This is a genomic window from Neisseria sp. HMSC073G10 (genome assembly GCF_001812605.1).
In the GTDB taxonomy this organism is placed as follows: Bacteria; Pseudomonadota; Gammaproteobacteria; order Burkholderiales; family Neisseriaceae; genus Neisseria; species Neisseria subflava_A.
Window position 1 is genome coordinate 24,797 of record NZ_KV809506.1, and the last position, 52,017, is coordinate 76,813.

Genomic DNA, 52,017 nt, shown 5'->3' on the forward strand with positions numbered 1-52,017 from the left:
CAAAAGGCCGTCTGAATATTCAGACGGCCTTTTTTATTTTTAACCGAATAAAGGATTAGTAGCGGGTATGAACTTGACTGCCGATAACACCACCCAAAGCCGCACCACCCAAGGTAGAGCCGGTATCGCCACCAATCAAGTTACCTGCCACGCCACCCAATACCGCACCAGCAGCAGTGTTGCGTTGGGTTTGAGTCATATTGGCACATGCACCCAAAGAAGCGGCCAGCATGATCAAGGTCACAGTTTTTGCAAAAGTTTTCTTCATGGTTTGATTCTCCATCAGAGGTTAAGCTGTATATGGAGCAGTATGGCACAACCTTTCATTAATATATTTTCTGATAAGTAAAGACAGATTAAACTAAGATAATGCTTTTGATGAACGGTTAACTTCAAAAACAAACGGAAATTCCAATAGAATATTTATAAAATTTAATATATTTGGCATAAAATTGCGCATACATCAACCGCATTCGGTAGTGATACAATAACGACTTGTCTGAACTACCGGAAACACCCGTCATGAGTACCTACGCACTGGCACACATCATCCACGTTTATTGCGCGATTGCCTTTGTCGGCGGCGTATTTTTCGAAATGCTAGTTCTCTCCGTTTTACACACCGGCCGCGTTTCACGCGAATCGCGCCGCGAAGTCGAACGTGCCATGTCCCATCGTGCCGTCCGCGTGATGCCTATTGTCGTCATCACCCTTTTCATCAGCGGCATCGTGATGGTGTACAACCGCTACCTGCCGATACTGCACCACCCATTCGACAGCTCCTTCGGCATCATGCTGAGCATCAAAATCCTGTTGGCAATAAGCGTTTTGGTACATTTTGCCATCGCCGTCGTCAAAATGGCACGGCACACCCTCACCGTCGGCTGGTCGAAATACATACACGCCGTCGTATTCAGCCATATGCTGTTTATCGTCTTTTTTGCCAAGGCGATGTTCTACCTGTCTTGGTAAACCTTACCCATACCCCACACACAAGGATTGTTTATGACCCAATACCCGTCCGTCGGCTCGCCGATGTTTTACGGCATCTTCTTTATTGCCGTCTTAATCATGATCGCCATCGATATGGTATCGCTGAAAAAAAACGGCGCCCACAAAGTCAGCATAAAAGAAGCCCTCGCCTGGAGCGGCATTTGGGTGGCCGTATCCTGCACGTTTGCAGGCTGGCTCTATTTTGAACTGGCGGGCAACCCGACTTACGGGGCCGTTGTCGCCAAAGAAAAAGTCCTCGAATTCTTCACCGGCTATGTACTCGAAAAATCCCTTGCCGTCGATAACATCTTCGTTTTCCTGATGATTTTTGGCTACTTCAAAGTCGAACCCAAATTCCAACACCGCGTCTTGCTCTATGGCGTATTCGGTGCCATCGTCCTGCGCGCCATCATGATCTTCATCGGCGCAGCCTTGGTACAACAATTTGAATGGATTTTGTACCTCTTCGGCGCATTCCTCTTATACACCGGCATTCACATGATGAAGCCGGAAGCCGAAGCTGAAGAAGATCTTTCCCAAAACAAGATCCTGACCCTGCTCAAAAAAGTTATCCCGACCAGCCAACAGTTTGACGGTGAAAAATTCTTTACTATTGAAAACGGCAAACGCATCGCTACGCCGCTTTTGCTGGTATTGATTATGATCGAATTGAGCGACGTCATCTTCGCCGTAGACAGCATCCCCGCTATTTTTGCCGTAACCACCGACCCTTTCATCGTCCTCACCTCCAACATTTTTGCCATCTTGGGCCTGCGTGCCATGTACTTTTTACTGGCAGACTTTGCCGAACGCTTTATTTTCCTCAAATACGGCTTGGCTTTCGTGTTGAGCTTTATCGGTATCAAGATGCTGATTATGCACTGGGTACATATCCCGATTTCCATTTCCCTGTCTGTCGTCTTCGGCGCACTGGGTGCGTCCATCCTGACTTCTTTGGTATATACGCGTCAGCAAGAGAAAAAATAATCTGCCGATATAAAAAGGCCGTCTGAACATTTCAGACGGCCTTTTCAAATATCAAACACCAGCTTATTTAGCAGCGTCTTTCAATTTGTCGGCAGCTTCTTGAGTCGCATCGGCTGCTTTACCCATAGCGTCTTTAGCTGCATCTTTGGCAGCATCCTTAGCATCAGAAACAGCTTCTTTAGCTTCTTCAACCGCTTTACCGGCAGCATCTTTAGCGTCAGAAACTGCTTTATCCGCAGTTGCTTTAGCATCTGCAGCAGCGTCTTTAACATCAGAAACAGCTTGCTCAGCCGCACCTTTGGCTTCAGAAGCAGCAGCATCAACAGCAGAAGCTGCATTTTCAGCAGCAGCGTTTACATCGGAAGCAACAGCAGAAGCCGCCTCTTGGGTTTCTTTTTTCGCTTCTTGTGTACACGCAGCCAGACCGGCTACCATCATTGCAGCAATCAATAATTTTTTCATATTGTATATCCTTTGGTCTAAAAAATATCTGTCAAAACTGACAGACCCAAAAATCATAACATAATAAATGCTCAAAAAAGGAAGAATTAACGCCAAATGACAGCCGATTTACGTTTTTTGAAAAAAATTTCAAAAAAACAGTTGACGAAAAGAAACAAGTTCCCTATAATGCACAGCTTATCGGGTCGTTAGCTCAGTCGGTAGAGCAGCGGACTTTTAATCCGTTGGTCGAGCGTTCGAATCGCTCACGACCCACCAAATATGAAAACCTGCTTTGAAAAAAGCAGGTTTTTTTTATATTCTCCATCAAGCCTTTCTTCACTCGATACCTCCCTTATTATCAACATCAAGAATATTCGAGCTTTGTCACAATGCTGTTATAGATGTAACTGAAAGCATCACAAACCTCTTGAATCAATCAAACCCAACTCCTCACCCAACATCTTTTTCTAAAAACTTCCAAATACCTACCATCAACCCACGCTAAATCCTCTTGTATGCCAGACAATTTAGGCATAGACTAAAACTACATCCAACTACAACAACAGGAGAAGGTTTGATGAAACAACTGTCTATGTATATTAACGGCCGCTTTGAAACCGACTTTAACGGTACATGGCGTGATGTATTGAATCCGGCAACCGAAGAAGTCATCGCGCGTGAGCCTAAAGGCGGAAAAGCCGATGTTGATCGTGCCGTTGCCGCGGCCAGAGATGCACAAACTGCATGGGAGCGTTTGCCTGCCGTTGAGCGCGGCGCATACCTGCGCAAAATTGCCCAAGGCATCCGCGAACGTGCCGACGAACTGACGGATACCATTGTTGCCGAAGGCGGTAAAACAAAAGATTTGGCACGCATAGAAGTTATGTTCACTGCCGATTATCTCGACTACCAAGCAGAATGGGCGCGCCGTTATGAAGGCGAAATCATCCAAAGCGACCGCCCGCGCGAAAATATTTTATTGTTCAAACGTCCTTTGGGCGTAATCGCCGGCATTTTGCCGTGGAACTTCCCATTCTTCCTGATCGCCCGCAAAATGGGCCCGGCTTTGGTAACCGGCAATACCATCGTCGTCAAACCGAGCAGCGTTACCCCGATTAACTGCCACATTTTTGCTGAAATCGTTCATGCTTCAGGCTTACCGGCCGGCGTATTCAATGTCGTCAACGGCCCAGGCGCAGAAATCGGCAATGCCTTGGCATCACATCCGCAAGTCGATATGGTCAGCCTGACCGGTTCTGTCGATGCAGGCCGCCAAGTGATGGAAGCCGCCGCCGCCAACATTACCAAAGTCTCACTGGAACTGGGTGGCAAAGCCCCTGCCATCGTTCTGAAAGATGCCGACTTGGATCTGGCCGTCAAATCCATCTTGGCTTCACGCGTGGGCAATACCGGCCAAATCTGTAACTGCGCCGAACGCGTGTATGTCCACAGCAGCCTGAAAGTCGCGTTTATCGAAAAAATGACCGCCGCCATGAAAGGCGTACGCTACGGCAACCCGGCCGAAGCCGAAGCAGGCGCACTGGAAATGGGCCCGTTGATTGAAGAGCGTGCCGTAAAATCCGTTGCCGAGAAAGTCGAACGCGCAGTTCGACAAGGCGCAACTTTGGTTTGCGGCGGCAAACGTGCCGACGGCAAAGGCTACTTCTTCGAACCTACCCTGCTGACCGATACCGACAACAGCATGGACATCATGAAGGAAGAAACCTTCGGCCCAGTCCTGCCGGTTGCCACTTTCGACACACTCGATCAAGTCATCGCTTTGGCAAACGACAGCGAATTCGGCCTGACCAGCTCCGTCTATACCACCAATCTGAATGAAGCGTTTTATGTAACCCGCCGTCTGCGTTTCGGCGAAACCTACATCAACCGCGAAAACTTCGAAGCCATGCAGGGCTTCCATGCCGGTTGGAAAAAATCAGGTATCGGCGGCGCGGACGGTAAACACGGTTTGGAAGAATATCTGCAAACCCAAGTTGTTTATTTAGAAACCGATATCTAACTGCCCTTCATAAAACAAAAGGCCGTCTGAAACCGATTTTTCAGGTTTCAGACGGCCTTTCTGCCTTTATAGAAAAAAACACCGACATCGCGTAAAATAGAGCCAATTTTTCACTTTATTCAGGCCGTCTGAAAACTCCGGCAGCCTGACTCATTTTTCCGGAAAACACCATGAGCGAACAAAACAATCCGCAAATCGAGCCGCAGTTGGACGAAAACCAAATCATCGCCCTGCGCCGCGAGAAACTGCACAACATCCGCAAAGAACGCAATGCCTACCCTAACGATTTCAAACGAGACAGCTTTGCCGCCGACCTGCACACCCAATACGGTGAAATCAGCAAAGAAGAACTCGACCCGCAAGGCATTCCCGTCAAAGTGGCCGGCCGCATGATGCTCAAACGTCAAATGGGCAAAGCCAGCTTCGCCACCATTCAAGACGTGACCGGTCAAATCCAGCTTTATCTGAACAACAAAGGCGTGAGTCAAGAAGTTTTGGACGATTTCAACCATTGGGACTTGGGCGACATCGTCGGTGCGGAAGGTACTTTGTTCAAAACCAACCACGGCGAATTGACCGTGCGCGTGTCCAACATCCGCCTGCTGTCCAAATCCCTGCGCCCGCTACCCGACAAACACAAAGGCTTGAGCGATCAGGAAACCAAATACCGTCAACGCTACGTCGATTTGATTGCCAACGAAGAATCGCGCAATACCTTCATCAAACGCAGCCAAATCATCCAATCCGTGCGCAATTTCATGGTTAACGAGCATTATTTGGAAGTTGAAACCCCAATGATGCACCCGATTCCTGGCGGTGCGACGGCAAAACCGTTCGTTACCCACCACAATGCCTTGGACATTCCACTCTACCTGCGCATCGCTCCCGAGCTGTATCTGAAACGCTTGGTTGTCGGCGGCTTGGAACGCGTGTTTGAAATCAACCGCAGCTTCCGCAACGAAGGCATGTCCGTACGCCACAACCCTGAATTCACCATGATCGAATTCTACGAAGCCTTCTCCGACTACGAACGCATGATGCAAATGGCGGAAGACATCATCCGCAACGCTTCCCGCGCGGTAAACGGTACGGCAAAAATCAGCTACAACGGAAAAGAAGTCGATTTGGAAAGCCCGTTTGAACGCCTGACCATTCTCGGTGCCATCAAGAAATACAATCCGCACTACACCGATGAGCAGTTGAACGATGAAGAATGGCTGAAAAAAGAAATCGTCAAACACGGCGAAAGTCTGCCTCCGTCTCCGGGCATCGGCAGCCTGCAACTTGCCCTGTTTGAAGGTTGCGCCGAGGGCAAACTGTGGAACCCGACTTTCATCATCGACTACCCTGTCGAAGTGTCGCCATTGGCACGCGCATCCGACAGCAAACCGGGTTTGACCGAGCGCTTCGAGCTTTTCGTTGTCGGCCGCGAACTGGCAAACGGTTACTCTGAGTTGAACGATCCGGAAGACCAAGCCGAACGCTTCAAAGCGCAAGTGGCGCAAAAAGACGCCGGCGACGATGAAGCCATGCACTATGATGCCGACTACATCCGCGCCATGGAGTTCGGTTTACCGCCGACCGGCGGCTGCGGCATCGGCATCGACCGCTTGGTAATGCTGCTGACCGATTCACAAACCATCCGCGACGTGATTCTGTTCCCGCAAATGCGTCCTGAATAACACATTGAAATAAAATCAAGGCCGTCTGAAAACAAGACTCTGCTTTCAGACGGCCTTTTTGTTCAAATATGTAAAACGGAAGAGTTTAAATCGATAAATCCTTTACACCATAATAATAAAATTACATGATAATCAAAAAGATAATATAAAAAAGAATATGTAAACGTTTTTCAGTTTGTTGACAGTCTGCTAGAATACATCCAGTTACAGACAGCCTCCACACACAGGCCGTCTGAAAATGCAGAAACTCTGAAAGGTTTGTATGGATCAATTTTTCGAACAGCTTCACGGCTGGATAAACGCCATCAACGACCCAATGTGGTCGGGGTTGGTATATATGCTTTTAGGCGCAGGCCTCTTTTTCACCGTTACCACCGGTTTTGTACAATTCCGCCTCTTCGGCCGCAGTATCAAAGAAATGCTGAGTGGCCGCAAACAAGGTGATGATCCGCACGGAATCACACCGTTCCAAGCATTCGTTACCGGCTTGGCCAGCCGCGTAGGCGTGGGCAACATTGCCGGCGTGGCGATTGCCATCAAACTCGGCGGGCCGGGCGCGGTATTCTGGATGTGGGTAACCGCCTTAATCGGCATGAGTTCGGCGTTTGTCGAATCTTCACTGGCCCAACTCTTTAAAGTCCGGGACTACGACAACCACCACTTCCGCGGCGGTCCTGCCTACTACATAACTCAAGGCCTGGGACAAAAATGGCTGGGCGTTTTGTTCGCCCTGAGCCTGATTTTCTGTTTCGGCTTTGTATTTGAAGCCGTACAGACCAATACCATCGCCGATACCACCAAAGCGGCATGGGGCTGGGATCAACACTATGTCGGTGTCGCCCTGGTCATTCTGACTGCCCCGATTATCTTCGGCGGTATCCGTCGCGTATCTAAAGCCGCGGAAATTATCGTTCCGCTGATGGCGGTTTTATATCTCGTCATAGCACTCTTCATCATTGCTACCAATATTTCCCTGATTCCTGACGTGTTCGGTCAGATTTTCTCCAACGCGTTCAACTTCGATTCGGCTGCAGGCGGTTTCCTCGGCGGTCTGATTTCGACCACCATGATGCAGGGTATCAAACGCGGCCTGTATTCCAATGAGGCGGGTATGGGTTCCGCGCCGAACGCCGCAGCCGCAGCCGAAGTGAAACACCCCGTCTCCCAAGGCATGATTCAAATGCTGGGCGTTTTCGTCGATACCATCATCGTCTGCTCATGCACCGCCTTTATCGTCTTGATCTATCAACAGCCTTACGGCGACCTGAGCGGTGCGGCGTTGACGCAGGCAGCGATTGTCAGCCAAGTGGGTCAATGGGGCGCGGGCTTCCTTGCCGTCATCCTGTTTATGTTTGCCTTTTCAACCGTTATCGGTAACTATGCCTATGCCGAGTCCAACGTCCAATTCATCAAGAGCCATTGGCTGGTTACCGCCGTTTTCCGTATGCTGGTTTTGGCATGGGTCTACTTCGGCGCAGTTGCCAACGTACCCTTGGTATGGGATATGGCAGACATGGCCATGGGCATCATGGCATGGATTAACCTCGTCGCCATCCTGCTCCTGTCCCCACTTGCCTTCCTGCTGTTGAAAGACTACACAGCCAAGCTGAAAATGGGTAAAGACCCAGAGTTCAAACTCTCTGAACACCCAGGCTTGAAACGCAAAATCAAATCCGATATCTGGTAAAACCAAAGGCCGTCTGAAATTTCAGACGGCCTTTTTAATCCCTGCCATTTAGACAAAACGATGCCCCTTAAAGCAGAAGCCTTAAGGGGCAGAGCGTTGCGGCACATCTTTTCAGACGGCCTTATTGTAGCAACGTTTCTCATTTCGCAGTGCAACAATATGGACAGATTCTAATTCCAAATCGGTACCTAGTCAAGTATTTCATTTGCATGGTAATACTTACCTGGGATATATTTATACTTACCAAACATCACATTACGGAGAAACTGATGGCTGCATTCAAACCCAATCCAATCAACTACGTCCTCGGCCTCGATATCGGCATCGCATCCGTCGGCTGGGCGATGGTAGAAATTGACGAAGAAGAAAACCCCATACGCCTGATTGATTTGGGCGTGCGCGTATTTGAGCGGGCCGAAGTACCAAAAACAGGCGACTCTCTCGCAGCGGTAAGACGCTTAGCACGCAGCGTCCGCCGCCTGACCCGCCGTCGCGCCCACCGCCTGCTTCGGGCCCGTCGCCTATTGAAACGCGAGGGCGTATTACAGGCTGCCGATTTTGATGAAAACGGCTTGATCAAATCCTTACCGAATACACCATGGCAACTTCGCACAGCCGCATTAGACCGCAAACTGACGCCTTTAGAGTGGTCGGCAGTCTTGTTGCATTTAATCAAACATCGCGGCTATTTGTCGCAAAGAAAAAACGAGGGCGAAACTGCCGATAAGGAGCTTGGCGCTTTGCTTAAAGGCGTAGCCGACAATGCCCATGCCTTACAGACTAGCAATTTCCGCACTCCGGCCGAATTGGCTTTAAATAAATTTGAAAAAGAAAGCGGCCATATCCGCAACCAGCGCGATGATTATTCGCATACGTTCAGCCGCAAAGATTTGCAGGCAGAGCTGAATTTACTGTTTGAAAAACAAAAAGAATTCGGCAATCCGCATGTTTCAGACGGCCTTAAAGAAGGTATTGAAACCCTGCTGATGACGCAACGCCCTGCCCTGTCCGGCGATGCCGTTCAAAAAATGTTGGGGCATTGCACCTTCGAACCGACAGAACCTAAAGCCGCTAAAAACACCTACACAGCCGAACGTTTCATCTGGCTGACCAAGCTGAACAACCTGCGTATTTTAGAGCAAGGCAGCGAGCGGCCATTGACCGCTACCGAACGCGCCACGCTTATGGACGAGCCATACAGAAAATCCAAACTGACTTACGCACAAGCCCGTAAGCTGCTGGGTTTAGAAGATACCGCCTTTTTCAAAGGATTACACTATGGTAAAGACAATGCCGAAACCTCAACATTGATGGAAATGAAGGCCTACCATGCCATCAGCCGTGCGCTGGAAAAAGAAGGATTGAAAGACAAAAAATCCCCATTAAACCTTTCTCCCGAATTACAAGACGAAATCGGCACGGCATTCTCCCTGTTCAAAACCGATGAAGATATTACAGGCCGTCTGAAAGACCGTGTTCAGCCCGAAATCTTAGAAGCGCTGTTGAAACACATTAGCTTCGATAAGTTCGTCCAAATTTCCTTGAAAGCATTGCGCCGAATTGTGCCTCTAATGGAGCAAAGCAAACGTTACGATGAAGCCTGCGCCGAAATCTACGGAGACCATTACGGCAAGAAAAATACGGAAGAAGAGATTTATCTGCCACCGATTCCCGCCGATAAAATCCGTAACCCAGTCGTCTTACGCGCCTTATCTCAAGCCAGAAAAGTCATTAACGCCGTTGTACGCCGTTATGGCTCCCCTGCACGTATCCATATTGAAACGGCAAGAGAGGTAGGTAAATCGTTTAAAGACCGCAAAGAAATCGAAAAACGCCAAGAAGAAAACCGTAAAGACCGGGAAAAAGCCGCCGCTAAATTCCGAGAGTATTTCCCCAATTTTGTCGGCGAACCCAAATCCAAAGATATTCTGAAACTGCGCCTGTACGAGCAACAACACGGCAAATGCCTGTATTCAGGCAAGGAAATCAACTTAGGCCGTCTGAACGAAAAAGGCTATGTCGAAATCGACCATGCCCTGCCGTTCTCGCGCACATGGGACGACAGTTTCAACAATAAAGTGCTAGTATTGGGCAGCGAAAACCAAAACAAAGGCAATCAAACCCCTTACGAATACTTCAACGGCAAAGACAACAGCCGCGAATGGCAGGAATTTAAAGCGCGTGTTGAAACCAGCCGTTTTCCTCGCAGTAAAAAACAACGGATTCTGCTGCAAAAATTCGACGAAGATGGCTTTAAAGAACGCAATATGAACGATACGCGCTACGTCAACCGTTTCCTGTGTCAATTTGTTACCGACCATATGCAACTGACAGGTAAAGGGAAAAGACGTGTCTTTGCATCCAACGGACAAATTACTAATCTGTTGCGCGGCTTTTGGGGATTACGCAAAGTGCGTGCGGAAAACGACCGCCATCACGCCTTGGACGCAGTCGTCGTTGCCTGCTCAACCGTTGCCATGCAGCAGAAAATTACCCGTTTTGTACGCTATAAAGAGATGAACGCGTTTGACGGTAAAACCATAGACAAAGAAACAGGAGAAGTGCTGCATCAAAAAACACACTTCCCGCAACCTTGGGAATTTTTCGCACAAGAAGTCATGATTCGCGTCTTCGGCAAACCGGACGGCAAACCCGAATTTGAAGAAGCCGATACCCCAGAAAAACTGCGCGCGTTGCTTGCCGAAAAATTATCATCTCGCCCCGAAGCCGTACACGAATACGTTACGCCACTGTTTGTTTCACGCGCGCCCAATCGGAAGATGAGCGGGCAAGGCCATATGGAGACCGTCAAATCCGCCAAACGACTGGACGAAGGCATCAGCGTGTTGCGCGTACCGCTGACACAGTTAAAACTGAAAGACTTGGAAAAAATGGTCAATCGGGAGCGCGAACCTAAGCTATACGAAGCGCTGAAAGCACGGCTGGAAGCACATAAAGACGACCCAGCCAAAGCCTTTGCCGAGCCGTTTTACAAATACGATAAAGCAGGCAACTGCACCCAACAGGTAAAAGCCGTACGCATAGAGCAAGTACAGAAAACCGGCGTATGGGTGCGCAACCATAACGGCATTGCCGACAACGCAACCATGGTGCGCGTAGATGTGTTTGAGAAAGGTGGTAAGTATTATCTGGTCCCGATTTACAGTTGGCAGGTCGCAAAAGGGATTTTGCCGGATAGGGCTGTTGTACAAGGAAAAGATGAAGAAGATTGGACGGTAATGGATGATAGTTTTGAGTTTAAGTTTGTACTTTATGCGAATGATCTGATTAAAGCTGAACTTAAAAAAGAAACTTTCTTCGGCTATTTTTCTGGATTAGATCGTTCTACTGGCAACATTTCTTTGCGTTCACATGATTTAGATAAAACTAAAGGTAAAGACGGTATATATCGAATCGGAATTAAAACCGCTCTTTCATTCCAAAAATACCAAATCGACGAACTGGGCAAAGAAATCAGACCATGCCGTCTGAAAAAACGCCCACCTGTCCGTTAAATTAATCTATCCCTGTTTCAGACGGCCTGAAGCAGGGATTTTTTATATAAAAATAAGGGGAAAACATGACTTGGCGTAGCCTGCTTATTCAAAACGGCGGCAAACTATCCTTGCAACGCCGGCAACTGCTGATTCAACAAAACGGCGAGTCCCACACCGTACCATTAGAAGACATCGCCGTTATCATCATCGAAAACCGCGAAACCCTGATTACTGCCCCGCTCCTATCAGCCTTAGCCGAACATGGCTCAACCCTGCTGACATGTGACGAACAGTTCCTGCCCTGCGGACAATGGCTGCCTTATGCCCAATATCACCGCCAACTTAAAATCCTCAAGCTGCAGCTGAATATAAGCGAACCCTTAAAAAAGCAACTCTGGCAACATATCATCCGCCAAAAAATCCTAAATCAAGCATTTGTCGCAGACGAAACAGGCAATGATCTTGCCGCCAAACGGCTGCGCACTTTGGCAGTCGAAGTCCGTTCGGGCGATACAGGAAACCGTGAAGCCCAAGCTGCCGCCCTCTACTTCCAAGCCCTCTTTGGAGAAAAGTTTACTCGCAATGACAACAATGCCGTCAATGCCGCATTGAACTACACCTACGCCGTACTCCGTGCAGCAGTTGCACGCGCCCTGACTTTATATGGATGGTTGCCTGCATTAGGCTTGTTTCATAGAAGCGAACTAAATCCATTCAACCTCGCCGATGACTTTATCGAACCCTTACGCCCATTGGCCGACCTGGTCGTTATACATTTGCATGAACAAGGCCGTCTGAAAACTGATCTGACCCCTAATATCAAACAAAACCTTATCAAGACCCTTCACTGTCAAATCTGCATCGAACGGCAATACTTCAGCACCTTGGCTGCCATAGACAAAATGATTTCCTCATTTCAAGCCAGCGTAACTGACAAAAATGCCAAACAGCTGAAACTGCCTGAAATCTTGCCATTGAAAGAATACCAATATGAGTGAGGCCAAATTTATGAGGATTATTGTCTTCTTCGACCTACCGGTTACCACAGCGGCAAAGCGCAAAGCTGCCAATCAATTCCGCCAGTTTCTATTAAAAGATGGATACCAAATGCTCCAGCTTTCCGTATACAGCCGTATTGTCAAAGGTCGAGATTCGTTGCAAAAACACCACAACAGGCTATGTGCAAACCTACCGCAAGAAGGGTCAATCCGCTGTTTGGAAGTAACGGAAAAGCAATATGCCACCATGAAACTACTATTGGGAGAGCTAAAAACCCAAGAAAAAAGAGTAAATTCAGACCAACTATTATTATTTTAAGCTCATTTTTTAGACAAAATAAAACGGGAAACCCTTATAAAATAAGGATTTCCCGTTGAGGTATTGTAGCACTGCGAAATGAGAAAGGGAGCTACAACGGCAACCATCGAAAAGCGCAAAGGAAAATAATTGTAGCACTGCGAAATGAGAAAGGGAGCTACAACATGCAAATAACAGTTATGTGTTGTAAAAAGATTGTAGCACTGCGAAATGAGAAAGGGAGCTACAACTGGCAGTTCCGCAAACAGTCTGTTCAGCAAATTGTAGCACTGCGAAATGAGAAAGGGAGCTACAACCGACAACGTGGCGATATGCCTAATGTTGTTATTGTAGCACTGCGAAATGAGAAAGGGAGCTACAACATGCAAATAACAGTTATGTGTTGTAAAAAGATTGTAGCACTGCGAAATGAGAAAGGGAGCTACAACGCGGACTGGCTACGTATCTTGCTGGAAGACATTGTAGCACTGCGAAATGAGAAAGAGGCTATTCAAATAAAAAAGCACCACCTAAACAGGTAGTGCTTTCATATCAATTTGCTTATTCAGCAGAATCAGCTGCTTTTTCAACCAATTCAACCAATGCCAAAGGAGCATTGTCGCCTTTACGGAAACCGTATTTCAGTACACGAACATAGCCGCCGTTACGAGCAGCAAAGCGTGGACCTAATTCGTCAAACAATTTAACTACAACATCACGATCGCGAGTGCGGTCAAAAGCCAAACGACGGTTTGCCAAAGAAGGTTTTTTACCCAAGGTGATCAAGGGCTCAACTACGCGGCGCAATTCTTTTGCTTTAGGCAAAGTTGTCACGATGGTTTCGTGAGTCAACAAGGAATTCGCCATATTGCGCAGCATCGCAGCACGGTGGCTGCTAGTACGGTTTAATTTGCGGTTGCCATTACGATGACGCATGTCATTATCCTTTAATCTTCAAACTTACGGCTTTTCTAAGCCTACAGGCGGCCAAGCTTCTAATTTGGAACCTAATGTCAGACCTTTAGAGGCCAACACTTCTTTGATCTCATTCAAAGATTTACGACCCAAATTAGGGGTCTTGAGAAGCTCGGTTTCAGTACGTTGAATCAAATCGCCAATATAGTAAATATCTTCAGCTTTCAGACAATTAGCTGAACGTACGGTTAATTCCAAATCATCTACAGGACGCAGCAAGATAGGATCGATAGGAGGCGCTTTTTCTTCAACCTCTTCAACCGGAGTACCTTGCAGATCTGCAAAAATAGACATTTGGTCAATTAAGATACGTGCGGCACTACGTACAGCTTCTTCTGGATCAATAGAACCATTGGTTTCAATATCCAAAACCAATTTATCTAAATCCGTGCGTTGCTCTACGCGTGCAGGTTCAACTTCAAAGCTAACACGACTGATGGGCGAAAAGCTCGCATCCAACTGAATCGCACCAATCTGTTTATTCTCATCACGCAATACGCGACGGCCTGAAACAGATTGATAACCACGACCTTGCTCTACTTTAATTTCCATGTCGATTTGGCCATTGTCGGACAAGTGGCAAATAACATGTTCAGGATTGATGATTTCCACATCGTGTGGCAAATCAATATCACCGGCTACAACAGCACCGGCACCTGTTTTTTTCAAAGTCAACTGAACTTGATTACGACCGTGAAGCTTGAATACGATACCTTTAATGTTCAAGAGAACGTCAACAACATCCTCTTGAACACCATCAATAGTAGAGTATTCGTGCAATACGCCGGAAATAACTACTTCAGTTGGGGCAAAGCCATTCATGGATGACAGTAAGATACGACGCAAAGCATTACCTAAAGTATGACCAAAACCACGTTCAAATGGCTGCATAGACACCTTGGCCCGTGTGGAAGACAAAGTATCTACATCGATTTGACGAGGTTTCAAAAATTCGGTTGTGCTATTTTGCATTTAACTGTCCCTCATTGAGCTAGCATTATTTAGAGTAGAACTCTACCACCAGCTGTTCATTAATATCGCCAGACAATTCTGAGCGATCCGGCATATTTTTGAATACGCCTTCCAATTTGTCGGCATCAACAGATACCCAGCTTGGCAAGCCAATTTGAGTAGCCAGGCTCAATGCTTCTTGGATACGTACTTGTTTCTTAGCTTTTTCACGAACAGCTACAACATCACCTGCTTTAACTTGGAAAGAAGGGATATTAACAACTTGACCGTTTACGACGATAGCTTTGTGAGAAACCAATTGACGTGCTTCAGCGCGAGTAGAGCCGAAACCCATACGGTAAACGACATTGTCCAAACGAGACTCCAGCAATTGCAACAGCAGTTCACCGGTAGAGCCTTTACGACGAGCTGCTTCCGCGAAGTAACGACGGAATTGACGCTCTAATACGCCATAAATACGACGGATTTTTTGTTTTTCACGTAATTGCAAACCGTAGTCTGACAAACGTGGTTTTTTCGCACCGTGTTGACCAGGTGCAGAATCCATTTTACATTTGGAATCCAAAGAGCGACGTGCACTCTTCAAAAACAGATCCGTACCTTCGCGACGTGCTAATTTACATTTAGGGCCAATATAACGTGCCATGTTTTAAATCACTCCAATATTAAATACGACGTTTTTTAGGCGGACGGCAACCGTTATGAGGCAACGGGGTAACGTCAGTAATGCTGGTAATCTTGAAACCAAGAGCGTTTAAAGCACGTACAGAAGATTCACGACCAGGACCAGGGCCTTTAATGCGAACTTCTAAATTTTTAACGCCATACTCTTGGGCAACTTTACCAGCTGCTTCTGCTGCAACTTGTGCTGCAAATGGTGTACTTTTACGAGAACCTTTAAAACCAGCGCCGCCAGAGGTAGCCCAAGACAATGCATTGCCTTGACGGTCAGTGATTGTAATGATGGTATTGTTGAAAGATGCATGAACGTGCACAATACCTTCGCTTACGGTTTTACGTACTTTTTTACGTACACGCGAAGCTGTGTTTGCTTTAGCCATTAATCAAATTCCTTAAAATTTATTTCTTACCGGCAATCGCTTTGCGCGGACCTTTACGGGTACGAGCATTTGTGCGAGTGCGTTGACCACGACAAGGCAAGCCACGACGATGACGGAAGCCGCGATAGCAACCCATATCCATCAGTCGTTTAATGCTCATCGTTACTTCACGACGCAAATCGCCTTCAACTTCATATTTAGCAACTTGCTCACGCAAAGCGTCTAATTGAGCCTCGTCCAAATCTTTTGCTTTAGTAGTAGGAGCAATATTTGCTGCCTCACAAATCAATTTAGCACGAGTCGCACCAATACCATAAATAGCCTGAAGGCCAATTACGATATGGGCATTATTAGGGATATTTACCCCTGCAATACGAGCCATATTTTTTCCTTTTTAGGGCAAAGTATGTCACTATACCACAAAATCAATAGTTAAGAAAACTAGCTTCTTAACCTTGACGTTGTTTGTGACGTGGGTCAGTACAAATTACGCGAACTACACGATTACGACGAATAATCTTGCAATTGCGACAAATTTTCTTTACAGAAGGTTGTACACGCATTTTATTTCCTTTTATCGTTTATCTTGCTCGGAAAACAATCCGAGCACGGGTTAAATCATAAGGAGTTAATTCAACTGTTACCTTATCACCTGGAGAAATACGGATATAGTGCATCCGCATTTTGCCAGATATATGACCAAGTACTACATGATCATTTTCCAGTTTTACTTTAAATGTTGCATTGGGCAAAGTCTCAAGGATTTCGCCCTGCATCTGTATGGTATCTTCTTTAGCCATAAGCCTACTTACGTGACAAAGATTTCATATCTGGACGACTCATCAAGTCTTCATACTGACTACTCATTCGATATGAATTGATTTGTGTCCTAAAATCCATTGTAACGACAACCAAAATGAGCAGAGATGTTCCACCTAAATAGAAAGGAACCTTCAATGCTGTCGTTAAAAATTCAGGTATCAGACAGATTGTAGTGATATACAAAGCACCAAATAATGTCAGTCTCAGTACAACTTTTTCCAAATATCTAGAGGTTTGCTCACCAGGGCGAATACCTGGCACAAATGCACCACTCTTCTTCAAATTTTCAGCCATCTCTTTAGGGCTAAATACTAAAGCAGTATAGAAATAGCAGAAGAAGATAATAGTTGTGGCAAATAATACAATATATAAAGGCTGTCCGTGTTGCAGCATTGCAGCAACCTTATGAAGAACAGAATTCGTACTATTTGAACCAAACCAACCTAAAAGTGTAGACGGAAATAAAATGATACTGGAAGCAAAAATAGGAGGAATAACACCTGCCATATTTAGCTTGAACGGCATATGAATGCTTTGTCCTGGCATCATTCCAGAGCCAAACTGTCTTTTAGCATAATGCACAGGAACTTTACGCTGAGCACTCTCAAAATAAACTACAGCATAGATCAACAGCAAAATACCAATCACAATTGATACCGCCATCAACATACTCATAGAGCCTTGTTCAGTCAAAGTTAGCATCCGGACAATACCGGATGGAATACCCGATACAATGCCTGCTGTAATAATTAAAGAAATACCATTACCAATACCACGCTCGGTAATTTGCTCCCCTAACCACATCAGAAACATAGTACCTGTAACCAAACAGACTACTGTAGAAATATGAAACTCAAGCGAACTCGTTACAACAACACCTTGTTGATAAACAAATGTTGCAACACCAAAGCTTTGCAATACAGCCAATAATACCGTCCCATACCTAGTATATTTCGTAATTATTTTCCTACCAGCCTCACCTTCCTTCTTCAAAGCTTTTAAAGAAGGAACAATTTCAGAAGCAAGCTGAACAATAATCGATGCCGAAATATAAGGCATGATACCAATTGCAAATATACTAAAGCGCTCCAACGAACCACCCGAGAACATATTTAACATTCCGAATATGCCGTTTGCAGCGCCTTCGTATAACTTAGCTAATGCAACAGCATCTACGCCCGGTACCGGTATATGAGCACCAATACGGAAAACGACTAAAGCACCTAAAAGGAACACCAGACGTTTTTTCAGATCACCAAATTTGGATAATCCTGATAAAGATTGTTGATTAGCCACTGTAGTGCAAGCCTTATTCTTCTACTTTACCACCGGCAGCTTCAATAGCAGCTTTAGCACCTTTAGTAGCTTTTACACCTTTCAAGGTAACTGCTTTTGAAATTTCACCAGAAGCAATAACTTTTACATTAGAAGCAGTTGCAGAAATCAGACCAGCTTGTTTAAGAACCAAGACATCAATCTCGTTCACAGCAATCAGATTTAATTCACTCAAACGAACTTCAGCATTAGCGGCAGCAGTCAAAGATTTGAAACCACGTTTCGGCAGACGGCGTTGCAAAGGCATTTGACCGCCTTCAAAACCTACCTTGTGGAAGCCACCAGAACGGCTTTTTTGACCTTTATGACCACGACCACCTGTCTTACCCAAGCCGCTACCAATACCACGGCCTACACGACGACTAGCGTGAGTAGCACCCTCAGCAGGTTGAATAGTATTCAAAAACATATTAAGACTCCACTTTCAACAAGTAGCTGATTTTATTGATCATGCCACGGTTTTCAGGGGTATCCAAAACCTCTACAGTATGTTCACGGCGGCGCAAACCTAAACCACGAGCACATGCACGATGAGATTCAATTGTACCAATCAGGCTCTTAACCAATGTAACTTTAATCTTTTTTTGCTCAGTCATGGTTAGCTCCCAAAATATCTTCTACTGTCAAGCCACGTTTAGCAGCAATATCAGCAGGGGTATACAGTTTAGACAAACCGTCTAATGTAGCGCGTACAATATTGTAAGGATTAGTAGAACCATGTACTTTAGCTGAAATGTTATGGATACCCATAGCATCAAATACTAAACGCATTGGACCACCAGCTTTTACACCGCTACCTTCTTTAGCAGGTTGCATAAATACCTTAGTAGCACCATGACGGCCAATAACCTCATGATGAATAGTACCATTTTTCAAAGGTACTTTAATCATAGAGCGTCGAGCTTGATCCATTGCTTTTTGAACAGCAACTGGTACTTCTTTTGATTTACCTTTGCCCATACCGATGCGGCCATCACCATCACCAACAACAGTCAGTGCAGAGAAAGCCATGATACGGCCACCTTTAACTACTTTAGTCACGCGATTAACTGCGACCATCTTTTCAATCAGGCCGTCACCGCGTTCTTCAATTTCATGTTTTGCCATCTGAAAGTCTCCAAATATTAGAAGCTTAAACCATTTTCACGTGCAGCTTCAGCTAAAGCTTTCACACGACCGTGATATTGGAAACCTGAACGGTCAAAAGCAACTTTTTCAACACCCACTGCTTTAGCTTTTTCAGCAATACGCTTACCAACTACAGCCGCTGCTTCAACGTTGCTACCTGATTTCAGGCTACTACGTACTTCAGCTTCCAATGTAGAGGCTTGAGCCAATACTTTATCACCTTCAGCACTAATTACTTGAGCATAAATATGATTATTGCTGCGGAACACACATAATCTTACCATTTTCAAGTCCGCAATACGCGCACGGGTTTTGCGTGCACGACGGAGTCGGGTTGTATGTTTATCCATTAGTGAACCTCAATTATTTTTTCTTGGCTTCTTTCATCACTACTACTTCACCTACATAACGAACACCTTTACCTTTATAAGGCTCAGGAGAACGGAATGCACGAACTTCAGCAGCGACTTGGCCAACCACTTGTTTATCTGCACCAGTCAAAACGATTTCTGTTTGGCTAGGAGTTTGAACAGAAACACCTTCAGGCATTTCGTATACGATTGGATGAGAGAAACCCAAAGACAAGTTCAGAACTTTGCCTTGAGCTTGGGCACGATAACCCACACCAATCAATTGAAGTTTTTTCTCAAAACCTTCAGAAACACCCTTAACCATGTTATTAACCAATGCACGAGCAGTACCAGACATAGCATTAGCCTGTTTACTGTCATTTTTTGCAGCAAAAGTCAATTTACCATCGTTCAGTTCAATAGCAACATCGGAATGCAAAGGAAAAGACAATTCGCCGTTTTTACCTTTGATAACCAATGCATCTGTTCCGAATTTTACTTCTACACCAGCAGGAACAGTCACTGGGTTTTTTGCGACGCGTGACATTTACTTTTCTCCACTAGGCTACGATGCACAACAACTCACCACCAACACCCTCAGAACGGGCTTTGCGATCAGTCATTACACCTTTAGAAGTACTAACAATAGCGACACCCAGGCCATTCATTACGCTAGGGATCTCACTTGATGCTTTGTAAATACGCAAACCTGGACGTGAAACACGTTTAATTTGCTCAATCACAGGACGACCTGCATAGTATTTCAATTGAATTTCCAATACCGGTTTTGCATCAGCAGAAACCGCAAAATCCTCGATATAACCTTCTTCTTTCAAAACTTTTGCAATTGCACATTTCAGTTTAGAGGAAGGCATGGCAACTACTGCTTTATTAGCACGTTGCGCATTGCGAATACGAGTCAACATATCGGAAATAGGATCATGCATACTCATTATTTATACTCCTATTACCAGCTAGCTTTAACAACACCAGGGATCTCGCCACGCATAGCGATTTCACGGATTTTAATACGGCCCAAACCAAATTTACGGAAAGTGCCACGAGGACGACCTGTTAAAGCACAACGACGACGTTGACGTACAGGTGCTGCATTACGAGGAATGGATTGAAATTTCAAACGTGCTTCAAAACGTTCTTCTTCAGTCGCATTAGCATCATTAATAACAGCGAAAATTGCCTCACGTTTAGCTGCAAACTTTTTCGCCAATGCTTGACGTTTCAGCTCACGATTAATAAGTGCTTTCTTAGCCATGATTATCCTTTAAACGGAAACTTGAACAGTGACAACAAAGCTTTCGCTTCTTCATCAGTTTTTGCAGTAGTTGTAATAGTAATATTCAAACCACGCAAAGCATCGATTTTATCGTATTCAATTTCCGGGAAAATAATTTGCTCACGAACGCCCATATTGTAATTGCCACGACCATCAAATGATTTACCGCTTACACCACGGAAGTCACGTACGCGAGGCAACGCAATAGTAATCAAACGATCCAAGAATTCAAACATTTGATCACGACGCAAAGTTACTTTGCAACCAACTGGATAGTTATCACGGATTTTAAAACCCGCGATAGATTTACGAGCAACAGTAACAACTGGTTTTTGACCAGCAATTTTCTCTAAATCAGAAACAGCGTGTTCCATAACTTTTTTATCAGCAACAGCTTCACCCACACCCATATTCAAGGTGATTTTTTCAATACGTGGAACTTCCATTACTGATTTGTAACCAAATTGTTTAACCAATTCAGGAACAACTGTATCTTTATAAAACTCTCTCAAACGAGCCATGTTATCTCCTTATGCTCCAATGATAGAGCCATTTGATTTGAAGAAACGAACGCGTTTAACTTTGCCTTCATTTTCAATCAGCTTAATACCAACACGGTCTGCTTTATTAGTTTCCGGATTCAGGATTGCAACATTAGAAATATCCAAAGGCATTTCTTTAGTAATAATGCCACCCTCAATACCGCGCATTGGATTAGGTTTTTGATGGCGTTTTACAACATTAACACCCTCAACAACAACTTTATCACCCAATACTCGAACTACTTGACCTTGCTTACCTTTATCTTTACCGGTAATCACTACAACCTGATCGCCTTTAATGATTTTATTCATCGCGCTATTCCTTATAATACTTCAGGCGCCAATGAAACGATTTTCATAAATCGCTCAGTACGCAATTCACGGGTTACCGGACCAAAAATACGAGTACCCAGAGGTTCAAGTTTATTATTCAACAACACAGCAGCATTGTTATCGAATTTAATTAACGCACCATCAGGACGACGCACACCTTTAGCAGTACGAACAACTACCGCATTGTATACATCACCTTTTTTGACACGACCACGTGGGGCTGCATCTTTAACTGCAACTTTAATAATATCGCCAACAGAAGCGTAGCGACGCTTAGATCCGCCTAATACTTTGATGCACATTACGCGACGCGCACCAGAGTTATCAGCCACATCTAAGATGGTCTGCATTTGAATCATATTAGTACCTTTAAATTAACCAACTTAATTTACCACTTTCATATAACTCGCACCTTACTTTAAGCTGCTTATTAAATGAAACCATCACGGTTCTAGTAAACCAGTCTTGGATCCCGAAGGGAGAGAAACTTCCATAAGAAGCTGGAAGATAAGAAACGAAGTTTACACGCAAATTAACTTTGCTGCAAGACTTCGTTTCTTATTAAGCTACATTACTGTGTTTTAAATCAAACAGTACGCGCTTTCTCAACCAATTCTTTTACAACCCAAGACTTGGTTTTTGACAAAGGACGAGATTCCTCGATTACCACTACATCACCAATGCCATATTGATTGTTTTCATCATGAGCATGGATTTTAGTTGATAAACGAATAATTTTACCGTACAAAGGGTGTTTAACTTTACGTTCAACCAATACTGTAACAGTTTTGTCCATTTTGTCGCTTACCACTTTGCCTTGCAAAGTACGAACATTTTTAGCTTCGCTCATTACTTAGCACCTTTTTCAGTTAAAATGGTTTTAATACGAGCAATATCGCGACGTACACGTTTCAACTCGCTAGATTTACCCAACTGACCGGTTGCATTTTGCATGCGTAAGCCAAACTGAGCTTTCAACAAGTCCAACAAATCAGAGTTTAATTGCTCAATAGATTTGTCTTTCAATTCATTTGCTTTCATTATTGACCCACCTGTCTTACTACAAAGGTTGTAGGAATAGGCAATTTGGCAGCGGCCAATTCAAATGCTTCACGAGCCAAAGACTCAGGAACACCGTCCATTTCGTACAATACTTTGCCTGGTTTAACTTCAGCAATGTAATATTCCACATTACCTTTACCGCCACCCATACGAACTTGGATAGGTTTCTCAGTAATTGGTTTATCAGGGAATACACGGATCCAAATACGACCGCCACGTTTAATATGACGAGTCATAGTACGACGAGCAGCTTCGATTTGGCGGGCAGTCAAACGACCACGGCCTACGGCTTTCAAACCGAACTCACCGAAACTTACTTTGTTACCGCGAGTAGCAATACCGGTGTTACGGCCTTTTTGTTGCTTGCGATATTTCAGTCTAGTTGGCTGCAGCATTACGTCCACCTGCCTTTCTTTGTTTCTTCTCATGCTCAGGTTTAGAAGATTTAATATTACCTTCTGTATAAACCCAAACTTTCAGACCCAGTACACCATAAGTAGTGTGTGCTTCGCTAGTTGCATAATCTACGTTCGCACGCAAAGTATGCAAAGGTACACGACCTTCACGGTACCATTCGCTACGAGCGATATCAGCACCATTCAGACGGCCTGAAGTCATGATCTTGATGCCTTTAGCACCAGAACGCATTGCATTTTGCATTGCACGTTTCATAGCGCGACGGAATTGAACACGTTTTTCAAGCTGCTGGGCAATACCATCAGCAATGATTTGCGCATCCAATTCAGGACGACGAATCTCTTCAATATTTACATGAACAGGCACACCCATCAGAGCTTGCAAGTCACGTTTCAAGATTTCGATATCCTCACCTTTTTTACCAATAACCACACCTGGACGAGCAGAGTGAATGGTAATACGCGCAGATTTTGCAGGACGTTCGATCACTACGCGACCAACTGAAGCATTGGCCAGTTTTTTACGCAAGTAATTACGAACATCAATATCTTGTTTCAAAACAGTAGAAAAGTCGGTGCTTTTAGCAAACCATTTTGAAGCCCAGTCTTTAGTTACCGCCAGGCGAAAGCCTGTAGGGTTAATCTTTTGTCCCATAGCTTTTCCTTAGTTGCCCACTGTCACATTAATATGACAAGTTTGTTTCTCGATGCGGTTACCGCGACCTTTGGCACGAGCTTGGAAACGTTTCAAGCTTGGGCCTTTGTCAACAAAGATAGTTACCACTTTCAATTCGTCAATATCAGCACCATTGTTGTGCTCGGCATTGGCGATTGCTGATTCCAATACTTTTTTAATCAGCTCAGCACCTTTTTTAGGGCTGAATGCCAAGATATTCAAAGCTTGGGCAACGTCTTTACCACGAATTAAATCAGCCACCAAACGAGCTTTTTGAGCTGAAATACGGGCGTTTTTATGTTGTGCACTTACTCTCATGATTCACCTTATTTCTTTTTAGCCTTTTTATCAGCCAAGTGGCCTTTAAAGGTACGGGTCAATGAGAACTCACCTAATTTATGACCAACCATATTGTCGCTGATGAACACAGGCACGTGAGTGCGACCGTTGTGAACAGCGATAGTTAGACCGATAAAATCAGGCAAAATGGTAGAACGACGTGACCAAGTTTTAATTGGGCGTTTGTCGTTGCTTGCACGAGCAGCATCTACTTTTTTCAGCAAATGCAGGTCTACATATGGGCCTTTTTTTAATGAACGAGCCATACTAATTAACCTTTATTTGAGTAACGACGACGAACAATCATGTTATCCGTGCGTTTGTTATTACGAGTGCGGTAGCCCTTAGCAGGAGTACCCCATGGGCTAACCGGTTCGCGAGCCTCACCAGTACGGCCTTCACCACCACCATGTGGGTGATCAACAGGGTTCATTACAACACCACGAACGGTCGGACGAATACCACGCCAGCGGTTAGCACCAGCTTTACCGATTTTTTTCAGGCTTTGTTCTTCGTTACCAACTTCACCGATAGTTGCACGGCAATTTACGCTAATTTTGCGTACTTCACCAGAACGCAAACGAACTTGTGCGTAAGCACCTTCTTTTGCAAGCAATACCGCAGAAGCACCAGCAGAACGCGCAATTTGCGCACCTTTACCTGGTTTCATTTCGATACAGTGAATAGTTGTACCAACAGGAATATTGCGGATCGGCAGAGTGTTACCTACTTTGATAGCAGCCTCAGCACCGGAAACCAATACTGCACCTGCTTGAATACCACGAGGAGCAATGATGTAGCGACGCTCACCATCTGCATAGCACAACAGTGCGATAAATGCAGTACGGTTAGGGTCATATTCGATACGCTCTACTTTCGCAGGGATACCGTCTTTGTTACGTTTGAAATCTACAACGCGGTAATGATGTTTATGGCCACCACCTTTATGACGGGTAGTGATATGACCATTGTTGTTACGACCGGCAGTAGAATTTTTCTTTTCCAGCAGAGGCGCATAAGGTGCACCTTTGTGCAAACCTTCTGTTACCACGCGAACCATGCCGCGACGGCCTGCAGAGGTCGGCTTCATTTTAACGATTGCCATTTTGTTTATTCCTTATCTGCAGCTGCAGCAGCGGCTTCCAAATCCAACTCTTGACCGGCAGCCAGGCTTACATAAGCCTTTTTAACATCGCTGCGACGACCTAAAGTACGACCAAAACGTTTAACTTTACCTTTAATGGTAACAGTAGTAACGTCTGCAACTTGAACGCCGAACAGCAGCTCAACAGCCGCTTTAATTTCAGGTTTGGTTGCATTTGCCAAAACTTTAAACGTCATTTGGTTACGTTTTTCAGCCAATACGTTGCTTTTTTCAGAAACGATAGGTGCCAAGATTACTTGAGTCAAACGTTGTTGATTCATACCCATTGCTCCTCTAATTGTGCAACTGCATCTTTAGTGATAACGACTTTTTTGTAACGCAGCAAGCTGTAAGGATCAACTTGTTGAGCTTCCAAAACCAATACGTTAGGCAAGTTGCGTGAAGCCAAGTAAACATTCTCGTCGAGCTGTTTAGTTACAAACAGAACTTGCTCCAAACCCAAGTTCTTCACTTGTTCGGCAAAAACTTTGGTTTTAGGAGTTTCAGCAGTCAATGCTTCGATTGCAAACAAACGTTCATCACGAGCCAGTTGGGATAAAATAGTCGCCATACCGGCACGATACATTTTACGGTTCACTTTTTGAGTGAAGTTTTCGTCAGGTTTGTTTGGGAATGCACGACCACCTTTACGCCACAGCGGAGAAGAAGTCATACCAGAACGAGCACGACCGGTACCTTTTTGGCGCCATGGCTTTTTAGTAGAGTGGTTTACTTCGGCACGAGTTTTTTGAGCACGATTACCAGAACGGGCATTTGCCAAGTAAGCAGTAACCAGTTGGTGAACCAAAGCTTCATTGTATTCACGAGCAAACAAAGCATCAGAAACAGCCAAGCTGCCAGATACTTGTCCTTTAGCGTCAATTACTTTCAATTCCATTACGCACCTACTTTCACGCTAGGACGAACCACGACGTCGCTGTTAACCGAACCCGGAACAGCACCTTTAACCAACAAGAGTTGGCGTTCAGCATCAACACGTACAACTTCCAATTTTTGAACAGTTGCTTTAGTGTTACCGTATTGACCTGCCATACGTTTACCAGGGAACACGCGACCAGGGTCTTGTGCCATACCGATAGAACCAGGAACACGGTGAGAACGGGAGTTACCGTGGGAAGTACGTTGAGCACCGAAGTTATGACGTTTGATCGTACCAGAGAAACCTTTACCTTTAGAGGTACCGGTTACATCTACCAATTGACCAACTTCAAACATAGAAACGGTAATTTCATCACCGGCTTTCAATTCAGCCAGTTTTTCTTCAGTCAAAGCAAACTCAACCAAACCGCGACCAGCTTCAACACCTGCTTTAGCAAAGTGACCGGCTTCAGTTTTGTTGACACGATTAGCTTTTTTCTGACCAAAGGTAACTTGTACAGCAGTGTAGCCGTCAGTATCTTTGGATTTCACTTGTGTAACGCGGTTGGCAGACATATCCAAAACGGTTACCGGAACAGAAACACCCTGTTCGTCGAACACGCGAGTCATACCAACTTTGCGTCCAACCAGACCTAAAGTCATGATTATTTTCCTTTTAAGTAAAGGGGCGGGCTACGATTGGCCTGCCTTTCAGACAAAGTTAAACTTGATACGGATGTACCAAGTCCGCCATTATAATTGACAAATCAAAGAAATATCAACAAAAATTTCAATTTTACTTCTTAAACCCATCATTTTTTTCGGATGAAGTGTTGCCAAATATCTGAAAATTTTCAGACGGCCTAAGAATTCTATAAAAAACCGAACAGCCAAGCTGTTCGGTTTTTTAGTTCTTATTGAACTTTAATTTCTACATCCACACCTGCTGGAAGATCCAGTTTCATCAGTGCATCAGTAGTTTTGTCAGTCCAATCCACGATGTCCATCAGACGCAAGTGGGTACGGATTTCCAATTGTTCACGAGAAGTTTTGTTCACGTGAGGAGAACGCAAGATGTTGAAACGTTCGATTTTAGTTGGCAAAGGAATCGGACCTTTAACAACAGCGCCAGTACGTTTGGCAGTTTCAACAATTTCTTGCGCAGAACGGTCAATCAGACTGTAATCATAAGCTTTCAGGCGGATACGGATTTTTTGGTTTGCCATTTATCAATATCCCTCAATTAAGCAATTACAGAAGAAACCACACCCGCACCTACGGTACGACCACCTTCGCGAATCGCAAAGCGCAGACCTTCTTCCATAGCGATAGGCGCAATCAGTTCTACAGTAATGGTTACGTTTTCACCCGGCATTACCATTTCTACGCCTTCTTCCAAAGTAACTGCACCAGTTACGTCAGTAGTACGGAAGTAGAATTGTGGACGGTAGTTAGCGAAGAATGGAGTGTGACGACCACCCTCTTCTTTGCTCAGTACGTATACTTCTGCTTTGAACTTGGTGTGAGGAGTGATAGTACCTGGTTTAGCCAATACTTGACCACGCTCTACGTCTTCACGTTTAGTACCACGCAGCAATACGCCTACGTTGTCACCAGCTTGACCTTCGTCCAGCAGTTTGCGGAACATTTCAACACCGGTACAAGTGGTTTTTTGGGTTTCTTTCAGACCTACGATTTCGATCTCGTCACCAACGTGGATGATACCGCGCTCTACACGACCGGTTACTACTGTACCACGGCCGGAGATAGAGAATACGTCTTCGATAGGCAACAAGAAAGGTTTGTCCACAGCACGCTCAGGTGTTGGGATGTAGCTGTCCAAGGCAGCAGCCAATTCGAAGATTTTTTCTTCGTAAGCAGCATCACCTTCCAAAGCTTTCAGTGCAGAACCTTGTACGATTGGGCAGTCGTCACCTGGGAAGTCGTAGCTTGACAACAAGTCACGAATTTCCATTTCAACCAGTTCCAACAGCTCGGCATCGTCAACCATGTCGCATTTGTTCATGAATACGATGATGTAAGGTACACCTACTTGGCGAGCCAACAGGATGTGTTCGCGAGTTTGTGGCATAGGACCGTCAGCTGCGGAACATACCAAGATCGCGCCGTCCATTTGGGCAGCACCGGTAATCATGTTTTTAACGTAGTCAGCGTGACCCGGGCAGTCTACGTGTGCGTAGTGACGGGTTTCGGTTTCGTATTCTACGTGAGAGGTATTAATGGTAATACCACGAGCTTTTTCTTCAGGAGCGTTGTCGATTTGGTCGTAAGCTTTTGCAGCGCCACCGAATTTTTTAGCCAAAATAGTAGTCAAAGCAGCAGTCAGAGTGGTTTTACCATGGTCAACGTGACCGATGGTGCCAACGTTTACGTGCGGTTTGCTACGTTCAAATTTTTCCTTAGCCATGGCAATATCCTATAATCTAAGCTTTTTGAAATAAAGGGTAATAATGAGATGGTGCCCATGGGCAGATTTGAACTGCCGACCTCTCCCTTACCAAGGGAGTGCTCTACCCCTGAGCTACATGGGCGAAATTGTTTGGAGCGGGTGAAGGGAATCGAACCCTCACCGTAAGCTTGGAAGGCTTCTGCTCTACCATTGAGCTACACCCGCATACTCACTTTTTGCTCCAAGTAAGAATTTTTGGTGGAGGGAGAAGGATTCGAACCTTCGAAGCTCGCGCAACAGATTTACAGTCTGCCCCCTTTGACCGCTCGGGAATCCCTCCAAAAGAGAACGCTAGTTTATTGGCAACTCAGATTTCCGTCAAGATTTTTTTTCATTTATTTCTTTAAAAACATCCAAGTTTTTGCTTTTAAACACTATTTATTTAAACTGAATGATTTTTTCGTACTTAGCCATCAGTTCTTCGTGCGTTTCAGGATGCTCTTCATCGATCAAGATACAGTCGACAGGACATACCTGTTGGCACTGAGGCTCATCGTAATGGCCTACACATTGCGTACACAAATTTGGATTGATTTCGTAAATTTCTTCACCTTGCGAAATGGCATCATTAGGGCATTCCGGTTCGCACACATCGCAGTTAATGCACTCATCTGTAATAAAGAGCGACATTTCTATTTCCTTTTTTCTTAAATTATCAAAACCGATTGGGCGCGGATTATAGCACAAATGACGTCGGAACAATCCGTTTGAAAGAATGTTTTACACCTTGGGAATGATTCTCAAATTCTATACTATTCAGCAACTTGCAAATAGAGCAACAATTCAAACCTACTCATTCCCGCCTTTCCTTCCCGATAAATTTCCAGCCAATCCGGTTTTTCAGGCAGCTTCCCTGCTTCAATATAGACCATTGCCCCATTTTTCAAGTGGCTTTGCAATCGGATAAACAGATTTTGCCAATCTTCCCATGCAAACGGCGGATCAAGGAACACAACATCAAATTTTTCAGACGGCATTGCCAGATAAGCCATGCCGTCTGAACACTCGATTTTCGCCTGTTTCAAACCTAATTCACGGATATTTTTCTGAAGCGTTTGAACAGTTTGGCGGTGGTTGTCGACCATTACCACTTTTGTTGCATTACGAGAAGCAGCCTCCATTCCCAAAGCACCACTGCCACTGAATAAATCCAATACTGTTTTACCGGTTAAATCCTGACCCAGCCAGTTAAACAGTTTTTCACGCACGCTGTCAGGCGTCGGACGCAGACCATCTGCAGATAAAAATGTTAACTTTCGTCCTCTACATTGTCCGCCAATAATGCGTACTTGATTGGTGTGTTTGGAATGTTTGTTGTTTGCCATAATTCTTAAAAAGATGCCGATTTTTCAGACGGCCTCAATTATATAGTGAAACTGCTATCAAACCGTATTCCCTTCTATCCTTTACAATACAAAAAGGCCGTCTGAAAATCATTTTTCAGACGGCCTTTTTGTATCCAAGCTTTAACCAATTACTCTTTTGGCGCAGGCGGTTCAATCTGTTCTTTCCAGCCGCATTCTTTTTGCGGGCAGACTTTTTCCACGCCCCAGCGTTTGGTGGTTTTGATGGTCAAAACCGGCCACGCGCATTTTGGACAGGTTTCTGCAATGGGCGGGTTCCAAGTGGCGTAGTTGCAATCAGGATAGGTGCTGCAACTGTAAAACAGTTTACCGTAGCGGGATTTTCGCTCGACGAGGTTACCTTTTTTGCATTGCGGGCATTGGACGCCGGTGTCTTTCGGTTTTTCCAACGGCTCAACGTGCTTGCATTTCGGATAGTTGGCGCAACCGATGAATTTGCTGCCGGTGCGGCTGTATTTGTACACCAGCCGTCCGCCGCATTTGGGGCATTCGCGTCCATCGAGTTCGGCTTGCTCTGCTTCAGCTTTGGCAATGCGTTCAGCAGCTTCCTCTGCAGTTTCGTTGACGTTGCGGGTGTAGCTGCACTCAGGATAGCCGGCGCAGGCGACGAAGCGGCCCATTTTGCCGAACTTGATTTGCAGTTTGTGTTCGCCGCATTTAGGGCAGGTTTCGTCAAGTTCCTGCGTGGTGAATTTGGCGCGTTCGATACCCTCTTTTTCTTCTACTTGTTTGATAAATGGCTTCCAGAATTTATCCATCACGGGAATCCATTGGCGTTTGCCGTTGGCAATTTCGTCAAGCTGGTCTTCGAGTTTGGCGGTGAAGTGGTAATCGACATATTGGGCGAAGTGTTCGGTCAGGAATTTGTTGACGATGTCGCCTGTGTCGGTGGGCATAAAGCGTTTTTGCTCAAGGGTAACGTATTCGCGGTCTTTGAGCGTGGAGATGATGCTGGCGTAGGTCGAGGGGCGGCCAATGCCGTATTCTTCGAGGGCTTTAACCAGCGTGGCTTCGTTGTAGCGCGGCGGCGGAGTGGTGAAGTGTTGTTCACCGTAAAGTTTGTCTACAGGCAATTTATCGCCTTCACTCATTTCAGGCAGTTTTTTGCCGTCTTCGCTCTCTTCGTCGTCGCTGCTTTCTTCATAAACGCTCAAGAAGCCTGCGAAAGTCTGCACTTGTCCGGTTACGCGGAATACGCCTTTGCCGACGGTAATATCGACGGTGGTTTGGTCGAATTTGGCAGGCGTCATCTGACAGGCGACGGTACGCTGCCAAATCATTTGATAGAGTTTGAACTGGTCTGCGCTCAAGAAGGGTTTGACGCTTTCAGGCGTGCGGTACACGGAAGTCGGGCGGATGGCTTCATGGGCTTCTTGGGCGTTTTTGGATTTGGTTTTGTACTGCTTGGCCGAACTTGGCAGATATTCTTTGCCGATTTTGTTTTCAATGTAATGGCGGATTTCGGTTAACGCTTCATCGGCCAAATTCACGCTGTCGGTACGCATATAGGTAATCAGACCGATGGCTCCCTGCCCTACGTCTATGCCTTCGTAAAGCTGTTGGGCGGTACGCATGGTGCGGTCGGTGGTAAAACCGAGTTTGCGTACGGCATCCTGCTGCATGGTAGATGTGGTGAACGGCGCGGCGGGATTGCGGCTGCGCTTTTTCTTTTCGATGGCGGTAACGACGGCCTCTTTGCCTTCGAGTTCTTTCAACACGTCGGCTTGCGCGGCTTCGTTCGGCAGGTCGAATTGTTCGAGTTTCGCGCCGTTGTATTGGGCGAGTTTGGCGGTAAACTTACTGCGGCCTTTGTGGCTGTCGAGATGTACTGTCCAATATTCTTGCGCTTCAAACGCGCGGATTTCGTTTTCGCGCTCACAAATCAGGCGCAGGGCGGGACTTTGCACGCGGCCCGCGCTCAAACCGCGGCGGATTTTTTTCCATAACAATGGCGAAAGGTTGAAACCGACCAGATAGTCCAAAGCACGACGGGCTTGTTGCGCATCGACCAAATCCATTTCGATTTCGCGCGGATGGGCAACCGCATCGAGCACGGCGTTTTTGGTGATTTCGTGGAACACGACACGCTGCGGCTTAATGTTTTTTAAGCCGCGTTTGGATTTGAGGATTTCCAAAAGATGCCAAGAAATGGCTTCGCCTTCCCTATCCGGGTCGGTTGCGAGGTAGATGTTTTCGGCTTCTTTGGCACCGGCGACGATGGCATCGACGTGTTTGCTGTTGCGGCTGATCAGTTGGTATTTCATGGCAAAGCCATTGTCGGGATCGACTGCTCCGCTTTTCGGAACCAAATCGCGGACGTGGCCGTAAGACGCCAAGATTTCAAAATCACCGCCCAGATATTTTTTCAGGGTTTTGGCTTTGGACGGGGATTCGACGATTAATAGGTTTTTCGCCATTGTTGTTCTCTTTTGGATGTATTGGGTTTATGTTTCAGACGGCCTTTATTATTGAGGCCGTCTGAAAAAAAGGTTTAGTGCATCACGTTTTGTCCGGTCAACGCACTCATCAAGTCGTCGCCAATCAGGACAGGCAACTCGCTCTTGTGCATCCACAACACCAGCAATACCAACACTTTGGCGGTATCGAGGGTGATTTCGTCCGATGGAATATGCATCAGGGCGTGAATGACGATTTCGCGTTGCTCATAAGTAATTGCGTGTTCGGCAACCAAATACTGCATCAAGCCCATGACTTCCTGCGGCAGGTTTTCAGCTTCTTCACGGCAGAATACGCGCAGGGAGTCGCTGTTAAACGGCTCGGCATAGAATTCGGACGTATTGAACAAGACTTCCATCATCATCAATGTATTGCCGATTTCCGTAGCATCAAAACCTGCATCTTCCAAGAGGCGACCCAAATCCTCCGGAGGCGGACAATTGTCGAAATCTTGGAAGTGTTCGATTAAATAGGCAATGACTTCGGTCATGCTGGTTCCTTAAATATAGATAATTTATGCTTTGACACGCTGATAACGGCCGCCCGGTAAGGCAGCAACGATACCGTCAAGTTCGTATTCCAAAAGCTGTGCGTACACGTCTGCCGCTGCCGTATTGGTTTGTTGCGCCAAAATATCGGGGTGTATCGGGTCGTAACCCATTGCTTCCAATAAAGCGCTTGTTAATGGGGCGGCAGGTAGGTTTTCAGATGGCCTTTGCGGTTCATTCACTATTGTTTTTTGTTGCAGCCGTTCAGTTTGAGCGTTTTTCGGTTTGACCGTCTTATTTATAGAATATGATGGAACAGACGTATTTTGCAATAGCTGCGGACACTCATGGAGAATATCGTCCAAACATTCAACCAGTTTTGCCCCGTCTTTAATCAGCTTGTGGCAGCCTTTGCTATGCGGATTGTCTATCGAACCGGGCACCGCCATCACTTCGCGCCCCATCTCCGCCGCCAGCTTGGCGGTAATCAATGAGCCGGATTCCAATGCCGCTTCTACCACCAATGTCAGCTGCGACAACGCGGCAATCAGACGGTTGCGGCGAGGAAAATTGCCTGCAAATGGACGCGTATCCAAAGGGAACTCGCTGACAATCAATCCTTTTTCAGCAATTTCATAAGCAAGGTTTTTATTGGACGGCGGATAAATGCGGTCTATACCGGTTCCCCAGACGGCAATGGTACCGCCATCTGCCTGCAATGCGCCTTGATGGGCGGCGGTATCGATACCCGAAGCCATACCCGATACGACGGGAATGCCTTTTTCACTCAATGCCCTGCCGAAATCTTTGGCAATCCGCATTGCCTGCGGCGTGGCATGGCGGCTGCCGACAATCGCGGCAGAAGGTGTGTGCAACAACTCTGCATTACCGCGTAAAAACAAAACCGGCGGCGCGGTAATGCCTTGTGTCAGCATTTCGGGGAAATCATCATCTTGCAGCAGCAACAAACGGCAACCGTCCTGCGTTTCCCATTGTAAAGCGGCTTCAGCAGACCGCTGCGCCAAAGCCCGTTTGTCCGCATGACGCCACGACTCGGTCGCCTGTTTATGGCGTACCAACGCGGCAATTCTATCTGCCGGCGCATTCAAGGCAGCTTGTGCGCTACCGAATTGCTGCAACAGCACCAAAAAACTTTCTGCGCCGATATAGGGCGTAAATGCCAGTTGCAACCAAGCAAAACGCTCGTTTTCCGTCATCAATCTGTTCCCTTTTCGTAATGTTTTTTTCAGACGGCCTGAAGTAAATCAAGGCCGTCTGAAAATTTTATTGATATAAAGCTTTAGTTTCCCATCACAGTAACTTTCTCAAAACATCATTTTTATCCAATATACGATTAATCAGATATTCATCATCAGGTTTTAAGTTATCCATTAGCTCATCTACAACGGCCATACGGCTACGTAGAAATTTCAAAAGCTCCGGATTTGGGTTTTCTTTATTGTATTCATCATAGCGAGCCTGAACTAAAGACTGCTGACTTTGGCCTAAAATCTCTAAAGCTACTTCATAATCAAAATGTCCTAACATTGGACAACTCCTTTTCAAAAGTACATCTTTACATTAAAGCATATTTACATCTTTATGTTTTAGCCATTACTGCTGCATTTCATTTTGAATCGCCTGAATGACAAAATCTTTCAAAGAAATACCATGTTGAGCACAATAATTTTTCAATTCTTGGTGCATCGATTCAGACATAATCAATGTATAGTGTTTTTCCGACTCAGTTGTAATCTGAGCAGTTTTGCCGACTTTCGTATTCTTTCGGCTTAAAAGGCAAAATAACAATGCCGAGCCATATCATTATTTTTATAAAGTATTGCTTGCCTAAGCAAACCGTCAAATGACGATGCCGTCTGAAAAACCTGATGGCTTTCAGACGGCCTCTTTTGTGTTTGAACCGATATTGCGCTTATTCTTCGGATTTGTCGGCGCTGCGGCGCGATACGCTGATACCGAGTTGTTTGAGTTTGCGGTAAAGGTGCGTACGCTCCAAACCAACCTTTTGCGCCACGCGGCTCATATTTTGGCCTTCTTGGGCGATGTGGTACTCAAAGTAGCGGCGCTCGACTTCTTCCCTCAATTCACGCAAAGGCATATTGAAATTGAAGCCGCCGATGATTTCTGTCGCCGTCGCGTTTTCCTTCTGACCCAAAGCCACAGCAACGGCCTGCTCGTCCACTTCTTTGCCGTCCGATTCCAACATGATGTTTTTCACCGTTTCGGCAAGCTGGTCGTAATTGCCCGGCCAATCGTATTGGCGCAAAACCACCAACGCGCTATCGCTGAATTTTACCGGCTGGATTTTTTGACTTTCGGCCAAATCGGTCATGATGCGGTTGATTAAAAAGACGATATCGTCTGGTTGACTGCGCAAAGAAGGAACATTGATGCACTCTTTCAACAGCTCCGCCAGTCGGCCGGCAACGACGTCATCAGCGCTCTCACCGCGTTTAAAGCCGCATGAAGCAATCACACGGACATTGTAGCGGTCGGCTTTTTCAAGCAAGAAAGCAATGCCGTTTTGGATATTTTTGCTGTAACGAGCAATATCGCCGACATAGAAAATGCCGCCTGATGCCTTTTGCAACAGCTCCATCGGCGTATCGACAATGTGTTCGACACGGTCGGTTGCCACCCAAGGCGTACCGCTTTTGTGCAGATAGCGGGCGACAATCTCAAACGGCGAGCCTGCCTCACCGGCCAACAACAGCGGGCGGTTGTGTTTGGCGGCCGCTTCAATGCTGCCGTTCATTTCTTGAATGACGGAACTGTTGCCCAGTTTGTCCAAAGTCATGCCGGAGGCCGTCTGAACTTCGCCGTGTTTCAAGGCACGTTCTACTGCGGACAAGAGTTTTTGCAGGGCAATCGGTTTTTCCAGAAAATCGAGCGCACCGATTTTGGTGGCTTCAACTGCGGTGTCAATACTGGCATGGCCGCTCATCATAACCACAGGCATATTGAGTTGGCCGTTTTTCGCCCACTCTTTCAACAAAGTGATGCCGTCGCAATCGGGCATCCAAATGTCCAGCAACACCATGGCCGGACGCGTTTGATAACGCAATTGGCGCGCTTCTTCGGCATTTTCAGCCAAAGTGACGGTATAGCCTTCGTCTTGAAGGATTTCGGAGAGCAGGTCGCGGATGCCTACTTCATCATCTACAATCAAAATATCACTGCTTCGCATAAGTTTCTGCCATTTCCGGTAAAGCTATTTTGACACACGCGCCGCCGCTGTTCTGATTGCTCAGGCTGATGCGGCCGCCATGCTCCTCGATAATTTTTTTCACAACGGGCAAACCCAGCCCCGTTCCTGTCGGTTTGTCGGTAACGTACGGCTCAAAAGCATTGTGCAGCATTTCTTTGCTGAAACTTTTACCGTTGTTGCAGACAGTCAGGAAAACCTGTCCGCCTTCGCGTCCTGTTTCGACGTTTACTTGCGGCGCTTCGTCCGACTCTGCCGCTTCTGCGGCATTCTTAAATAGGTTATGCAACACTTGGCGCATCGCCGTCGTATCGGCAACAATCGGCAAGGCGTCGGCGCTGAGCCGAGCATTAAACTTGCACGCGCCGGCCTCATATAATACCAATACTTCCGACACCAAACCGTTTAAATCTTGTTTTTCTAAATTCAGCGACGGCGCACGCGCATAATTGCGGAATGCTTCGACCATTTCTTTCAGCGCGGCAACCTGTTTGACGATGGTATCGGTTGAACGGCTGAGGATTTGAGCGTCTTGTTCATCAAGTTTATCATGCAATTTCCATGCCAATCTCTCGGCAGAAAGCTGGATAGGCGTGAGCGGATTGCGGATTTCATGCGCCAAGCGTTTCGCCACTTCGCCCCATGCGGCCTCTTTTTGTGCCCGCATCAAGACGGTAATGTCATCAATCACCATCACCACGCCATTATCGTTGTCTTCCGGCAGGATGGTGGCCTTGCCCAATAAGATTCGGGCATCATCGGGCGCGGCATATTCGACTTGGACGGGTTTGTCGCTGTCGGCGGTTTCATTAATGGCGGCAAACACATCGGCCAACAGGGTTTGCTGCGGCGATTTGCCGTGCCATTGATGCCAGTTGCTGCCCCACAAAGACACCAACGAAACGCCCAAAATCTGTTCGGCGGCTTTGTTAAAGGTTTTCAGACGGCCATCGGCATCCAAAGTAATCACACCTGTGGTCAAACTTTCCAACACACATTCCAAATAATGGCGGGCGGCTTCTTCGCGCAAACGGTTGCGCTCGTCCGCCTCTTTGGCAATCGATAATTGCTCGGTCATGTGGTTGAACAACTGGGTCAAACGTCCGAACTCGTCATTGCGGAATACCGGCCGGGTCTGGCTGAAGTCGCCCTGAGCCACCGCCCGCGCGCCCTCTGCCAACGACAATACCGGTGCCACAAAACGGCGGGCAAAATACAAAGCCATCACCAGCGCCAAAAAAATGGCCAACAATGTTGCGACCAACAACGTGGACAGGAAAAAGGTTTGCAGGCCTTTTTTGGTATAACTCAGCTCAGCGTATTTGGCACGAGCCGCTTCAATCAGCGTCGCATCTTGGGCAACATCTTTCGGAATCGGCTGCCGGAAAAACAACGCATAATCCTGATTTTTATGCGTACCGATCAGCATCCAGCCTTGAGCATACAGCACGCCGCCGATGTTTTCCAAGCTGCGAACCGAACCGGTCTGCTCCAGCTGCTCCCATCCTTCTTTGTTAAGCTCGGGTTGATTTAGTTTCAGGGGATTGATGCTTTTCTCGGCTTTATGGGTAGTCGCGTTGTAAAGCGCCAGCTGGGCAAAGTCGGCAGTAAGCGCGGATTTTGCCAGCGCTTGCCCTAAGTTGCCGTCCAGCGAAGCGGCGCTGATTAAGTCGATTTGCACCGGCGTGGCGTTGCTGACAGCGTTGTCCACCGCCAAGTTCAGCGCGGATTTGCTCAAATTTAAGCTGCGCTCTAGAGCCTCATGGGTATCGTTGCCAAACCAAGAATTAATCGTACCGTTAATAAACTGGGCGGAAATACCGAACAAAAACACGCCTGGCAATACGGCAACCAAAGTAAACATCCCCGACAGCCGACGCGCAATCTGCGAGCCGAATACGCTTTTGCTGTTGTCGCGCATCAAAAGCACGACATAGCGCACCAACACCGCGGCCAACACCAGCAACAGCAAGCCGCACAAAGCAACAATCCACCAGAAATAATCGGACAACACATTGCTGCTGCCCGTTGCAACAGTCAGACCGTACAACAAAACTACGGCGAATACGGCGGCAATCAGGAGAAAGCGGCGCATGGTTTACTCCTGCACGACCGACAAGGATTTCCAACCCGAATCCAAATGCCAGTTTTTAGACGTCAGAGCATTGATTTGGAACGGTTTGGGCAGCTTGGCGGTTGTCAGCAGCAGGCGGATTTCAGCCTTCGTGTCTTTGGCGGCCACATCACTCAGCGCGCCTTTGGACAAAACCTTCCAATTTGCGACCGCGCCCACTGCGCGCAAGGCAGTCTCAAGCGTGTCGTACTCGGTAGAAAACGTACCGACGGTAACGCGATAGCGGTTGGTCAGCGGATGGAAGGACAATTTGTATTGAATCGTGCTGTCGTTGTTGAGCAGCTGGTCGAACTTGAATTTATAAGACGACATAGACGGCGCTGACAGCTGCCAACTCAAATTGAAATGCAGGGGGACGCCCTGTTTGAGTGCTTCTTTAAGCTGGTCGGGCAGGTCGGTGCGGAAACGACTGCTGACGGAAAGCTGTCCGGCATGGGTCAGCTTTGCCTCGGCACGGGTCGCACTGATGCCCTCGCCCGCCGCATTCAGCGACACGGCGAGCAAGAGCGGTACAATCAGCGTTTTACTGCTTTTTAATAAGCGCGTAATAAAAGCCATCTTGATGTTTGTTCGGTAAAAGCACATGCGATTCGATCAACTCGGCATCGGCATGGCGGTTAAGGAATTTTTGCAACTGACTGTCGTTTTCTTCGACAAAGACCGAGCAGGTAGCCAGCAACATCCTGCCGTTTTTCGTCAGGGTCTGCCACAGCGCGTCTAATAATGCTTCCTGTTGGCGTGCGGTTTTGACAGCATCGGTCGGTCGGCGCAGCCATTTTACGTCGGGATTGCGGCGCGCCACGCCCGAAGCGGTACACGGCACATCGGCCAAAACAGCGTCAAAGGCCTTACCATCATACCATGCCGCCAAGTCCTGCGCATCGGCACAAGTCAAAGAGGCCGTTTGAAAGCCTAAACGGTCAAGATTGCTCTTCACCCTGTTCAGACGGCCTTCGTCTATATCCAAAGCGGTAACATGACAATCTGCCAGTTCCAAGATATGGCCCGTCTTACCGCCCGGCGCCGCACAGGCATCGAGGATGCGTTCGCCGTCTTTCGGGTTCAACAAATAGGCAGCACGTTGCGCACCAAAATCCTGCACCGATACCAGGCCGTCTGAAAAACCGGGCAGGCGGCTTACCGGCACGGCTTCTTCCAACATCACGGCGTATTCGTCCAACGCCCTGGCCGGAATACCTTCCGCTGCCAGTCTTTCCAAATAGCTTTCGGCATTGCCGTGTCGGAGGTTGACGCGCAAAGTCATCGGCGGATGCGATTGCAGCGCGGTGGTGATGTTGTGCCAATGTCTCGGATAATGGTTTCTCAAGTAAGCCACCCACCACAGCGGCAGGTTGTGTTTCGCCACATCGTCTTTTTTGCAGGAAGCCGCGAGCTTGTCGCGTTCACGCAAAAAGCGGCGCAAAATCGCATTGGCAAACGAGCGAAACTGGCCGCGGCCGATTTTGGCAATGCTTTCCACCGCTTCATTGACCACGGCATGAGGCGCATTGCGCGTGTAATGCAGTTGGTACATCGCTGCCAAAAGCAGGCTTTCAAGCTGCGGATTGTCAATCGGCTTCTTCAACATTTGACCAAGCATGTGCTTCAAACTGCCCAAATAACGTTGGCAACCGTAGGCAATATCCTGCAACGCGCCGTTTTCCTGCGCCGTCAGCTGCGGATGCGCCGCGCGGATTTCCGCCAAGACATCCTGAAGATTGCGCCCTTCGGCAACCGCGGCAACGCTGTCGGCGGCCAGTTTTTGGGCGAGGGACATACTCATATTTTTGCTTTCTATTTAAAAGTTTAATTTAAAATATTAAATAATTTTCTTAAAAAACTATAAACCTTGATATCATACCCAAGTAGCAAATCTCTATTTTCATTCATCTTATTGGCAAATGGCCGCTTTTGGTTTCAGAGTCAATCTTTTACTCCCAAACAAGGAAATTTTATGAAATTACGTTCTACTTTTGTCCTGCTGACTTCTGTAGTATTGGTTTCCGGCAGCTTGTCTGCAACAGCTGCCCACAAACATCATTCTCGTTCCATTTCTAAAGCTCAAGCCATTACCATTGCCAAAAAACATGTTGGCGGCGGCCGCGTTACAGACGTTGACCGCAGCAACGGCCGCTGGGAAATTGAAATCCGCAAAGGCTGTACGGAATACGATGTGGATGTTTCAATCCCAAATGGCCGTGTGACCAAGGTCGATCAAGATAACCATTGCGATGACTGAGCAACCTACCAATATTGAATTTTCAAGCCGGACGATGTGTCCGGCTTTTCCATTTACAATTTTCAGACAACCTGTTCGGCTGCCAGCAATGCCCGATAATATTCGGCATCTGTTTTGGAAAAACAGCAAAAGATGATTTTTTCCACTGCCGGACATTGCGGTAGGGTTTGCTTCAAACTCTCTAAAGCGATACGCGCGGCGGCTTCGGCCGGGAAGCGGTACACACCGGTGCTGATGCACGGAAAGGCAATGCTGTGGAGATTGTGTTTTTGGGCAAGCAGCAAGTAATTGGCGTAGGATTGTGCCAATTTGGCCTCTTCATTTTGTTTTCCGCCAAACCATACCGGCCCGACCGTGTGGATGACAAAACGCGCAGGCAAACGATAGCCTTTGGTTATTTTGGCTTCGCCTGTGCGGCAACCGCCCAAAGTACGGCACTCCTCCAGCAGCTCTTTGCCTGCGGCACGGTGTATTGCATCGTCTACGCCGCCACCGCCCAACAGCGATGAATTGGCGGCATTGACAATCGCATCGACTGCCAATCGGGTAATATCGCCCTCGAGCACTTCAAAAACAGCCATTGTCTTCTTTCCTCTACGTTGATTTCCAGCCTGTTACAAAACCGCTCCGACTTCAATCGTTCTGCCTGCCGCAAATGCCTGTATGCTCATGCGTTTGCTACCGGAAGGCTGCAATTCGGTAATGTTCAGCGCATTTTCACCGCACGCCACCAGCAGGCCGTCTGAAGTGCAGGACAATACTTCGCCAGCCTTACCCTGTTTGGACACTACCTCGGCACGCCAGATTTTCAGCGGTTTGCCTTGATACTCGACCCACGCGGCAGGTACGGGGTTAAAGGCGCGGATTTTGCGTTCAATAATGTCCGCGGACTCGTTCCAATCGATACGCGCTTCTTCTTTGCTCAATTTCTGGGCGTAGGTAACGCCTTCTTCAGGCTGCTTAACCGCGTTCAGACGGCCTTCCGCCTGCAAACGCTGCAAGTCGGCCACAATCGCTTCCGCACCCAAACCCATCAGCGCGTCATGCACTTCGTTTGCAGTATCCGTAGGTTGGATGGCATAACGGTGTTCGCTGACCACATCGCCGGTGTCCAAGCCGATGTCCATCTGCATGATACACACACCGGTTTCGGCGTCGCCGGCTTCAATCGCACGTTGAATCGGTGCCGCGCCGCGCCAACGGGGTAACAGCGAAGCGTGGATATTGAGGCAGCCGTGTTTGGGCGTATCCAACACTTCCTGCGGCAAAATCAAACCATACGCGGCCACTACCATCACATCCGTGCCCGTATCTTTAAGCATTTGCAGGGCTTCGGCGTTATTGCGCAACTTTTCCGGCTGCGCCACGGTCAAACCCAATTCCAAGGCAGCCTGTTTAACCGGCGATGCGGTCAACTGCATGCCGCGGCCTTTGGGGCGGTCGGGCTGGGTCAACACCAGCGGAATTTCAAAACCTGCGGCGGCGATGGCTTTCAAGGCGGCGGCGGCAAAATCAGGCGTACCGGCAAAGATGACTTTCATGTTGTGTCCTTGTGGAAATGGTTTGAATGGGCACGTTGGGCAAACTGTTTCAGCTGAAAAGGCCGTCTGAAAGATTGAAAACCGAAGTCTGCCTTCTGTTTTGTCTTTTCAGACGGCCTTTAAGCGATGCGCAGGTCAGATGGTGTGTTTCTGACGTTTTTTCAGTTTGGTTTTGATGCGGCCTTGTTTCAGCTGCGACAGGTGTTCGACAAACACGATGCCCATCAGGTGGTCCAATTCGTGCTGCACGCAGATTGCCAGCAGGCCGTCTGCTTCCAGCGTGAATTTCTCGCCTTTTTCGTTCAAAGCTTCAACTTTGACGCGCTCGGCACGGGTTACGGTATCGTAAATGCCCGGCACGGACAGGCAGCCTTCTTCATAAGTCGTCTCGCCGTCTTTTTCGACAATGACGGGATTAATGAACACGCGCGGCTCGCTGCGGTCTTCGGTCAAATCCATCACGACGATGCGCTCGTGTACGTCGACCTGAGTGGCCGCCAAGCCGATACCGCGTGCTTCGTACATGGTTTCAAACATATCGGCAACCAATGTCTGGATGCGCTCGTCGATTTTTTCAACAGGTTTGGCGACCGTATGCAAACGCTCGTCAGGGTATTGGAGGATGTTCAGTAAAGCCATAATATTCTCGTTTTATAAAGCTGATGTGTGATTTTCATACAGATTCGGTTTCCGCCGCCACAATCTCCTGTCATGACAGCAACATTCAATGCTAAAATAACGCCGAAAAATGTTAAGATAGCGCGACGGAGGCCGTTCGTTATCGTATTGATGAATGGGCGGCAGTTTCGCAAACTCCAGCCTTCTCTGTTTATCATCTGAAGACAAACCGAATCGATTTCAAGGGGAACGGTTATGCAACAACGTATTATAACCCTGCTTTGCATAGCAGGCATGGCTATTTCTGCCCACACTCAGGCAGCTTCTTTAAAAATCCGCCCCAATGCGCCGCAACGCTACGTCGTTAAAAACGGCGATACCTTGTGGAGTATTTCCGGTAAATATCTGTACAGCCCATGGCAATGGAACCGCCTTTGGGGCGCCAACCGCAACGCCATCCGCAATCCGCACCTAATCTATCCGGGTCAGGTGTTGGTTTTACGCTACGTCAACGGCCAGCCGCGACTGGGTTTTGAACACGCTCAAACCCGTTCAGACGGCATTCCCGTGATCAAACTGCATCCGCGCGTACGCGAAACTTCCGGCTACGGTATTCCGACCGTCAACGTCAACCTCTACCGCATGTTCATGAAACATCCGCAGATTATCGCTCCGGAAGAAACCGCCAACGCGCCGCGCCTGATTGCCGGCCCCGACAACCGCGTCCTCTACACCCAAGGCAACCGCGTGTACGCATACGGCCTGACCGAACCCGGCCGCTACCTGACCTACCGCGTCAATAAAAACATTACCGATCCGGAAACCGGCAAATTCCTCGGCCAAGAAGTCGTGTTCAGCGGCATCGCCAACACGCTGCCTTATACCGACTCCGCATTGGAACACCGTACCCGCGCTTCTGACGAAAAACTCAAAAGCAACGAGTATTACACCCAAGTCAACAAAGCCATGAAGCTGCGCACCCAGTCCGCGCAACCTTTGGTTATCGAAGAAGCCGTTTCCGAAATCCGCAAAGACGACTATCTGCTGAAACTGCCCGAAGGCCTCGACAGCTTCAATGTGATGCCACACGCCCCTGCCCGTCCGATTCAGGCCAAAGTCGTTTCCATCTTCGACGGCGTGGGCGAAGCCGGCCAGTTCCAAACCATTACTTTGGATAAAGGCAAACTCGACGGCTTGGACAAAGGCACTGTGGTCAGCCTCTACAAACGCGGCCGCCAAGTCCGTGTCAATCTATCCAACAACCTGATTCGCAAGCCGAAAGACAAAGATACGGTTGAATTGGTTTCCATTCCGGCGGAAGAAATCGGTTTGGCAATGGTGTACCGCACATCCGACCATCTGGCCTCAGCCATTATTTTGGAAAGCCTGAACAGCGTTTCCATCGGCGATACCGCCTCCGAACCCGGCCGCGATTTGGACAATATGGCTGATGAAAAAACCATGGATAAACCGGCTGAAGACGAACAGGAAAGAGAAATCGAACTGGAAGTCCGCAGCTGATTGGGCTTTCTTAGCAGACATCCGGCAAACAAAGGCCGTCTGAAAACCTGTTTTTCAGACGGCCTTTTAATTGCAGCCTATTAGAGAAAATTAGTAGTACAGTGTTTAAAGCGCAAACAACATCTTATTTTCTCAAGCCAGTAATCGGCTATTCCCTTTTCTATCGTCTTTCCGTTCTGCCATTCCAATCAGAAATATGAAAAGTCCAGCACGCCATTTATTGCCTGTGAATTGTTCCATCTGTTCCTACCAATCAAAAAGGCCGTCTAAAGATTTCAGACGGCCTTTTTATCCACAACTTAAATCCGATTATTTGAATTTGTAAGTGTATTGCAAGCCCAAGATGTCCGCCTTGTTTTTGAAGCGGGCGGAAGATGCACCGCGGCTGTCTACGTCGTTGCCGCTGGCTTTGCCTGTGCGGTAAACCGTGTCATTGATGTGGATATGGCTGTACGCCGCATCGATAACATGATTTTTACCCAGTTGATATTTAGCACCGACGGAGAACCAGATACGGTTGCCGTCAGGCAGGCTGTTCATGCGGTCTTCGGCGCTTTTAACCGGTGATTTGTCGAAAGCGATACCGGCACGCAGTTGCAATGGTTCGGTAACTTGGTAAGAGCCGCCGAATGCAACTTTATAAGTGTTGCGCCAGTTAGGCGTGATGACGGTACGGTCAGATTGGCCGTTGACAACTTTTTTGGTGTTTTCAAACACCAGCTCGGCTTTGTTGAAGCGGCTATGGCGCGTCCAAGTCACATCACCGAACAGGTTGGTTTTGTCGGTGGCGCGGTACATACCGTGAACAGACAAAGACTCAGGCGTGACGATTTTTACGCTGGCTTTTTCGTTCGGCACATAACCGCGTGCTGCCATTGCACCCAAATCCCAAGCGCGTTTTGCATATGCGCCGTCAGCTTCCCAATCGGCAGTGCCTTTCAGCGTATGCGATACTTTGGAGCGGTAGTTCACACCCACGCGTGCGCGCTCGTTGATGTCCCACATCCACGCCAGTTGGTAGCCGAAGCCCCAATCGTGACCTTTTACATCGGCATGACCGTCAGCTTTGCCGGTCGCATCGACAGCAATGGGACGGCCTGCTTGACGGGAAGCCAAGCCGCTGGCCAACTGGCTGATGGCGCCGGAAGCATCCCAGTCGGAGTATTTGCGCAATTCGGCTTTGGAATATTGGGCAATCAAACCGGCACCGACGGCGTGCTGCTCATTCAGTTTCCACGCGACTACCGGCTCGATGGCGATGGTGGTCAAACCCAGTTTGTTGATGTTGTGGCGCAAGACGGAATCTTTTTCGTATTCGGTTGCAGAGCCGAAGGGAACGTACACGCCCAAACCCAAAGTCACATCGTCGCTGGCTTTGTACGCGCCATAAACGTGCGGAGCAACGGTGGTTTCGGTAATTTTGCCGCTGGTCGAGCCGCTGACATCGGCACCTGTGCGGAAGTGTTTCGCAGATTCCGCCTCATAATGAATGCTTGGGAAAACGATATTGGCGTTGACGGAAATTTGGCTGCTGTCGATTTTGCTCAAACCGGCCGGATTGTAGAAAATGGTTGAGGCGTCGGCGGCTTCGGCGGCGGCGGCGTTGGCCGTGCCTTGTGCGTTAACGGATTGTGTGCCGAAGTGGTAACCGGAAGCTTGGACGGCGGTAGATAAAAGTGCTGTGCTTAAAATAAATGCTGTTTTTTTCAGATTGAAATGAATCATTTTGGTTTACCGTAAAAGTGGCGGACAAAGAAAAAGGCCGTCTGAAACGTCCTTTATTGATTTAGTATAGGCACTCAATTCTATACTACATCATTATTTTTGCCTAATCTTTTCTTTTTTTACACAAAAAAAGCAGGCTAAAACAGCCTGCTTTTCCAATCATCGGATCACTGCAATTATTTAACCTGCAACACTTCCAACGTATTGGTCGAACCAGATTCGCGCATTTGCGAACCGCTGGTGATGATGTATTGGTCGCCGCTTTGGAGGATTTTGTGTTCTACCAGCATGGCTTCCACTTCGTTCAGCGCGGTATCGTGATCGGTACTGGTTGCCAAAATCAACGGACGCACGCCGCGGTACATCGCCATACGGCGTTGCGCTGAAACACTCGGCGTCAGGGCAAAAATCGGCAGGGTGATGTTGTGGCGGCTGACTTCGAAGGCGGTCGAACCGCTTTCAGTCAAGGCAACGATGGCTTTGGCGTGAACTGCGCGCGCCACGCTGACCGCACCGCCGGCAATCGCCAAGTTGGTGCTGACGGCTTCGGGATACTCGACCTGTTCGGCAACGCCGTTGAGCGAATCTTGTTCTTTTTCCGCAGCCGCACAAATAATCGCCATTTGGCTGACGGTTTCAAACGGATACGCGCCGACGGCGGTTTCGGCAGAACACATCACCGCATCGGTACCGTCCAATACTGCATTGGCCACGTCGCTGACTTCCGCGCGGGTCGGTACAGGGTTGGTAATCATCGATTCCATCATTTGAGTTGCGGTAATGCTGAAGCGGCGCAACTCACGGGCGCGGCGGATCATGCGTTTTTGTAGGGCAGGTACGGCGGCATGGCCGACTTCCACTGCCAAGTCGCCGCGGGCAACCATAATACCGTCGCTGGCAAGGATGATTTCGTCCAGATTTTCAATGGCTTCTACGCGCTCGATTTTGGAAATCAAACCGGGGCGTACGGCTGTACTGCCTTTCATTTCTTCTTCGACTTTGGCGCGTGCGATGTGCAAATCTTCGGCAGATTTCACAAAGCTGATGGCCAAGTAGTCGCAACCAATGGCAATCGCCGTTTTCAGGTCGCGGAAGTCTTTTTCGGTCAACGCGCCGGCAGACAGGCCGCCGCCGCGTTTATTGATACCTTTGTTACTTTTCAGCACATGGCTGTTTTCTACCCTTGTAATAATCTTACTTCCTTCAACCGCTTCAACGGTCAAAGTCAACAGGCCGTCGTCCAGCCACAAAACATCGCCGGCAACGACGTCATTCGGCAAATCGCGGTAGTCCAGGCCAACCGCTTCGCGTGTGCCTTCACCTTCAAGCGCGGCATCCAAAATCAAGGTTTCACCCTTATTCAGCTCGATGCTGCCGCCTGCAATTTTGCCCACGCGGATTTTAGGACCTTGCAAGTCGGCAAGAATGGCGATTTCCTGACCCGCACGTTTCGCGGCTTCGCGTACGATACGGGCATTTTCTTCATGAAACTCCGGCGTACCGTGGCTGAAATTGAAACGGACGACATTAAGGCCGCCGACACGGATCATGTCTTCCAACAATTGTACATTGTTGCTGCCCGGACCCAATGTGGCGACAATTTTGGTATTGTGACTGATACGGGTTAAATCACGTTGCAATTCGCTCATGTAAACGTCCTTTCCTGTTGATTCCACGTTTGATAATGAAGAAGATTGTACTCTTAATGCAATAATGTTGGCGTAAAATTACATGATTTTCTGACTTAAACTAAATTTATTTTTGCATTAACCTACTTTCCTATCGGATACAATACACTCTCACGTCGTCATGTTTAATTTTCAGACGGCCTCACTCATCCGAATAGAATACTGAAATATCCGACCGATCCATGAAACGTTTTCTGACTCCTCTGCCCATCGGCATCGTTTTGGCCGACCTGATCTACGGTTTCGTACTTAATGTCATGCAAGGCTTAAATTTACAACAAACCGCAGCCAACCAGTCCGGTACAATTTCCGTTACGCCCGACATTGCCTTCAACAGCCTGCAAATCGTCGCCAACGGCGGCATGGTCTGCATTATCGGCTTCGGTTTGATTGTCTTGTTCCAACTCAACCGAGCTGTATTACGCCAACAAATCCTGCCCATCGGCATTTTCCGAACTCTCGGCCTGTTGGCTGTTTTGGCATTCAGCATTTCGTCTTTGTGGGAATGGTTGCATGCCGCTTTGTCGCTGCTTTCCGGGCACAATGTTTTAAACTTCAGCAACCCGCGTTATCTGGTTACCGCAGCCTGCATGCCCATCATCGCTTTCTTGTGCATCCTGCGCCTGTACAATTGGTATCGCCTGCATCGGACTGTTGCCGCTGACGACACCTCCACGACACTCTAATCAAGTTGCAAAAAGGCCGTCTGAAACAGGAAAACCTATTTCAGACGGCCTTGTCATTATATATCTCAACGTTGATGGCTGGTTTCTACACCGGCCTTAATCTCACCATACATTTGCGAGCTGCCTCCGCTGCCTGATGCGCAGGCCGCCAAGCTCAGTGTCAAAACAGCCGCGGTCAAAATCTTCAACATTGATTTCTCTCTTTCCACAAAAATTATTTCGGATCGCAACGGAAATGGTAAGCGCAAATTTCAAATCCGTTTTTGAAGTAGAGACGATGCGCACCTGCACGGTCATGGTTAACATGGACATTCAGATGGATTTTGGTCGCGCCGGTTTCCGCACCGATTTTGCGTACTTCTTCCAACAAGCGAGAAGCATAGCCTTTTTGGCGGCATTGCGGCATGGTTACGAGATCATCAATATGGATATGGTAACCGCTGGCCAAGTTATGTGCAGTATGGAAACCGCATACGGCCACGGCATTTTGTTTGCCTTCTTCAAAAATACCCAACAGGCGGTAGCCGGTTTTGCGCTGATGCTCGTTGATTTGTTCGACAAAACGGTGAATATCGGTCAAAGAAGAACGCAAAATGCTCAGTGCCGCAAAAGCGGTTGCAGTTTCTTCCGGCGGAATTTCACGCAATACGCCGACCACAGGCGCGACAGCTTGAGGCTCGGGCTGGGTATCGGCCGCTTCCGCACGCTCGGCGGCGTGTTTTTCTTCAATCGCCTGCGCCAACAAAACGCGCTCGACCGGCACTTCGCCCTGCTGTTTGCTTTCTTGCTCTTTAAGCAAGGCTTTGCAATCAATCACGCGCAAATCGTTATCCGCTGCAAAATCCATCAAGAAACGGAACATTTGCGGATTGTCTTCTTCCAGTTTTTTATCGACTGCCACACAACGGACATTGTCCACCAAAATCGGGCGCACCCAATTCGAATAGGAAAGGCGATTGTCTTTGGTGAAGGAAGACAAAATACCGCACAGGCGCTCCGCCCAGTCGCTTGGTCGGAAAATCTTGCCTTTGCTGGTCGTACCATGGATCACAACTTCATAAGGATTACACACTAACATAAGCAGCTTCCTGAGAGTAAATGGCTGAAGGAATATTTCGCCAGTGCCAACATCAGAAAAAGTTCCGATACATAGCAACAGATTATTGAAAAAATATCAGTAAGGTTTTGAAATACGACAATGATGAGACGGCTTGCCGATCCTGACAATCCGTTTCGAATTCTTTGATTATTATACCCGATACGCCTCTTTTTCTTCAAAAATCATTTGAAAAATAACAACAGGCCGTCTGAAACCAAGTATTTCGGTTTCAGACGGCCTGCATATTTTGAATATCAATACAACAATTTCTTGCGGGGCTTTTGCTCGCCACTGGATTTAATTTCTAACAAATTGAAATTCAGTATGCTCAAATCCAAGATGCTTTCAGAAGTGCATTGATCACCAAAAGCATTTTCATAAGTAGCCTTCAGTTTCAACACGCCGCCAAATGTTTGGTCCGGCAATTCGGCAGCCAGCGCCAACATACTTGCAAACACGCTACCATACAATTCGCCCGATGCCAGCATATCTACACCGCCGGAAAACATTTCCAACTGCATAACTGCATCGGCAACCAGCTTGCTCGGCAAGTGATCAGGCAAAGGCTCTACTTCAAAATGCACATTCTTCGCCAAGCCCTTACCGCTATTGCGGACAACCAAAACCAATAAATCTGTTTGACCGTCAGAACGCTGCAACGTCGCATGCAAAACAGGATGAATGCTTTCTTTTTGAATCAGCTGCTCACGGTGCAACATCTTGCTTTTTGCTTTGGATCGCGCAGAGACGACAGCCCAAATCAACCAAACCAATGCAACGGCAGAAATGGCAGTAACCAAAAGGGGAAGGTTGGTCAAATAGGCTTGCTGATTAAACCAAACTTGTGCTGCCAAAAATCCAGCAAAGAAAATCAAGACGTATAAAATTGGGGCAAACCGGCTTTGTATGGATGAGTGCATAAGTTTTCCTACATTTCGTGTCGTGTTATAAAAAATAATGCCTTTTGAGCAAATGATGTCATCAACTCAGAAGGCATTATTTTAACGTAATTTTAACGCAATTTGCTTAATATCTTGCTTTTTATGAAACTGATGTATCAAGCAGACAACTCAAACCGCACAGCTGTGTTTTCAGACGGCCTGAGATTTTTATCAGGCTTCGGCAACCGAATCACGCGAGAAGGTTTTTTCGCAATAATGGCATTTCAAACGCGTCTGACCATTATGTGAACGGACATAAAAGCGGCTGATGACCGGCTCGCCATGACTGGCACAATTGGTATTCGGGCAGCGGAATACTTCCGAAATTTCGTCTGGCAATGACAAATGCTGTTTGTCGATCACTTTAAACTGATCGATTTTGTTTACTACTGCTTCAGGGGCAAATAAAGCCAAACGGTTAGCCGCATTGGCATCCAACCATACGCCGCTGACTTTGATAATGTCTTTGCTTCCCTGCGTTTTGCTGGGCAAATTAAAGCCGACCGTAACCGCACTGCCATAATGCAGCAGCTTAAACTGCCTTAAAATGGCCAAGCCTTTACCGGCAGGAATATGATCAATCACCGTACCTTGTTCGATCGCTTCAACGCTGAGTTTTGAGTTTTCCATCTTTCGCTCCTTAAACTTCTTCGTTCAATACCAAAGACAAAATCGCCATCCGTGCATACACGCCGTTGGTTGCCTGTTCAAAATAATAGGCATGAGGTGTTTTATCTACATCTGGATGAATTTCATCTACCCTCGGTAAAGGATGCAAGACGCGCAAATTGGGTTTGGCATTTGCCAGCATTGACGCATCAAGATTGAATTTACCCTGGATTTTGGCAAATTCCTGCTCATCAAAACGTTCGCGCTGAACGCGGGTCATGTACAAAATATCCGCCCATTCGACCGCTTCTTCCAAGCCAGGCAAAATTTGATAAGGACACCCGGCCTCCTCCAGCTCTTCAGTAATATAGTCCGGCATCGCCAAGCTGGGAGGGGAAACAAACGCAAATCCACAACCCCAACGCTTCAGCGCCTGACACAATGAGTGTACCGTACGGCCATATTTCAAATCACCGGCCATCGCAATCTTCAAATTGCTCAAACTACCTTGTGTTTCATAAATCGTTACCAAATCCAAAAGTGTCTGGCTCGGATGCTGGTTGGTACCATCGCCGGCATTAATCACAGGTACGCTCGAAAACTCGGCCGCCACACGGGCCGCACCGTCTTTCGGGTGTCGCTGAATAATCGCATCCGTATAGCTGGAAATAATCCTCGCAGTATCTGCAAGCGTTTCACCCTTTTTCGCACTGGTGTTCGCGCCATCGGAAAAACCGATAACTTTCCCACCCAAACGCTGTACCGCCGTTTCAAAAGACAAACGCGTACGGGTAGAGGGTTCAAAAAAGCACGAACCAATCAATTTACCTTCAAGCAAATCTTCGCGAGGCTGCTTTTTCAACTTCAAGGCCGTCTGAAGCAGTAATTCGAGCTGCTCCGTCGTCAAATCTGAAATTGAAATAATATGTTGCCGATAAAGCGGATTAGGCATGACCATTCCCTCCCATAAAAAAGCCCGCAAAGGCGGGCGTTTCAAGCAAACCGATTCCATCGTTGTCCGGCATGATTCCCACCGGACAGACTCAACCATGTTTCTACCACACCCATGAAATCCCCCCGCATTATCTCATATTTAACAGACGGCCGCTTCCTTCAAGTTTTCAGACGGCCTATACCTTTGCAAAATAACCATCGGTACTCAACAGCTGAGATCCAAGCACAGGGATTCGGCTGTTTTCAGTTATTACCCAATAAAATCCCCCATTAGCCCAAGTCTTCATTCCCACTGCCCATACAAAGCCGCCCGTCAACCCGAA

At 47.2% G+C, this 52,017-nt stretch carries 63 protein-coding genes, 4 tRNA genes and 1 CRISPR repeat array; of the genes, 12 read left to right on the forward strand and 55 right to left on the reverse strand.

The features are described 5' to 3' along the window. Window positions 1-55 precede the first annotated feature (55 nt). Window positions 56-268, reverse strand: a complete 213-nt coding sequence (locus HMPREF2865_RS03610; protein ID WP_003684747.1) for a glycine zipper 2TM domain-containing protein — start codon at window positions 266-268, stop codon at window positions 56-58. Between the two features lie 254 nt (window positions 269-522). Between HMPREF2865_RS03610 and HMPREF2865_RS03615 the strand changes: the two genes are divergently transcribed. Together HMPREF2865_RS03615 and HMPREF2865_RS03620 are read left to right on the forward strand one after the other, a co-directional pair. Beyond that, a complete protein-coding gene (locus tag HMPREF2865_RS03615) occupies window positions 523-972 on the forward strand; it encodes a CopD family copper resistance protein (RefSeq protein ID WP_070645668.1) in 450 nt (149 codons plus the stop codon). 33 nt (window positions 973-1,005) lie between these two features. After that, on the forward strand, window positions 1,006-1,980 hold the full coding sequence (locus HMPREF2865_RS03620) for a TerC family protein (RefSeq protein WP_070645670.1): 975 nt from the start codon (window positions 1,006-1,008) through the stop codon (window positions 1,978-1,980). Window positions 1,981-2,043: 63 nt separating this feature from the next. Here HMPREF2865_RS03620 and HMPREF2865_RS03625 read toward each other — a convergent pair whose 3' ends face one another. Next, window positions 2,044-2,442 carry an Ag473 family lipoprotein gene (locus HMPREF2865_RS03625; protein WP_070645672.1) on the reverse strand — a complete coding sequence of 133 codons (399 nt, stop codon included), beginning with the start codon at window positions 2,440-2,442 and terminating at the stop codon, window positions 2,044-2,046. A gap of 182 nt (window positions 2,443-2,624) precedes the next feature. Here HMPREF2865_RS03625 and HMPREF2865_RS03630 point away from each other — a divergent pair. The 7 genes from HMPREF2865_RS03630 to cas2 all read left to right on the forward strand — a co-directional run bounded on the left by HMPREF2865_RS03630 (window position 2,625) and on the right by cas2 (window position 12,627). Beyond that, window positions 2,625-2,700, forward strand: a tRNA-Lys gene (locus HMPREF2865_RS03630). A 301-nt stretch (window positions 2,701-3,001) separates the two neighbouring features. Beyond that, the gene (gene aldA / locus HMPREF2865_RS03635; RefSeq protein ID WP_070645674.1) at window positions 3,002-4,444 is read left to right on the forward strand and encodes an aldehyde dehydrogenase; all 1,443 of its coding nucleotides are present in this window, start codon (window positions 3,002-3,004) and stop codon (window positions 4,442-4,444) included. Window positions 4,445-4,614: 170 nt separating this feature from the next. Beyond that, on the forward strand, window positions 4,615-6,126 hold the full coding sequence (gene lysS / locus HMPREF2865_RS03640; protein ID WP_049323415.1) for a lysine--tRNA ligase: 1,512 nt from the start codon (window positions 4,615-4,617) through the stop codon (window positions 6,124-6,126). A gap of 262 nt (window positions 6,127-6,388) precedes the next feature. Then, the gene (locus tag HMPREF2865_RS03645; RefSeq protein ID WP_070645676.1) at window positions 6,389-7,813 is read left to right on the forward strand and encodes an alanine/glycine:cation symporter family protein; all 1,425 of its coding nucleotides are present in this window, start codon (window positions 6,389-6,391) and stop codon (window positions 7,811-7,813) included. 269 nt (window positions 7,814-8,082) lie between these two features. Next, window positions 8,083-11,328 carry a type II CRISPR RNA-guided endonuclease Cas9 gene (gene cas9, locus HMPREF2865_RS03650; protein WP_070645678.1) on the forward strand — a complete coding sequence of 1,082 codons (3,246 nt, stop codon included), beginning with the start codon at window positions 8,083-8,085 and terminating at the stop codon, window positions 11,326-11,328. A 65-nt stretch (window positions 11,329-11,393) separates the two neighbouring features. Continuing rightward, window positions 11,394-12,308 carry a type II CRISPR-associated endonuclease Cas1 gene (gene cas1, locus HMPREF2865_RS03655; protein ID WP_070608383.1) on the forward strand — a complete coding sequence of 305 codons (915 nt, stop codon included), beginning with the start codon at window positions 11,394-11,396 and terminating at the stop codon, window positions 12,306-12,308. Next, window positions 12,301-12,627, forward strand: coding sequence for a CRISPR-associated endonuclease Cas2 (cas2, locus tag HMPREF2865_RS03660; protein ID WP_033912916.1), 327 nt, complete (start codon window positions 12,301-12,303; stop codon window positions 12,625-12,627). Before cas1 ends, cas2 begins: the two co-directional genes overlap by 8 nt. A 62-nt stretch (window positions 12,628-12,689) precedes the next feature. Further along, window positions 12,690-13,121: a CRISPR direct-repeat array (repeat unit 36 nt; unit sequence ATTGTAGCACTGCGAAATGAGAAAGGGAGCTACAAC). A gap of 46 nt (window positions 13,122-13,167) precedes the next feature. On the opposite strand, the gene rplQ is transcribed toward cas2, so the two are convergent. The 43 genes from rplQ to rsmB all read right to left on the reverse strand — a co-directional run bounded on the left by rplQ (window position 13,168) and on the right by rsmB (window position 39,856). Then, window positions 13,168-13,542 carry a 50S ribosomal protein L17 gene (gene rplQ, locus HMPREF2865_RS03665; RefSeq protein WP_070608381.1) on the reverse strand — a complete coding sequence of 125 codons (375 nt, stop codon included), beginning with the start codon at window positions 13,540-13,542 and terminating at the stop codon, window positions 13,168-13,170. Window positions 13,543-13,566: 24 nt separating this feature from the next. Beyond that, on the reverse strand, window positions 13,567-14,553 hold the full coding sequence (gene rpoA / locus HMPREF2865_RS03670) for a DNA-directed RNA polymerase subunit alpha (protein WP_070608379.1): 987 nt from the start codon (window positions 14,551-14,553) through the stop codon (window positions 13,567-13,569). Window positions 14,554-14,578: 25 nt separating this feature from the next. Then, on the reverse strand, window positions 14,579-15,199 hold the full coding sequence (gene rpsD, locus HMPREF2865_RS03675) for a 30S ribosomal protein S4 (protein ID WP_039863983.1): 621 nt from the start codon (window positions 15,197-15,199) through the stop codon (window positions 14,579-14,581). 19 nt (window positions 15,200-15,218) lie between these two features. Beyond that, window positions 15,219-15,614, reverse strand: coding sequence for a 30S ribosomal protein S11 (rpsK, locus tag HMPREF2865_RS03680; RefSeq protein WP_002216249.1), 396 nt, complete (start codon window positions 15,612-15,614; stop codon window positions 15,219-15,221). Window positions 15,615-15,633: 19 nt separating this feature from the next. Continuing rightward, on the reverse strand, window positions 15,634-15,996 hold the full coding sequence (gene rpsM / locus HMPREF2865_RS03685) for a 30S ribosomal protein S13 (protein WP_003749295.1): 363 nt from the start codon (window positions 15,994-15,996) through the stop codon (window positions 15,634-15,636). A gap of 67 nt (window positions 15,997-16,063) precedes the next feature. Continuing rightward, window positions 16,064-16,177, reverse strand: coding sequence for a 50S ribosomal protein L36 (rpmJ, locus tag HMPREF2865_RS11525; protein WP_003697674.1), 114 nt, complete (start codon window positions 16,175-16,177; stop codon window positions 16,064-16,066). Window positions 16,178-16,195: 18 nt separating this feature from the next. Beyond that, window positions 16,196-16,414 (reverse strand): translation initiation factor IF-1, encoded by a 219-nt coding sequence (gene infA, locus HMPREF2865_RS03690; RefSeq protein WP_003684714.1) that lies wholly within the window; start codon window positions 16,412-16,414, stop codon window positions 16,196-16,198. Window positions 16,415-16,418: 4 nt separating this feature from the next. Next, window positions 16,419-17,732 (reverse strand): preprotein translocase subunit SecY, encoded by a 1,314-nt coding sequence (gene secY / locus HMPREF2865_RS03695; RefSeq protein ID WP_070645680.1) that lies wholly within the window; start codon window positions 17,730-17,732, stop codon window positions 16,419-16,421. Window positions 17,733-17,745: 13 nt separating this feature from the next. Continuing rightward, a complete protein-coding gene (gene rplO, locus HMPREF2865_RS03700) occupies window positions 17,746-18,180 on the reverse strand; it encodes a 50S ribosomal protein L15 (RefSeq protein ID WP_070645682.1) in 435 nt (144 codons plus the stop codon). 1 nt (window position 18,181) lies between these two features. After that, a complete protein-coding gene (gene rpmD / locus HMPREF2865_RS03705; protein ID WP_003684808.1) occupies window positions 18,182-18,367 on the reverse strand; it encodes a 50S ribosomal protein L30 in 186 nt (61 codons plus the stop codon). Further along, on the reverse strand, window positions 18,360-18,878 hold the full coding sequence (gene rpsE, locus HMPREF2865_RS03710; RefSeq protein WP_003684704.1) for a 30S ribosomal protein S5: 519 nt from the start codon (window positions 18,876-18,878) through the stop codon (window positions 18,360-18,362). The genes rpmD and rpsE overlap by 8 nt, the downstream gene beginning before the upstream one ends. Before the next feature lie 17 nt (window positions 18,879-18,895). Then, window positions 18,896-19,249 carry a 50S ribosomal protein L18 gene (gene rplR / locus HMPREF2865_RS03715; protein ID WP_003749287.1) on the reverse strand — a complete coding sequence of 118 codons (354 nt, stop codon included), beginning with the start codon at window positions 19,247-19,249 and terminating at the stop codon, window positions 18,896-18,898. A gap of 13 nt (window positions 19,250-19,262) precedes the next feature. Next, window positions 19,263-19,796, reverse strand: coding sequence for a 50S ribosomal protein L6 (gene rplF, locus HMPREF2865_RS03720; RefSeq protein WP_070645683.1), 534 nt, complete (start codon window positions 19,794-19,796; stop codon window positions 19,263-19,265). Window positions 19,797-19,809: 13 nt separating this feature from the next. Then, window positions 19,810-20,202, reverse strand: a complete 393-nt coding sequence (gene rpsH, locus HMPREF2865_RS03725; protein WP_063075320.1) for a 30S ribosomal protein S8 — start codon at window positions 20,200-20,202, stop codon at window positions 19,810-19,812. A 14-nt stretch (window positions 20,203-20,216) separates the two neighbouring features. After that, entirely contained in the window at window positions 20,217-20,522 is a 306-nt protein-coding gene (gene rpsN / locus HMPREF2865_RS03730; protein ID WP_003684736.1) for a 30S ribosomal protein S14, read from the reverse strand. A 2-nt stretch (window positions 20,523-20,524) separates the two neighbouring features. Then, window positions 20,525-21,064, reverse strand: a complete 540-nt coding sequence (gene rplE, locus HMPREF2865_RS03735) for a 50S ribosomal protein L5 (protein ID WP_003684750.1) — start codon at window positions 21,062-21,064, stop codon at window positions 20,525-20,527. Window positions 21,065-21,073: 9 nt separating this feature from the next. Next, complete coding sequence (rplX, locus tag HMPREF2865_RS03740; protein ID WP_036493506.1) at window positions 21,074-21,397, reverse strand: 50S ribosomal protein L24; 324 nt, start codon at window positions 21,395-21,397, stop codon at window positions 21,074-21,076. Between the two features lie 11 nt (window positions 21,398-21,408). Beyond that, the gene (gene rplN / locus HMPREF2865_RS03745; RefSeq protein ID WP_002215434.1) at window positions 21,409-21,777 is read right to left on the reverse strand and encodes a 50S ribosomal protein L14; all 369 of its coding nucleotides are present in this window, start codon (window positions 21,775-21,777) and stop codon (window positions 21,409-21,411) included. Window positions 21,778-22,004: 227 nt separating this feature from the next. Next, window positions 22,005-22,268: a 30S ribosomal protein S17 gene (rpsQ, locus tag HMPREF2865_RS03750; protein WP_003684766.1), complete on the reverse strand. Its 264-nt coding sequence runs from the start codon at window positions 22,266-22,268 to the stop codon at window positions 22,005-22,007. Continuing rightward, entirely contained in the window at window positions 22,268-22,459 is a 192-nt protein-coding gene (gene rpmC, locus HMPREF2865_RS03755) for a 50S ribosomal protein L29 (RefSeq protein WP_003684705.1), read from the reverse strand. Before rpmC ends, rpsQ begins: the two co-directional genes overlap by 1 nt. After that, window positions 22,459-22,875, reverse strand: coding sequence for a 50S ribosomal protein L16 (gene rplP / locus HMPREF2865_RS03760; protein WP_003684741.1), 417 nt, complete (start codon window positions 22,873-22,875; stop codon window positions 22,459-22,461). Before rplP ends, rpmC begins: the two co-directional genes overlap by 1 nt. Beyond that, window positions 22,859-23,551, reverse strand: a complete 693-nt coding sequence (gene rpsC / locus HMPREF2865_RS03765; protein WP_003684753.1) for a 30S ribosomal protein S3 — start codon at window positions 23,549-23,551, stop codon at window positions 22,859-22,861. The genes rplP and rpsC overlap by 17 nt, the downstream gene beginning before the upstream one ends. Before the next feature lie 9 nt (window positions 23,552-23,560). Beyond that, a complete protein-coding gene (rplV, locus tag HMPREF2865_RS03770) occupies window positions 23,561-23,890 on the reverse strand; it encodes a 50S ribosomal protein L22 (RefSeq protein ID WP_003749277.1) in 330 nt (109 codons plus the stop codon). Window positions 23,891-23,898: 8 nt separating this feature from the next. Then, the gene (rpsS, locus tag HMPREF2865_RS03775) at window positions 23,899-24,177 is read right to left on the reverse strand and encodes a 30S ribosomal protein S19 (protein WP_002215422.1); all 279 of its coding nucleotides are present in this window, start codon (window positions 24,175-24,177) and stop codon (window positions 23,899-23,901) included. A gap of 5 nt (window positions 24,178-24,182) precedes the next feature. Further along, window positions 24,183-25,016, reverse strand: a complete 834-nt coding sequence (gene rplB, locus HMPREF2865_RS03780) for a 50S ribosomal protein L2 (protein WP_003684813.1) — start codon at window positions 25,014-25,016, stop codon at window positions 24,183-24,185. A gap of 5 nt (window positions 25,017-25,021) precedes the next feature. Then, window positions 25,022-25,336: a 50S ribosomal protein L23 gene (gene rplW / locus HMPREF2865_RS03785; RefSeq protein ID WP_002243944.1), complete on the reverse strand. Its 315-nt coding sequence runs from the start codon at window positions 25,334-25,336 to the stop codon at window positions 25,022-25,024. Further along, window positions 25,333-25,953 carry a 50S ribosomal protein L4 gene (rplD, locus tag HMPREF2865_RS03790; RefSeq protein ID WP_003684798.1) on the reverse strand — a complete coding sequence of 207 codons (621 nt, stop codon included), beginning with the start codon at window positions 25,951-25,953 and terminating at the stop codon, window positions 25,333-25,335. Before rplD ends, rplW begins: the two co-directional genes overlap by 4 nt. After that, window positions 25,953-26,597, reverse strand: coding sequence for a 50S ribosomal protein L3 (gene rplC / locus HMPREF2865_RS03795; protein WP_004464584.1), 645 nt, complete (start codon window positions 26,595-26,597; stop codon window positions 25,953-25,955). Before rplC ends, rplD begins: the two co-directional genes overlap by 1 nt. A 251-nt stretch (window positions 26,598-26,848) precedes the next feature. Further along, a complete protein-coding gene (rpsJ, locus tag HMPREF2865_RS03800) occupies window positions 26,849-27,160 on the reverse strand; it encodes a 30S ribosomal protein S10 (RefSeq protein ID WP_002642322.1) in 312 nt (103 codons plus the stop codon). 17 nt (window positions 27,161-27,177) lie between these two features. Beyond that, on the reverse strand, window positions 27,178-28,362 hold the full coding sequence (gene tuf / locus HMPREF2865_RS03805; RefSeq protein WP_002215366.1) for an elongation factor Tu: 1,185 nt from the start codon (window positions 28,360-28,362) through the stop codon (window positions 27,178-27,180). 49 nt (window positions 28,363-28,411) lie between these two features. Beyond that, window positions 28,412-28,486 (reverse strand) — tRNA-Thr (locus HMPREF2865_RS03810). A gap of 9 nt (window positions 28,487-28,495) precedes the next feature. Continuing rightward, a tRNA-Gly gene (locus tag HMPREF2865_RS03815) sits at window positions 28,496-28,569 on the reverse strand. A gap of 31 nt (window positions 28,570-28,600) precedes the next feature. Continuing rightward, window positions 28,601-28,684: transfer RNA gene (locus tag HMPREF2865_RS03820), tRNA-Tyr, on the reverse strand. Between the two features lie 98 nt (window positions 28,685-28,782). Then, complete coding sequence (locus tag HMPREF2865_RS03825; protein ID WP_003679513.1) at window positions 28,783-29,034, reverse strand: YfhL family 4Fe-4S dicluster ferredoxin; 252 nt, start codon at window positions 29,032-29,034, stop codon at window positions 28,783-28,785. A gap of 122 nt (window positions 29,035-29,156) precedes the next feature. Continuing rightward, window positions 29,157-29,729 carry a 16S rRNA (guanine(966)-N(2))-methyltransferase RsmD gene (rsmD, locus tag HMPREF2865_RS03830; RefSeq protein WP_070645685.1) on the reverse strand — a complete coding sequence of 191 codons (573 nt, stop codon included), beginning with the start codon at window positions 29,727-29,729 and terminating at the stop codon, window positions 29,157-29,159. A 149-nt stretch (window positions 29,730-29,878) separates the two neighbouring features. Next, a complete protein-coding gene (gene topA / locus HMPREF2865_RS03835) occupies window positions 29,879-32,185 on the reverse strand; it encodes a type I DNA topoisomerase (protein ID WP_070645687.1) in 2,307 nt (768 codons plus the stop codon). 74 nt (window positions 32,186-32,259) lie between these two features. Then, a complete protein-coding gene (locus HMPREF2865_RS03840) occupies window positions 32,260-32,715 on the reverse strand; it encodes a Smg family protein (RefSeq protein ID WP_003749244.1) in 456 nt (151 codons plus the stop codon). A gap of 24 nt (window positions 32,716-32,739) precedes the next feature. Beyond that, window positions 32,740-33,930 (reverse strand): DNA-processing protein DprA, encoded by a 1,191-nt coding sequence (gene dprA, locus HMPREF2865_RS03845; protein ID WP_070645688.1) that lies wholly within the window; start codon window positions 33,928-33,930, stop codon window positions 32,740-32,742. A 94-nt stretch (window positions 33,931-34,024) separates the two neighbouring features. Beyond that, window positions 34,025-34,261 carry a hypothetical protein gene (locus HMPREF2865_RS03850; protein ID WP_070461203.1) on the reverse strand — a complete coding sequence of 79 codons (237 nt, stop codon included), beginning with the start codon at window positions 34,259-34,261 and terminating at the stop codon, window positions 34,025-34,027. A gap of 385 nt (window positions 34,262-34,646) precedes the next feature. Further along, window positions 34,647-35,921 (reverse strand): sigma-54-dependent transcriptional regulator, encoded by a 1,275-nt coding sequence (locus HMPREF2865_RS03855; RefSeq protein ID WP_070645690.1) that lies wholly within the window; start codon window positions 35,919-35,921, stop codon window positions 34,647-34,649. Next, entirely contained in the window at window positions 35,908-38,034 is a 2,127-nt protein-coding gene (locus HMPREF2865_RS03860) for a sensor histidine kinase (protein WP_070645692.1), read from the reverse strand. The genes HMPREF2865_RS03855 and HMPREF2865_RS03860 overlap by 14 nt, the downstream gene beginning before the upstream one ends. A 3-nt stretch (window positions 38,035-38,037) precedes the next feature. Beyond that, the gene (locus HMPREF2865_RS03865) at window positions 38,038-38,631 is read right to left on the reverse strand and encodes a DUF4390 domain-containing protein (protein ID WP_004520180.1); all 594 of its coding nucleotides are present in this window, start codon (window positions 38,629-38,631) and stop codon (window positions 38,038-38,040) included. Continuing rightward, entirely contained in the window at window positions 38,597-39,856 is a 1,260-nt protein-coding gene (rsmB, locus tag HMPREF2865_RS03870; protein WP_070645694.1) for a 16S rRNA (cytosine(967)-C(5))-methyltransferase RsmB, read from the reverse strand. The genes HMPREF2865_RS03865 and rsmB overlap by 35 nt, the downstream gene beginning before the upstream one ends. 171 nt (window positions 39,857-40,027) lie before the next feature. On the opposite strand from rsmB, the gene HMPREF2865_RS03875 reads away from it, so the two are divergent. After that, on the forward strand, window positions 40,028-40,312 hold the full coding sequence (locus HMPREF2865_RS03875) for a PepSY domain-containing protein (protein WP_070645696.1): 285 nt from the start codon (window positions 40,028-40,030) through the stop codon (window positions 40,310-40,312). A 62-nt stretch (window positions 40,313-40,374) separates the two neighbouring features. Here HMPREF2865_RS03875 and HMPREF2865_RS03880 read toward each other — a convergent pair whose 3' ends face one another. From HMPREF2865_RS03880 to def, 3 genes are all read right to left on the reverse strand, one after another. Continuing rightward, window positions 40,375-40,893: an O-acetyl-ADP-ribose deacetylase gene (locus HMPREF2865_RS03880; RefSeq protein WP_070645698.1), complete on the reverse strand. Its 519-nt coding sequence runs from the start codon at window positions 40,891-40,893 to the stop codon at window positions 40,375-40,377. Between the two features lie 33 nt (window positions 40,894-40,926). After that, window positions 40,927-41,853 carry a methionyl-tRNA formyltransferase gene (gene fmt, locus HMPREF2865_RS03885; protein ID WP_070645701.1) on the reverse strand — a complete coding sequence of 309 codons (927 nt, stop codon included), beginning with the start codon at window positions 41,851-41,853 and terminating at the stop codon, window positions 40,927-40,929. Window positions 41,854-41,988: 135 nt separating this feature from the next. After that, window positions 41,989-42,492, reverse strand: a complete 504-nt coding sequence (gene def, locus HMPREF2865_RS03890) for a peptide deformylase (protein WP_003678675.1) — start codon at window positions 42,490-42,492, stop codon at window positions 41,989-41,991. Between the two features lie 234 nt (window positions 42,493-42,726). On the opposite strand from def, the gene HMPREF2865_RS03895 reads away from it, so the two are divergent. After that, window positions 42,727-43,992 (forward strand): LysM peptidoglycan-binding domain-containing protein, encoded by a 1,266-nt coding sequence (locus tag HMPREF2865_RS03895; RefSeq protein WP_070645703.1) that lies wholly within the window; start codon window positions 42,727-42,729, stop codon window positions 43,990-43,992. A 309-nt stretch (window positions 43,993-44,301) separates the two neighbouring features. Here HMPREF2865_RS03895 and HMPREF2865_RS03900 read toward each other — a convergent pair whose 3' ends face one another. Both HMPREF2865_RS03900 and pyk read right to left on the reverse strand, forming a co-directional pair. Beyond that, the gene (locus HMPREF2865_RS03900; RefSeq protein WP_070645705.1) at window positions 44,302-45,717 is read right to left on the reverse strand and encodes an OmpP1/FadL family transporter; all 1,416 of its coding nucleotides are present in this window, start codon (window positions 45,715-45,717) and stop codon (window positions 44,302-44,304) included. Window positions 45,718-45,893: 176 nt separating this feature from the next. Next, a complete protein-coding gene (gene pyk, locus HMPREF2865_RS03905) occupies window positions 45,894-47,366 on the reverse strand; it encodes a pyruvate kinase (RefSeq protein ID WP_070645707.1) in 1,473 nt (490 codons plus the stop codon). 221 nt (window positions 47,367-47,587) lie between these two features. Between pyk and HMPREF2865_RS03910 the strand changes: the two genes are divergently transcribed. Beyond that, the gene (locus HMPREF2865_RS03910) at window positions 47,588-48,091 is read left to right on the forward strand and encodes a hypothetical protein (RefSeq protein WP_049336347.1); all 504 of its coding nucleotides are present in this window, start codon (window positions 47,588-47,590) and stop codon (window positions 48,089-48,091) included. Window positions 48,092-48,156: 65 nt separating this feature from the next. Here HMPREF2865_RS03910 and HMPREF2865_RS12325 read toward each other — a convergent pair whose 3' ends face one another. The 5 genes from HMPREF2865_RS12325 to pyrB form a co-directional block, all read right to left on the reverse strand. After that, window positions 48,157-48,282 (reverse strand): hypothetical protein, encoded by a 126-nt coding sequence (locus HMPREF2865_RS12325; RefSeq protein WP_003684698.1) that lies wholly within the window; start codon window positions 48,280-48,282, stop codon window positions 48,157-48,159. A 23-nt stretch (window positions 48,283-48,305) separates the two neighbouring features. After that, the gene (locus HMPREF2865_RS03915) at window positions 48,306-49,169 is read right to left on the reverse strand and encodes a GNAT family N-acetyltransferase (RefSeq protein WP_070645709.1); all 864 of its coding nucleotides are present in this window, start codon (window positions 49,167-49,169) and stop codon (window positions 48,306-48,308) included. 275 nt (window positions 49,170-49,444) lie between these two features. After that, the gene (locus HMPREF2865_RS03920; RefSeq protein ID WP_070645711.1) at window positions 49,445-50,110 is read right to left on the reverse strand and encodes a hypothetical protein; all 666 of its coding nucleotides are present in this window, start codon (window positions 50,108-50,110) and stop codon (window positions 49,445-49,447) included. A gap of 192 nt (window positions 50,111-50,302) precedes the next feature. Next, complete coding sequence (pyrI, locus tag HMPREF2865_RS03925) at window positions 50,303-50,761, reverse strand: aspartate carbamoyltransferase regulatory subunit (protein ID WP_003684689.1); 459 nt, start codon at window positions 50,759-50,761, stop codon at window positions 50,303-50,305. A 10-nt stretch (window positions 50,762-50,771) separates the two neighbouring features. After that, a complete protein-coding gene (pyrB, locus tag HMPREF2865_RS03930; RefSeq protein ID WP_070645716.1) occupies window positions 50,772-51,692 on the reverse strand; it encodes an aspartate carbamoyltransferase in 921 nt (306 codons plus the stop codon). Window positions 51,693-52,017 lie beyond the last annotated feature (325 nt).

Coding starts and splice junctions, on each gene's coding strand:
- HMPREF2865_RS03610 (WP_003684747.1), bottom strand. CDS start 268: ATGAAGAAAACTTTTGCAAAAACTGTGACCTTGATCATGCTGGCCGCT.
- HMPREF2865_RS03615 (WP_070645668.1), top strand. CDS start 523: ATGAGTACCTACGCACTGGCACACATCATCCACGTTTATTGCGCGATT.
- HMPREF2865_RS03620 (WP_070645670.1), top strand. CDS start 1,006: ATGACCCAATACCCGTCCGTCGGCTCGCCGATGTTTTACGGCATCTTC.
- HMPREF2865_RS03625 (WP_070645672.1), bottom strand. CDS start 2,442: ATGAAAAAATTATTGATTGCTGCAATGATGGTAGCCGGTCTGGCTGCG.
- aldA (WP_070645674.1), top strand. CDS start 3,002: ATGAAACAACTGTCTATGTATATTAACGGCCGCTTTGAAACCGACTTT.
- lysS (WP_049323415.1), top strand. CDS start 4,615: ATGAGCGAACAAAACAATCCGCAAATCGAGCCGCAGTTGGACGAAAAC.
- HMPREF2865_RS03645 (WP_070645676.1), top strand. CDS start 6,389: ATGGATCAATTTTTCGAACAGCTTCACGGCTGGATAAACGCCATCAAC.
- cas9 (WP_070645678.1), top strand. CDS start 8,083: ATGGCTGCATTCAAACCCAATCCAATCAACTACGTCCTCGGCCTCGAT.
- cas1 (WP_070608383.1), top strand. CDS start 11,394: ATGACTTGGCGTAGCCTGCTTATTCAAAACGGCGGCAAACTATCCTTG.
- cas2 (WP_033912916.1), top strand. CDS start 12,301: ATGAGTGAGGCCAAATTTATGAGGATTATTGTCTTCTTCGACCTACCG.
- rplQ (WP_070608381.1), bottom strand. CDS start 13,542: ATGCGTCATCGTAATGGCAACCGCAAATTAAACCGTACTAGCAGCCAC.
- rpoA (WP_070608379.1), bottom strand. CDS start 14,553: ATGCAAAATAGCACAACCGAATTTTTGAAACCTCGTCAAATCGATGTA.
- rpsD (WP_039863983.1), bottom strand. CDS start 15,199: ATGGCACGTTATATTGGCCCTAAATGTAAATTAGCACGTCGCGAAGGT.
- rpsK (WP_002216249.1), bottom strand. CDS start 15,614: ATGGCTAAAGCAAACACAGCTTCGCGTGTACGTAAAAAAGTACGTAAA.
- rpsM (WP_003749295.1), bottom strand. CDS start 15,996: ATGGCTCGTATTGCAGGGGTAAATATCCCTAATAATGCCCATATCGTA.
- rpmJ (WP_003697674.1), bottom strand. CDS start 16,177: ATGCGTGTACAACCTTCTGTAAAGAAAATTTGTCGCAATTGCAAGATT.
- infA (WP_003684714.1), bottom strand. CDS start 16,414: ATGGCTAAAGAAGATACCATACAGATGCAGGGCGAAATCCTTGAGACT.
- rplO (WP_070645682.1), bottom strand. CDS start 18,180: ATGTTTTTGAATACTATTCAACCTGCTGAGGGTGCTACTCACGCTAGT.
- rpmD (WP_003684808.1), bottom strand. CDS start 18,367: ATGACTGAGCAAAAAAAGATTAAAGTTACATTGGTTAAGAGCCTGATT.
- rpsE (WP_003684704.1), bottom strand. CDS start 18,878: ATGGCAAAACATGAAATTGAAGAACGCGGTGACGGCCTGATTGAAAAG.
- rplR (WP_003749287.1), bottom strand. CDS start 19,249: ATGGATAAACATACAACCCGACTCCGTCGTGCACGCAAAACCCGTGCG.
- rplF (WP_070645683.1), bottom strand. CDS start 19,796: ATGTCACGCGTCGCAAAAAACCCAGTGACTGTTCCTGCTGGTGTAGAA.
- rpsH (WP_063075320.1), bottom strand. CDS start 20,202: ATGAGTATGCATGATCCTATTTCCGATATGTTGACTCGTATTCGCAAT.
- rpsN (WP_003684736.1), bottom strand. CDS start 20,522: ATGGCTAAGAAAGCACTTATTAATCGTGAGCTGAAACGTCAAGCATTG.
- rplE (WP_003684750.1), bottom strand. CDS start 21,064: ATGGCTCGTTTGAGAGAGTTTTATAAAGATACAGTTGTTCCTGAATTG.
- rplX (WP_036493506.1), bottom strand. CDS start 21,397: ATGAATAAAATCATTAAAGGCGATCAGGTTGTAGTGATTACCGGTAAA.
- rplN (WP_002215434.1), bottom strand. CDS start 21,777: ATGATTCAAATGCAGACCATCTTAGATGTGGCTGATAACTCTGGTGCG.
- rpsQ (WP_003684766.1), bottom strand. CDS start 22,268: ATGAGCGAAGCTAAAAATGTTCGTACTTTGCAAGGCAAAGTGGTAAGC.
- rpmC (WP_003684705.1), bottom strand. CDS start 22,459: ATGAAAGCAAATGAATTGAAAGACAAATCTATTGAGCAATTAAACTCT.
- rplP (WP_003684741.1), bottom strand. CDS start 22,875: ATGCTGCAGCCAACTAGACTGAAATATCGCAAGCAACAAAAAGGCCGT.
- rpsC (WP_003684753.1), bottom strand. CDS start 23,551: ATGGGACAAAAGATTAACCCTACAGGCTTTCGCCTGGCGGTAACTAAA.
- rplV (WP_003749277.1), bottom strand. CDS start 23,890: ATGAGAGTAAGTGCACAACATAAAAACGCCCGTATTTCAGCTCAAAAA.
- rpsS (WP_002215422.1), bottom strand. CDS start 24,177: ATGGCTCGTTCATTAAAAAAAGGCCCATATGTAGACCTGCATTTGCTG.
- rplB (WP_003684813.1), bottom strand. CDS start 25,016: ATGGCAATCGTTAAAATGAAGCCGACCTCTGCAGGCCGTCGCGGCATG.
- rplW (WP_002243944.1), bottom strand. CDS start 25,336: ATGAATCAACAACGTTTGACTCAAGTAATCTTGGCACCTATCGTTTCT.
- rplD (WP_003684798.1), bottom strand. CDS start 25,953: ATGGAATTGAAAGTAATTGACGCTAAAGGACAAGTATCTGGCAGCTTG.
- rplC (WP_004464584.1), bottom strand. CDS start 26,597: ATGACTTTAGGTCTGGTTGGACGCAAAGTTGGTATGACTCGCGTGTTC.
- rpsJ (WP_002642322.1), bottom strand. CDS start 27,160: ATGGCAAACCAAAAAATCCGTATCCGCCTGAAAGCTTATGATTACAGT.
- tuf (WP_002215366.1), bottom strand. CDS start 28,362: ATGGCTAAGGAAAAATTTGAACGTAGCAAACCGCACGTAAACGTTGGC.
- HMPREF2865_RS03825 (WP_003679513.1), bottom strand. CDS start 29,034: ATGTCGCTCTTTATTACAGATGAGTGCATTAACTGCGATGTGTGCGAA.
- rsmD (WP_070645685.1), bottom strand. CDS start 29,729: ATGGCAAACAACAAACATTCCAAACACACCAATCAAGTACGCATTATT.
- topA (WP_070645687.1), bottom strand. CDS start 32,185: ATGGCGAAAAACCTATTAATCGTCGAATCCCCGTCCAAAGCCAAAACC.
- HMPREF2865_RS03840 (WP_003749244.1), bottom strand. CDS start 32,715: ATGACCGAAGTCATTGCCTATTTAATCGAACACTTCCAAGATTTCGAC.
- dprA (WP_070645688.1), bottom strand. CDS start 33,930: ATGACGGAAAACGAGCGTTTTGCTTGGTTGCAACTGGCATTTACGCCC.
- HMPREF2865_RS03850 (WP_070461203.1), bottom strand. CDS start 34,261: ATGTTAGGACATTTTGATTATGAAGTAGCTTTAGAGATTTTAGGCCAA.
- HMPREF2865_RS03855 (WP_070645690.1), bottom strand. CDS start 35,921: ATGCGAAGCAGTGATATTTTGATTGTAGATGATGAAGTAGGCATCCGC.
- HMPREF2865_RS03860 (WP_070645692.1), bottom strand. CDS start 38,034: ATGCGCCGCTTTCTCCTGATTGCCGCCGTATTCGCCGTAGTTTTGTTG.
- HMPREF2865_RS03865 (WP_004520180.1), bottom strand. CDS start 38,631: ATGGCTTTTATTACGCGCTTATTAAAAAGCAGTAAAACGCTGATTGTA.
- rsmB (WP_070645694.1), bottom strand. CDS start 39,856: ATGAGTATGTCCCTCGCCCAAAAACTGGCCGCCGACAGCGTTGCCGCG.
- HMPREF2865_RS03875 (WP_070645696.1), top strand. CDS start 40,028: ATGAAATTACGTTCTACTTTTGTCCTGCTGACTTCTGTAGTATTGGTT.
- HMPREF2865_RS03880 (WP_070645698.1), bottom strand. CDS start 40,893: ATGGCTGTTTTTGAAGTGCTCGAGGGCGATATTACCCGATTGGCAGTC.
- fmt (WP_070645701.1), bottom strand. CDS start 41,853: ATGAAAGTCATCTTTGCCGGTACGCCTGATTTTGCCGCCGCCGCCTTG.
- def (WP_003678675.1), bottom strand. CDS start 42,492: ATGGCTTTACTGAACATCCTCCAATACCCTGACGAGCGTTTGCATACG.
- HMPREF2865_RS03895 (WP_070645703.1), top strand. CDS start 42,727: ATGCAACAACGTATTATAACCCTGCTTTGCATAGCAGGCATGGCTATT.
- HMPREF2865_RS03900 (WP_070645705.1), bottom strand. CDS start 45,717: ATGATTCATTTCAATCTGAAAAAAACAGCATTTATTTTAAGCACAGCA.
- pyk (WP_070645707.1), bottom strand. CDS start 47,366: ATGAGCGAATTGCAACGTGATTTAACCCGTATCAGTCACAATACCAAA.
- HMPREF2865_RS03910 (WP_049336347.1), top strand. CDS start 47,588: ATGAAACGTTTTCTGACTCCTCTGCCCATCGGCATCGTTTTGGCCGAC.
- HMPREF2865_RS12325 (WP_003684698.1), bottom strand. CDS start 48,282: ATGTTGAAGATTTTGACCGCGGCTGTTTTGACACTGAGCTTGGCGGCC.
- HMPREF2865_RS03915 (WP_070645709.1), bottom strand. CDS start 49,169: ATGTTAGTGTGTAATCCTTATGAAGTTGTGATCCATGGTACGACCAGC.
- HMPREF2865_RS03920 (WP_070645711.1), bottom strand. CDS start 50,110: ATGCACTCATCCATACAAAGCCGGTTTGCCCCAATTTTATACGTCTTG.
- pyrI (WP_003684689.1), bottom strand. CDS start 50,761: ATGGAAAACTCAAAACTCAGCGTTGAAGCGATCGAACAAGGTACGGTG.
- pyrB (WP_070645716.1), bottom strand. CDS start 51,692: ATGCCTAATCCGCTTTATCGGCAACATATTATTTCAATTTCAGATTTG.